This is a genomic window from Alphaproteobacteria bacterium (genome assembly GCA_019635875.1).
Classification (GTDB): Bacteria; Pseudomonadota; Alphaproteobacteria; order Reyranellales; family Reyranellaceae; genus JAFAZJ01.
The window spans coordinates 225,473-280,698 of record JAHBYP010000003.1 but is presented as its reverse complement, the minus strand read 5'-3'; the positions used below and the strand labels follow the sequence as shown (position 1 = coordinate 280,698).

The 55,226-nt window shown below is 68.9% G+C and carries 56 protein-coding genes (2 of these 56 running past the window's edge); 15 read left to right on the top strand and 41 right to left on the bottom strand.

Annotated elements, in window-relative coordinates:
* The 8 genes from KF889_12645 to KF889_12610 all read right to left on the bottom strand — a co-directional run.
* Window positions 1–291: the start of an ABC transporter ATP-binding protein gene (locus KF889_12645; GenBank protein MBX3500288.1), read on the bottom strand. 798 nt of this gene lie to the left of the window's left edge; only the first 291 of its 1,089 coding nucleotides appear in the window; the start codon lies at window positions 289–291; its stop codon lies off the left edge, out of view.
* Entirely contained in the window at window positions 288–1,379 is a 1,092-nt protein-coding gene (locus KF889_12640) for a polyamine ABC transporter substrate-binding protein (protein MBX3500287.1), read from the bottom strand. Before KF889_12640 ends, KF889_12645 begins: the two co-directional genes overlap by 4 nt.
* Window positions 1,380–1,583: 204 nt before the next feature.
* Window positions 1,584–2,279: an ABC transporter ATP-binding protein gene (locus KF889_12635; protein ID MBX3500286.1), complete on the bottom strand. Its 696-nt coding sequence runs from the start codon at window positions 2,277–2,279 to the stop codon at window positions 1,584–1,586.
* The gene (locus KF889_12630) at window positions 2,279–3,043 is read right to left on the bottom strand and encodes an ABC transporter ATP-binding protein (GenBank protein ID MBX3500285.1); all 765 of its coding nucleotides are present in this window, start codon (window positions 3,041–3,043) and stop codon (window positions 2,279–2,281) included. Before KF889_12630 ends, KF889_12635 begins: the two co-directional genes overlap by 1 nt.
* The gene (locus KF889_12625) at window positions 3,036–4,037 is read right to left on the bottom strand and encodes a branched-chain amino acid ABC transporter permease (GenBank protein ID MBX3500284.1); all 1,002 of its coding nucleotides are present in this window, start codon (window positions 4,035–4,037) and stop codon (window positions 3,036–3,038) included. Before KF889_12625 ends, KF889_12630 begins: the two co-directional genes overlap by 8 nt.
* The gene (locus KF889_12620; GenBank protein MBX3500283.1) at window positions 4,034–4,948 is read right to left on the bottom strand and encodes a branched-chain amino acid ABC transporter permease; all 915 of its coding nucleotides are present in this window, start codon (window positions 4,946–4,948) and stop codon (window positions 4,034–4,036) included. Before KF889_12620 ends, KF889_12625 begins: the two co-directional genes overlap by 4 nt.
* A 66-nt stretch (window positions 4,949–5,014) precedes the next feature.
* Entirely contained in the window at window positions 5,015–6,187 is a 1,173-nt protein-coding gene (locus KF889_12615) for an ABC transporter substrate-binding protein (protein ID MBX3500282.1), read from the bottom strand.
* A gap of 100 nt (window positions 6,188–6,287) precedes the next feature.
* Window positions 6,288–6,929 carry a glutathione S-transferase family protein gene (locus KF889_12610; GenBank protein MBX3500281.1) on the bottom strand — a complete coding sequence of 214 codons (642 nt, stop codon included), beginning with the start codon at window positions 6,927–6,929 and terminating at the stop codon, window positions 6,288–6,290.
* Between the two features lie 39 nt (window positions 6,930–6,968).
* Between KF889_12610 and KF889_12605 the strand changes: the two genes are divergently transcribed.
* Window positions 6,969–8,111 carry an alpha/beta fold hydrolase gene (locus KF889_12605; GenBank protein ID MBX3500280.1) on the top strand — a complete coding sequence of 381 codons (1,143 nt, stop codon included), beginning with the start codon at window positions 6,969–6,971 and terminating at the stop codon, window positions 8,109–8,111.
* An 86-nt stretch (window positions 8,112–8,197) separates the two neighbouring features.
* Here the strand turns inward: KF889_12605 and KF889_12600 are convergent, their stop codons facing one another.
* Window positions 8,198–9,205: a terminase small subunit gene (locus tag KF889_12600; protein MBX3500279.1), complete on the bottom strand. Its 1,008-nt coding sequence runs from the start codon at window positions 9,203–9,205 to the stop codon at window positions 8,198–8,200.
* 117 nt (window positions 9,206–9,322) lie between these two features.
* Between KF889_12600 and putA the strand changes: the two genes are divergently transcribed.
* The gene (gene putA / locus KF889_12595; GenBank protein MBX3500278.1) at window positions 9,323–12,934 is read left to right on the top strand and encodes a trifunctional transcriptional regulator/proline dehydrogenase/L-glutamate gamma-semialdehyde dehydrogenase; all 3,612 of its coding nucleotides are present in this window, start codon (window positions 9,323–9,325) and stop codon (window positions 12,932–12,934) included.
* Window positions 12,935–13,131: 197 nt separating this feature from the next.
* Here putA and KF889_12590 read toward each other — a convergent pair whose 3' ends face one another.
* The 11 genes from KF889_12590 to boxC form a co-directional block, all read right to left on the bottom strand.
* Window positions 13,132–14,373: an amidohydrolase family protein gene (locus KF889_12590; protein ID MBX3500277.1), complete on the bottom strand. Its 1,242-nt coding sequence runs from the start codon at window positions 14,371–14,373 to the stop codon at window positions 13,132–13,134.
* A 118-nt stretch (window positions 14,374–14,491) separates the two neighbouring features.
* Entirely contained in the window at window positions 14,492–16,315 is a 1,824-nt protein-coding gene (locus tag KF889_12585) for an adenylate/guanylate cyclase domain-containing protein (GenBank protein MBX3500276.1), read from the bottom strand.
* 328 nt (window positions 16,316–16,643) lie between these two features.
* On the bottom strand, window positions 16,644–17,048 hold the full coding sequence (locus KF889_12580) for a cupin domain-containing protein (GenBank protein ID MBX3500275.1): 405 nt from the start codon (window positions 17,046–17,048) through the stop codon (window positions 16,644–16,646).
* Window positions 17,049–17,164: 116 nt separating this feature from the next.
* Complete coding sequence (locus KF889_12575; protein MBX3500274.1) at window positions 17,165–18,727, bottom strand: benzoate-CoA ligase family protein; 1,563 nt, start codon at window positions 18,725–18,727, stop codon at window positions 17,165–17,167.
* Window positions 18,728–19,049: 322 nt separating this feature from the next.
* Window positions 19,050–19,280 (bottom strand): addiction module protein, encoded by a 231-nt coding sequence (locus tag KF889_12570; protein ID MBX3500273.1) that lies wholly within the window; start codon window positions 19,278–19,280, stop codon window positions 19,050–19,052.
* A gap of 38 nt (window positions 19,281–19,318) precedes the next feature.
* The gene (locus KF889_12565; protein MBX3500272.1) at window positions 19,319–20,287 is read right to left on the bottom strand and encodes a tripartite tricarboxylate transporter substrate binding protein; all 969 of its coding nucleotides are present in this window, start codon (window positions 20,285–20,287) and stop codon (window positions 19,319–19,321) included.
* A 55-nt stretch (window positions 20,288–20,342) separates the two neighbouring features.
* Window positions 20,343–20,699, bottom strand: coding sequence for a hydroxyisourate hydrolase (locus KF889_12560; protein MBX3500271.1), 357 nt, complete (start codon window positions 20,697–20,699; stop codon window positions 20,343–20,345).
* Entirely contained in the window at window positions 20,699–21,040 is a 342-nt protein-coding gene (locus KF889_12555; GenBank protein MBX3500270.1) for a type II toxin-antitoxin system RelE/ParE family toxin, read from the bottom strand. The genes KF889_12560 and KF889_12555 overlap by 1 nt, the downstream gene beginning before the upstream one ends.
* 6 nt (window positions 21,041–21,046) lie before the next feature.
* The gene (locus KF889_12550; protein MBX3500269.1) at window positions 21,047–21,292 is read right to left on the bottom strand and encodes an addiction module protein; all 246 of its coding nucleotides are present in this window, start codon (window positions 21,290–21,292) and stop codon (window positions 21,047–21,049) included.
* Window positions 21,293–21,335: 43 nt separating this feature from the next.
* Window positions 21,336–22,754: a benzoyl-CoA 2,3-epoxidase subunit BoxB gene (gene boxB, locus KF889_12545; protein MBX3500268.1), complete on the bottom strand. Its 1,419-nt coding sequence runs from the start codon at window positions 22,752–22,754 to the stop codon at window positions 21,336–21,338.
* A 9-nt stretch (window positions 22,755–22,763) separates the two neighbouring features.
* Complete coding sequence (gene boxC, locus KF889_12540; GenBank protein MBX3500267.1) at window positions 22,764–24,434, bottom strand: 2,3-epoxybenzoyl-CoA dihydrolase; 1,671 nt, start codon at window positions 24,432–24,434, stop codon at window positions 22,764–22,766.
* Window positions 24,435–24,527: 93 nt separating this feature from the next.
* Between boxC and KF889_12535 the strand changes: the two genes are divergently transcribed.
* From KF889_12535 to KF889_12525, 3 genes are all read left to right on the top strand, one after another.
* A complete protein-coding gene (locus KF889_12535) occupies window positions 24,528–25,049 on the top strand; it encodes a GNAT family N-acetyltransferase (GenBank protein ID MBX3500266.1) in 522 nt (173 codons plus the stop codon).
* Complete coding sequence (locus KF889_12530) at window positions 25,046–25,444, top strand: Rrf2 family transcriptional regulator (protein ID MBX3500265.1); 399 nt, start codon at window positions 25,046–25,048, stop codon at window positions 25,442–25,444. The genes KF889_12535 and KF889_12530 overlap by 4 nt, the downstream gene beginning before the upstream one ends.
* Window positions 25,445–25,530: 86 nt before the next feature.
* Window positions 25,531–25,932, top strand: a complete 402-nt coding sequence (locus KF889_12525) for a hypothetical protein (GenBank protein ID MBX3500264.1) — start codon at window positions 25,531–25,533, stop codon at window positions 25,930–25,932.
* Between the two features lie 89 nt (window positions 25,933–26,021).
* Here the strand turns inward: KF889_12525 and KF889_12520 are convergent, their stop codons facing one another.
* From KF889_12520 to KF889_12475, 10 genes are all read right to left on the bottom strand, one after another.
* Window positions 26,022–26,906: a TauD/TfdA family dioxygenase gene (locus tag KF889_12520; GenBank protein MBX3500263.1), complete on the bottom strand. Its 885-nt coding sequence runs from the start codon at window positions 26,904–26,906 to the stop codon at window positions 26,022–26,024.
* A 7-nt stretch (window positions 26,907–26,913) separates the two neighbouring features.
* On the bottom strand, window positions 26,914–28,110 hold the full coding sequence (locus KF889_12515) for an acyl-CoA dehydrogenase family protein (GenBank protein MBX3500262.1): 1,197 nt from the start codon (window positions 28,108–28,110) through the stop codon (window positions 26,914–26,916).
* Window positions 28,107–29,615 (bottom strand): HAMP domain-containing protein, encoded by a 1,509-nt coding sequence (locus KF889_12510; GenBank protein MBX3500261.1) that lies wholly within the window; start codon window positions 29,613–29,615, stop codon window positions 28,107–28,109. The genes KF889_12515 and KF889_12510 overlap by 4 nt, the downstream gene beginning before the upstream one ends.
* Window positions 29,616–29,885: 270 nt before the next feature.
* The gene (locus KF889_12505) at window positions 29,886–30,590 is read right to left on the bottom strand and encodes an ABC transporter ATP-binding protein (protein MBX3500260.1); all 705 of its coding nucleotides are present in this window, start codon (window positions 30,588–30,590) and stop codon (window positions 29,886–29,888) included.
* 1 nt (window position 30,591) lies between these two features.
* The gene (locus tag KF889_12500) at window positions 30,592–31,326 is read right to left on the bottom strand and encodes an ABC transporter ATP-binding protein (GenBank protein ID MBX3500259.1); all 735 of its coding nucleotides are present in this window, start codon (window positions 31,324–31,326) and stop codon (window positions 30,592–30,594) included.
* Between the two features lie 145 nt (window positions 31,327–31,471).
* The gene (locus KF889_12495) at window positions 31,472–32,449 is read right to left on the bottom strand and encodes a branched-chain amino acid ABC transporter permease (protein ID MBX3500258.1); all 978 of its coding nucleotides are present in this window, start codon (window positions 32,447–32,449) and stop codon (window positions 31,472–31,474) included.
* 171 nt (window positions 32,450–32,620) lie between these two features.
* The gene (locus KF889_12490; GenBank protein MBX3500257.1) at window positions 32,621–33,487 is read right to left on the bottom strand and encodes a branched-chain amino acid ABC transporter permease; all 867 of its coding nucleotides are present in this window, start codon (window positions 33,485–33,487) and stop codon (window positions 32,621–32,623) included.
* A gap of 145 nt (window positions 33,488–33,632) precedes the next feature.
* Entirely contained in the window at window positions 33,633–34,874 is a 1,242-nt protein-coding gene (locus tag KF889_12485) for an ABC transporter substrate-binding protein (GenBank protein MBX3500256.1), read from the bottom strand.
* A 66-nt stretch (window positions 34,875–34,940) separates the two neighbouring features.
* A complete protein-coding gene (locus KF889_12480) occupies window positions 34,941–36,242 on the bottom strand; it encodes an FAD-dependent oxidoreductase (protein MBX3500255.1) in 1,302 nt (433 codons plus the stop codon).
* Between the two features lie 331 nt (window positions 36,243–36,573).
* Complete coding sequence (locus KF889_12475) at window positions 36,574–36,798, bottom strand: hypothetical protein (protein ID MBX3500254.1); 225 nt, start codon at window positions 36,796–36,798, stop codon at window positions 36,574–36,576.
* Window positions 36,799–36,875: 77 nt separating this feature from the next.
* Between KF889_12475 and KF889_12470 the strand changes: the two genes are divergently transcribed.
* Entirely contained in the window at window positions 36,876–37,205 is a 330-nt protein-coding gene (locus KF889_12470; protein ID MBX3500253.1) for a hypothetical protein, read from the top strand.
* Here KF889_12470 and KF889_12465 read toward each other — a convergent pair.
* From KF889_12465 to KF889_12450, 4 genes are all read right to left on the bottom strand, one after another.
* The gene (locus KF889_12465; protein MBX3500252.1) at window positions 37,168–37,962 is read right to left on the bottom strand and encodes an ABC transporter permease; all 795 of its coding nucleotides are present in this window, start codon (window positions 37,960–37,962) and stop codon (window positions 37,168–37,170) included. The genes KF889_12470 and KF889_12465 overlap by 38 nt on opposite strands.
* Window positions 37,955–38,716 carry an ABC transporter ATP-binding protein gene (locus KF889_12460; protein ID MBX3500251.1) on the bottom strand — a complete coding sequence of 254 codons (762 nt, stop codon included), beginning with the start codon at window positions 38,714–38,716 and terminating at the stop codon, window positions 37,955–37,957. The genes KF889_12465 and KF889_12460 overlap by 8 nt, the downstream gene beginning before the upstream one ends.
* A 196-nt stretch (window positions 38,717–38,912) precedes the next feature.
* The gene (locus tag KF889_12455; GenBank protein ID MBX3500250.1) at window positions 38,913–40,301 is read right to left on the bottom strand and encodes an aminotransferase class III-fold pyridoxal phosphate-dependent enzyme; all 1,389 of its coding nucleotides are present in this window, start codon (window positions 40,299–40,301) and stop codon (window positions 38,913–38,915) included.
* Window positions 40,302–40,528: 227 nt separating this feature from the next.
* The gene (locus KF889_12450) at window positions 40,529–42,271 is read right to left on the bottom strand and encodes a long-chain fatty acid--CoA ligase (protein ID MBX3500249.1); all 1,743 of its coding nucleotides are present in this window, start codon (window positions 42,269–42,271) and stop codon (window positions 40,529–40,531) included.
* Between the two features lie 187 nt (window positions 42,272–42,458).
* Here KF889_12450 and KF889_12445 point away from each other — a divergent pair, with 187 nt between their 5' ends.
* Window positions 42,459–43,148, top strand: coding sequence for a DUF2272 domain-containing protein (locus KF889_12445; GenBank protein MBX3500248.1), 690 nt, complete (start codon window positions 42,459–42,461; stop codon window positions 43,146–43,148).
* Window positions 43,149–43,191: 43 nt separating this feature from the next.
* Window positions 43,192–44,409: a flavin-dependent oxidoreductase gene (locus KF889_12440; protein ID MBX3500247.1), complete on the top strand. Its 1,218-nt coding sequence runs from the start codon at window positions 43,192–43,194 to the stop codon at window positions 44,407–44,409.
* Between the two features lie 130 nt (window positions 44,410–44,539).
* Here the strand turns inward: KF889_12440 and KF889_12435 are convergent, their stop codons facing one another.
* Window positions 44,540–45,184 (bottom strand): TetR/AcrR family transcriptional regulator, encoded by a 645-nt coding sequence (locus KF889_12435; GenBank protein MBX3500246.1) that lies wholly within the window; start codon window positions 45,182–45,184, stop codon window positions 44,540–44,542.
* A gap of 58 nt (window positions 45,185–45,242) precedes the next feature.
* Here KF889_12435 and KF889_12430 point away from each other — a divergent pair, with 58 nt between their 5' ends.
* From KF889_12430 to KF889_12415, 4 genes are all read left to right on the top strand, one after another.
* The gene (locus KF889_12430) at window positions 45,243–46,094 is read left to right on the top strand and encodes a TauD/TfdA family dioxygenase (GenBank protein MBX3500245.1); all 852 of its coding nucleotides are present in this window, start codon (window positions 45,243–45,245) and stop codon (window positions 46,092–46,094) included.
* A 230-nt stretch (window positions 46,095–46,324) separates the two neighbouring features.
* Entirely contained in the window at window positions 46,325–47,341 is a 1,017-nt protein-coding gene (locus tag KF889_12425; protein MBX3500244.1) for a TRAP transporter substrate-binding protein, read from the top strand.
* A 97-nt stretch (window positions 47,342–47,438) separates the two neighbouring features.
* Window positions 47,439–48,023, top strand: a complete 585-nt coding sequence (locus KF889_12420) for a TRAP transporter small permease (GenBank protein MBX3500243.1) — start codon at window positions 47,439–47,441, stop codon at window positions 48,021–48,023.
* Window positions 48,020–49,288, top strand: a complete 1,269-nt coding sequence (locus KF889_12415; protein MBX3500242.1) for a TRAP transporter large permease — start codon at window positions 48,020–48,022, stop codon at window positions 49,286–49,288. Before KF889_12420 ends, KF889_12415 begins: the two co-directional genes overlap by 4 nt.
* Before the next feature lie 78 nt (window positions 49,289–49,366).
* Here the strand turns inward: KF889_12415 and KF889_12410 are convergent, their stop codons facing one another.
* Window positions 49,367–50,221: a methyltransferase gene (locus KF889_12410; GenBank protein MBX3500241.1), complete on the bottom strand. Its 855-nt coding sequence runs from the start codon at window positions 50,219–50,221 to the stop codon at window positions 49,367–49,369.
* Between the two features lie 96 nt (window positions 50,222–50,317).
* Window positions 50,318–51,262 (bottom strand): threonine/serine dehydratase, encoded by a 945-nt coding sequence (locus KF889_12405; protein ID MBX3500240.1) that lies wholly within the window; start codon window positions 51,260–51,262, stop codon window positions 50,318–50,320.
* Between the two features lie 37 nt (window positions 51,263–51,299).
* On the opposite strand from KF889_12405, the gene KF889_12400 reads away from it, so the two are divergent.
* Window positions 51,300–51,611 carry a winged helix-turn-helix transcriptional regulator gene (locus tag KF889_12400; GenBank protein MBX3500239.1) on the top strand — a complete coding sequence of 104 codons (312 nt, stop codon included), beginning with the start codon at window positions 51,300–51,302 and terminating at the stop codon, window positions 51,609–51,611.
* 78 nt (window positions 51,612–51,689) lie between these two features.
* Here KF889_12400 and KF889_12395 read toward each other — a convergent pair whose 3' ends face one another.
* Complete coding sequence (locus KF889_12395; protein MBX3500238.1) at window positions 51,690–52,205, bottom strand: hypothetical protein; 516 nt, start codon at window positions 52,203–52,205, stop codon at window positions 51,690–51,692.
* 24 nt (window positions 52,206–52,229) lie between these two features.
* Between KF889_12395 and KF889_12390 the strand changes: the two genes are divergently transcribed.
* Window positions 52,230–52,868, top strand: coding sequence for a hypothetical protein (locus KF889_12390; protein ID MBX3500237.1), 639 nt, complete (start codon window positions 52,230–52,232; stop codon window positions 52,866–52,868).
* Window positions 52,869–52,883: 15 nt separating this feature from the next.
* Here KF889_12390 and KF889_12385 read toward each other — a convergent pair whose 3' ends face one another.
* The gene (locus KF889_12385; protein ID MBX3500236.1) at window positions 52,884–53,744 is read right to left on the bottom strand and encodes an NmrA family NAD(P)-binding protein; all 861 of its coding nucleotides are present in this window, start codon (window positions 53,742–53,744) and stop codon (window positions 52,884–52,886) included.
* Between the two features lie 89 nt (window positions 53,745–53,833).
* Between KF889_12385 and KF889_12380 the strand changes: the two genes are divergently transcribed.
* Entirely contained in the window at window positions 53,834–54,811 is a 978-nt protein-coding gene (locus tag KF889_12380; GenBank protein ID MBX3500235.1) for a LysR family transcriptional regulator, read from the top strand.
* Here the strand turns inward: KF889_12380 and KF889_12375 are convergent.
* Both KF889_12375 and KF889_12370 read right to left on the bottom strand, forming a co-directional pair.
* Window positions 54,751–54,999, bottom strand: coding sequence for a hypothetical protein (locus KF889_12375; protein ID MBX3500234.1), 249 nt, complete (start codon window positions 54,997–54,999; stop codon window positions 54,751–54,753). The genes KF889_12380 and KF889_12375 overlap by 61 nt on opposite strands.
* Window positions 54,999–55,226, bottom strand: partial view of a choline dehydrogenase gene (locus KF889_12370; GenBank protein MBX3500233.1) — the final stretch only. It continues 1,362 nt past the right edge of the window; 228 of the gene's 1,590 nt are visible here — the last part of the coding sequence; the start codon falls outside the window, past its right edge; the stop codon is at window positions 54,999–55,001. The genes KF889_12375 and KF889_12370 overlap by 1 nt, the downstream gene beginning before the upstream one ends.

Below are 55,226 nucleotides of genomic sequence, written 5' to 3'. Positions count from 1 at the left end.
CATGTGCGGGAAGAGCGCGTAGGACTGGAACATCATGTTCACCGGCCGCTCGTAGGGCGGCAGGTCGGTGATGTCCCGGCCCTCGACCAGGATGCGGCCCGCGTCCGGCCGCTCGAAGCCGGCGATCATGCGCAGCAGCGTGGTCTTGCCGCAGCCCGATTCGCCGAGCAGCGCCAGGCGCTCGCCCTTGGCGATATGGAACGACACCCCGGATACGGCGGCGACGTCGCCGAAGCGCTTGCGCAGCCCGACGACGCGCAGGGGAGACAGCGTGTCGACGTCGTCCGTCACCGCCCGGTCTTGACCATCGTCCAGGCGCGGGTGCGCAGGCGGGTGTGATCGGCGTCCCCTGCGCTGATGGTGTAGAACTTCGCCCGCACCTCGCGCGGCGGATAGATCAGCGGGCTCTCCGACACCGCCTTGTTCATCAGTGGCGGCGCCAGCCGGTTGGCGTTGGCGTAGCCGGTGAGGTTGCTCGATTCGGCGGCGACCTTGGGCTCCAGCATGTAGTCGAGCCAGCGATGGGCGTTGTCGGCGTTCTTGGCGCTCCTGGGAATCGCCAGCACGTCGAGCCACAGCTGCGCGCCCTCCTTGGGGATGGCGTATTCGATGACCTGCTTCTTCGCCGCCTTGGCGCCGCGGTCGCGCGCCTGCAGGATGTCGCCGGAATAGGCGAAGGCGAGGCAGACGTCGCCGCCGGCCAGCGCGTCGATGATCTCGCCGGTGTGGATCTTGCGCACGTTCGGGCGGATCTTCATGACCGCGTCGCGCGCCTTCTCGAGATCGGCCGGCGCCTTGCTGTCGGGATCCAGTCCGAGATAGAGCAGCGCCGCCGGCAGCACGTCGGTCGGGCTGTCCATCAGCATCACGCCGCAATCCTTGAACTTCGACACCACGGCCGGATCGAAGATCATGCGCAGGCTGTCTGTGGGCGCGTCGGGCATGCGCTTGCGGATCGCCTCGACGTTGAAGCCGATCCCCGTCGTGCCCCACATCCACGGGATGCCGTGCTCGTTGTTGGGATCGTACTTGGCCAGCGCCTTCATCACCTCGGGATCGAGGTTGCCGTAGTTCTTGAGCTTGGCCTTGTCGAGCTTCTGGTAGAGCCCGGCGGCGAGCTGGCGCACGAAGAAGGGCGAGGCGGTCGGCGTCACCACGTCATAGCCGCCGCCGGCCTTGAGCTTGGCGTCGAGGATCTCGTTGCCGTCATAGGTCGTGTAGTTGACCTTGATGCCGGTGACCTGCTGGAAGTTCCTGGCCGCGTCCTCGGCGATGTAGTCGTTCCAGTTGTAGACGTTGACGACGCGATCCTGCGCCAGCGCGGGCAAGGCGGCGGAAAGTGCGGCGGCGAGGGCGAGCGGGGGCAGCGTACAGCGCATCTTCATCTCCCGGCGAGTTCGGCGCATCTTTCAGGCGCCGTGCTGTGGAAGGCAAGGGCTATGCCCTACCTTCCCCCGCTTTGCGGGGGAAGGTGCCCGAAGGGCGGATGGGGGTGCCGGCATAGCGGTCAGTCACGAACAACAGGATTGGCGCATGAGCCACCCCCATCGGCGCTTCGCGCCCACCGCCAGCGGGGGAAGGTATCAGACGCCCAGATACCGGTGCTGCAGCTCGACGTCGGCGGCGAGCGCGGCGGACGTGCCGCTCCACACCACGCGCCCCTTCTCGACGATGTGATGGTGATCGGCCAGCGCCAGCAGCACGCCGACATTCTTGTCGATCACCAGGATCGACTGGCCCTCGCGCTTGAGCCGGCCCAGCACGTTCCAGATCTCCTGCCGCACCAGCGGCGCCAGGCCTTCGGTGGCCTCGTCGAGGATCAGCAGGCGCGGATTGGTCATCAACGCGCGGCCGATCGCCAGCATCTGCTGCTCGCCGCCGGAGAGCTGATTGCCCATGTTGGCCTGCCGCTCGGCCAGGCGCGGAAAGAACTCGAAGACGCGCTGCAGCGTCCAGGCCGCCGCGCCCGAGGCGCGGGCGGTGGCGATCAGGTTCTCGCGCACCGAGAGGTTGGGGAAGATTTGCCGGCCCTCCGGCACCAGCCCCAGCCCGAGCCGCGCGATGCGATGGGAGGGCAGGCCGTGGATCGGCGCGCCCTCGAAGGTCACGGTGCCGGCGCGCGCCTGCATCACCCCCATGATGGTGTGCACCGTGGTCGTCTTGCCCATGCCGTTGCGGCCCATCAGCGTGACGACTTCGCCGGGGCCGACCGTCAGGTCGATGCCGAACAGGACCTGGCTGTCGCCATAGGCGGCCTCGAGGCCCGCGACCCTCAGCATCACGCGGCTCCCACGGCGGTGGCCTCGCCGAGATAGGCCTGGCGTACCTCGGCGTTGGCCCGGATCGCCTCGGGCGTGCCCGAGGCGATGGCGCGGCCATAGACCAGCACGGTGATGCGGTCGGCCAGCGCGAACACCGCGTCCATGTCGTGCTCGACCAGCAGCAGGGTGCGCTGGCCTTTCAGCGAGCGCAGCAGCGCGACCATGCGCGCCGATTCCTCGGCGCCCATGCCGGCCATCGGCTCGTCGAGCAGCAGCAGGCGCGGCTCGCTGGCCAGCGCCATCGCCACCTCGAGCTGGCGGCGCTCGCCGTGCGAGAGGTCGGCGGCGGGGTCCCCGGCACGGCCGGCGAGACCGACGCTTTCCAGCGCTTTCATTGCCGGCCCGCTCAGGCTGCGATCGCCGCGCACCGGCTTCCAGAAGCGGAAAGAGTGGCCCTGACGCGCCTGCACGGCCAGCGCCACGTTGTCGAGCGCGGTGAACTCGCGCAGCACCGAGGTGATCTGGAAGGAGCGGGCCAGCCCGCGATGCACGCGCGCCGGCGCCGGCAGGCGGGTGATGTCGTGGCCGTCGAAGACGATGCGCCCGGCATCCGGCCGCAGGAAGCCGGAGAGCTGGGCGATCAGCGTGGTCTTGCCGGCGCCGTTGGGGCCGATGAGCGCGTGCACTTCGCCGGGGGCGACCGCGAGGTCGAGATTGTCGGTGGCGACCAGGCCGCCGAAGCGCTTGGTCAGGCCGGCGACCTCGAGCAGCGCCTCAGTCATGGCCGCCTCCGCCGCCGCGCGCCGGCCGGCCGAGCAGCGAATCGATGCCGCCGCGGGCATAGAGCGCGACCAGGACCAGCAGCGGACCGAAGACGATCTGCCAGTACTCGCCCCAGCCCTTGTGCGCGAGATCGATCAGCGGTTTCAGCGATTCCTCGAGCACGAAGAAGGCGATCGAGCCGAAGATCGGCCCGGTGAGGCTGCCCATGCCGCCGAGCACGACGATGACGATGAGATCACCCGACTTCACCCAGGACATCATCGAGGGCGAGATGTAGGCGTCGTGGTTGGCGAGCAGCAGGCCGGACAGGCCGCCCAGCGCGCCGGCGATCACGAACGCCGTCAGCCGGTAGCGGAAGACCGGGAAGCCCAGCGCCAGCATGCGTGTCTCGTTGGCCTTGGCGCCGCGCAGCACCATGCCGAAGCGCGAGTTGACGATGCGCCAGACGACCCAGAGCGTCGCCAGCAGGCAGGCGTAACACAGCCAGTAGAAGCTCGGCCGGTGGCGCAGGTCGATCAGGCCCGAGAAGGTGCTGCGGCGCTGGATGTTCAGCCCGTCGTCGGCGCCATAGGCCTCTAGCCCGACGCCGACATAGAAGACCAGCTGCGCGAAGGCCAGCGTGATCATGATGAAGTATACGCCGCGCGTGCGCAGGCTGAGCGCGCCCACCGCCGCCGCCCAGGTGGCGCAGATCAGCAGGCCCAGCGGCCACTGGACCCAGCCGCTGTAGACCTCGTGATGCGCGAGGATGCCGACGCTGTAGCCGCCGACGCCGAAGAACACGGCGTGGCCGAAGCTCACCATGCCGCCGTAGCCAAGGATCAGGTTGAGGCTCATGGCGGCGATCGACCAGATCACCACCCGCGTGCCGATCGACAGCAGGTAGCGCTGGTCGAAGGCCTGGGTGAGCAGCGGCAGGACCGCCAGCCCGACCAGCAGCAGCGCCACGGCGATGCCGCGCGGCGTGCGCAGCGAGACGAGGAGGCCCGTCATTGCCGTTGCCCGAACAGGCCGGTCGGCCGCCACACCAGGACCGCCGCCATCAGAACATAGACCGCGACCTGCGAGATCGACGGTGCGGCGGTCGAGGCGGCGCTGGTCGACATCACCTTCTTCAAGAGGTCGGGCAGGAAGGCGCGGCCGATGATGTCGACCTGGCCGACCACCATGGCGGCGACGAAGGCGCCCTTGATCGAGCCGATGCCGCCGATGACGATGATGACGAAGGCGAGGATCAGGATGTCGTCGCCCATGCCGATCTTGAGCGACACGATCGGCGCCGCCATCAGCCCTGCGATTGCCGCCAGGATCGCGCCCAGGCCAAACACCAGGGTGAACAGCAGCTCGATGTTGACGCCCAGCGCCGCCACCATGCGCCGGTTCGAGGCGCCGGCGCGGATCAGCATGCCGATGCGCGTGCGGCTCACCAGCCAGGCGAGAAACAGCGCCACCAGCACGCCGACGACGATGATGGCGAAGCGGTAGGTCGGATAGGGTACGCCGGGCAGGATGTCGATCGTGCCGGCGAGCGCGGACGGCAGCGTGATGCTCTTGCCGGCCGGCCCCCACACCACGCGCACCAGCTCGTTGAAGAACAGGATCAGGCCGAAGGTCGCCAGCACGTGGTCGAGATGGTCGCGGGCGTAGAGCCGGCGCGCGATCACCACCTCGACGACGATGCCCAGCGCCAGCGCCGCCGGCAGCGCCAGGATCGCGCCGAGCACGAAGCTGCCGGTCCAGCCCATGAAGGTCCAGGCGAAGTAGGCGCCCAGCATGTAGAGCGAACCATGGGCGAGATTGACCAGGTCCATGATGCCGAAGACCAGCGTCAGCCCGGCGGCCAGCAGGAACATCAGCAGGCCGAGCTGGATGCCGTTCAGGACCTGGAGAAGAAAGTATTCCATATCGCGTCGTTCACAAAACAAACGGGAGCGCGCGCGGCGCTCCCGTCATGACATGCACGGTCCGCGTCACTTCATCTTGCACTTCTCGTGGTGCGGGTCCTTGGCCTTGCTCACCGCCGTGGTCAGGGTCTTGAGCGTGAGGGCGCCGTCGGCACCCTTCACTGTCTCCTGGATGTAGAAGTTCTGGATCGGGAAGTTGTTGTTGTTGAAGGCGAAGTCGCCGCGCACCGACTTGAAGTTGGCCTTCTTGATCGCCGCGCGCACCGCGTCCTTGTTGCTGAGGTCGCCCTTCAGCGCCTCGCCGGCCGAGGCGATCAGCATGATCGCGTCATAGCTCTGCGCGCCGTAGAACGACGGATAGGTGCCGTGCTTCTTGCGGAAATCGGCGACGTAGCGCTTGTTCTGCTCGTTCGGCAGGTCGTTGACCCATTGCTGCGCGCCGGGGATGCCGAGCGCGAGATCCTTCTGCTGCGGCAGCGACAGCGCGTCGATGCTGAACACCTGATACAGCGGCACCTGGCCGCGCAACCCGGATTGCGCGTATTGCGTCAGGAACTGCACGCCGTGCGCGCCGGGGTAGAAGATGAAGATGCCGTCGGGCTTGACCGAGCGGATCTTCGCCAGCTCGGCGGAGAAATCGAGCTGGTCGGGCCATTTCGTGAGGTCCTCGCCGGCGATCGTGCCCTTGTAGGTGCGCTTGACGCCGGCCAGCATGTCCTTGCCGGCGGCATAGTTGCCGGCCATCAGGTACAGGCTCTTGACGCCCTTGCTCTGCAGGTAGGCACCCATCGCCATCGGCGTCTGGTCGTTGTTCCACGAGGTCGAGAAGTAATTCTTGTGGCACAGCTCGCCGGCGATCTGCGAGGGACCGGCATTGGCGCTGATCAGGATGGTGTCGCCCTCGTCGACCACGGTCTTGAGCGAAGCGAGCAGCACGTTGGACCAGATGTAGCCGGTGACGAAGTTCACCTTGTCCTGCACGACGAGCTTCTCCGACTTGGCCTTGCCGACGTCGGGCTTGAAGGTGTCGTCCTCATAGATGATCTCGACCGGCTTGCCGGCGATCTTGCCGCCGAGATGCTCGAGCGCGAGGTTGGCCGAACGGCGCATGTCCTCGCCGATGGCCGCCTGCGGGCCGGAGAAGGTCGAGATGAAGCCGATCTTGATCGTGCTTTGCGCCAAGGCGGGCGCGGCGAGCAGCGACAGCGCGGCGGCGCCGACGGCCAATCTGGTCATCATGCTGGGTTCTCCCTGGTGAAGTCCACACCCGTTCCTGCCTCGCCGGGGCAGGTTTTTGACTGTTCGTATAAGAACCGAAAAAGCCAACTGCCACAACGCTTCATTCGACGGCGAAGCGCGTTTTCACGCAGGCGTCGCGGGCCGTCATGCGCTGGTGCCACGACTCGATCGCTGGCACTCCCACCAATAGGTCGCGCCCCTCCGGCGCCAGCCGCAACAGGGTCAGCATCGGGTAGGCGTGCAGGTCGGCGAGACTGATCGCCGGACCGGCGATGAACGGCCGGTCAGCGGACAATCTGGCCAGTTCTTGCAGGGTCTTGCGGACGGTCGGGATCGCCGCGGCGATCTTCACCTCGTCCGACACGCCGCCGCGCGCCGGCACGCGCAGGCGCTCGACATAGATGTCCCACACGCCGGCGCGATAGAGATAGCTGTCGCAGATGCCGATCGCCTGCGCCATCGCCGCCCTGCCGTGCGGCGTCTCGGGCTGCAGCGCCGGCCCGTCGAAAGCCTCGTCGACATAGCGGCAGATTGCGGCGGTCTCGTAGAGGCGCAGGCCGTCGTGCTCGAAGGCCGGGATCTTGCCGAAGGGCTGGCGCTGCAGGTGCGTCGCCGGCGGGCCGCCCGATGCGAAGACATCGACCTCGTCGAACCGATAGTCGACGCCTTTCTCGGCCAGGGTCAGCCGGGCGGTGCGGGTGTAGACGCTGTAGGCGGCGCCGAACAGGGTGGGCGGGGTCATGGGTGTTCGCCGGGCAAGGTTCCGTGGTTTGATCGCGGCATGACGATACCCTACGACAGCCCGGTCGCGCCCGCGTCGATCCGCGCGCGCTTCGTCGACAACATCAACGGCCTGCGTATGCACGTGCTCGAAGCCGGCTTCGAGACACCGGGCCGGCCCTGCGTGCTGCTGCTGCACGGCTTTCCCGAGCTGGCCTGGAGCTGGCGCAAGGTGATGCCGGTGCTGGCGGCGGCGGGCTACCACGTGATCGCGCCCGACCAGCGCGGCTATGGCCGCACGACGGGTTGGGACGGCAACTACGACGGTGACGTCGCCTCGTTCCGCTTCGTCAACCTGGTGCGCGACGTGATGGGCCTGGTCTTCGCCCTGGGCCATCGCTCGGTCGCCTCGGTGATCGGCCACGATTTCGGCTCGCCGGTGGCGGCGTGCTGCGCGTTGATCCGGCCCGATGTGTTCCGGTCCGTCGCGATGATGAGCGGACCGTTCGCCGGCACACCGCCGATGCCGTTCGACACTCTCGGCAAGCCGGCACCGGCAAAGGACCCGGTCCACGACGCGCTGGCGGCACTGCCCCGGCCGCGCAAGCATTACCAGTGGTACTACTCGACGCGCGCTGCCGACGCCGACATGCATGGTGCGCCGCAGGGCGTGCACGATTTCCTGCGCGCCTACTACCACCACAAGAGCGCCGACTGGAGCGGCAACACGCCGTTCCCGCTCCAAGACTGGACCGCCAGCGAGCTGGCGAAGATGCCGACCTACTACATCATGGACCGCGACGTCGGCATGGCCGAAACCGTCGCGCCCCACATGCCGTCGGCGGCCGAGATCGCCGCCAATCGCTGGCTCACCGACGCCGAGCTCAGCGTCTACAGCGCCGAGTACGAGCGCAACGGCTTCCAGGGCGGCCTGCAATGGTATCGCTGCGGTACCGACCCGCGCCTGCAGGCCGATCTGCAGATCTTCAGCGGCCGCACCATCGACGTGCCCTCTGCCTTCATCGCCGGCCGTCAGGACTGGGGCGTCCAGCAGCGCCCCGGCGCGCTCGAGCGCATGCGCGAGTGCGTCTGCACGCACATGACCGATGTCCATCTCGTCGAGGGCGCCGGCCACTGGGTGCAGCAGGAGCAGCACGAGCGCGTCAGCGCGCTGCTGCTGGACTTCATCGGGCGGTCGGCCTAGGCACGCGTGTCATCCCGAGCGCAGCGAGGGATCTATGCCGCCGCCCTGGATCCCTTGCTGCGCTCGGGATGACAGGTGGGTATGACCTACCGCGCGTCGCTCCCGTCGAACAGCCGGAGATGCTGCGCCAGCGCGTCGAGCGCCTGCTGCCTGGAGGCGAGCTTGAGATGGGCGCGCCTGACGCGCCGCGGATCCTCGGGCGGGCGATCGCAGTATTCCTCGATGACGATCTCGCGCAGCGCGGCAATCTGCTCCGGCAGGGCGAGCGACAGGTCGACGCGCGCGGTGCCGTCGTCGTCGAACTCCATGAAATGCGCCACGTTGCCGAATCCGATTGCCGCGAACTCGGCGATGACCCGCTGGGGGTGAACCTCGCACTGCCGGACGAGGCGGCGGCGCCCGGTCTCGATCGCGGCGCGGACCTCCGGCCTCGCCATGAGGCGCCACGCGTGGTGATGCGCATGCGCGGCCTTGTGGCCGGCCCGGACATAGGCCTGCGTGGCGTTGCCGCATCGCAGGAACTCGTCGACGAAGCGTGCGCGGCGCGCGTCCAGGGGCCTCGCGCCGTCGGGCGCCGGATCCGCCGCCCGGTCGGGTGATGGCGTCACCGCCGCGCCGTGCCGGGCGGTGAACAGGCCGAGGTGCCGCGCCAGCTCACCCAGCGCCCGCAGCTTGCAGGCGATGCCGATCCTGACCCGACGCACGCGCTCGCCGCCCCGCGCCTTGGGCGTGCGATACTCGCGCACGTCGAAGCTCGCCAGCGCCGGCAGGCTGGCCGGATTGATGGTCGACTGGCTGACGCTGAGCGCTCCGCCAGGCGCGATGGAGACGAAGTCGCCGATACTGGCGAAGGCCACGGCCTTGTACTGCGCGATGACCCGGTGGCTGTCGATCTCGATCTCGCGTGCCTGGCGGGCCAGCCCCTCCTCGATCGCCGTGCGCACGGCGGGCAGGTGGAACATGCGCTTGGGCAGCCCGGTCGCGCCGCGCGTGGCATAGCCGGCGCGCCGATAGGCCTTTTCGGCGTTGAGCGTGGCGAGATAGCCGTCAACGAAGCGTTTCTGGCGCGAATTGAGGGGACGTGTGCTGGACATCGCCCCAGTCTATGCACGCAGATGACGATGTCGATTTCCACCCCTACGATTGTCGAAAAGAGAGGAAATCCCAATGTTCGAAGCGGATGTTTGCGACGTTTCGGATGACAGGGCGGGATTGGCACGGTGAGCGCCACCGCCTTCGCCGACTTCCGCGCCGACAGGGCGCCCGGCGGCGAACTGCGCCAGCGGATCAGGGCCGCCTATCGCACGGCCGAGCCGCGATGCGTGCCGCCGCTCATCGAGCGCGCGGCGCTTCCTCCCGAGACGATGGAGGGTGCGCGGGCGGTGGCGCGGCGGCTGATCGAGGCGCTGCGCGCCGACGAGCCGGCCGGCGGCGTCGAAAGCCTGATGCAGGAGTATGCGCTGTCGACGGACGAAGGCATCGCGCTGATGTGCCTGGCGGAGGCGTTGCTGCGCATTCCCGATGCCGACACCCGCGACGCGCTGATCCGCGACAAGATCGGCGGCGGCGACTGGCGCTCGCATGTTGGCCAGAGTCCCTCGCTTTTCGTCAACGCCGCCACCTGGGGGCTCGTAGTGACCGGGCGGCTGACCAAGACGGCCAACGAGCGCACCTTCGCGACCGCCCTGGTCGGTCTCATCGCGAGGGGCGGCGAGCCGCTGATCCGCAAGGCGGTCGATCTGTCCATGCGCATGCTGGGCGAGCAGTTTGTCGCCGGCGAGACCATCGGCGAGGCGCTCGAGCGGGCCATCAGGATGGAGGAGCGCGGCTTCCGCTTCTCCTACGACATGCTGGGCGAGGCGGCGGTCACCGCCGCCGAGGCGGAGCGCTACCATGGTGCCTACGAGGCGGCCATCCACGCGATCGGCGCGGCGTCGCAAGGCCGCGGCATCCACGAAGGCCCGGGCATTTCGATCAAGCTGTCGGCCCTGCATCCGCGCTACGCGCGCGCGCAGCGCCATCGTGTCCTTGGCGAGCTCCTGCCGCGCCTGCGGGCGCTGGCGCTGCTGGCGCGGCGCTACGACATCGGGCTCAACATCGACGCCGAGGAGGCCGACCGCCTGGATCTGTCGCTGGAGATGCTCGAGGCGCTGTGCTTCGAGCCCGGCCTGGCGCGCTGGGACGGCATCGGCTTCGTCGTCCAGGCCTACCAGAAGCGCGCGCCGTTCGTGATCGACTACCTCATCGACCTGGCGCGGCGGTCGCGCCATCGGCTGATGCTCCGCCTGGTCAAGGGCGCCTACTGGGACAGCGAGATCAAGCGCGCGCAGCTCGATGGTCTTCCCGGCTACCCGGTCTATACCCGCAAGGTCCACACCGATGTCGCCTATATCGCCTGCGCCCGGACCATGCTGGGCGCGGCCGATGCGGTCTTTCCCCAGTTCGCGACCCACAACGCGCTCACCCTGGCGACCATCCACGCCATGGCGGGCCACAGCTACTACCAGGGGCAATACGAGTTCCAGTGCCTCCACGGCATGGGCGAGCCGCTCTACGAGGAGGTCGTGCCGCGCGCCAAGCTCAACCGGCCCTGCCGCATCTACGCGCCGGTGGGCACGCATGAGAGCCTGCTGGCCTACCTCGTGCGCCGCCTGCTCGAGAACGGCGCCAACTCCTCCTTCGTCAACCAGCTGGCCAATCCGAAAATCCCGGTCGAGGCGTTGCTGGTCGACCCGGTCGCCGCGGCACGGGCGCTCGAGCCGCCGGGCCGTCCGCACGACAGGATCGTCGAGCCGGCGGCGCTGTTCATGCCGGCGCGGCGCAATTCGATCGGCCTCGACCTCTCCGACGAGTCCGTGCTGGAGGACCTGGCCCGCCATCTCCCGGCCGAGGACTCCTCGCTCCGCGGACGGGGAGTTGGAGAAAGTCAGGCCGTGCTCAATCCGTCTGATCGGCGCGATTGCGTCGGCTTTGTCGCACAGGCCTACCCGTCCGCCGCCACCACTGCCGTGGCGCGCGCGACCGACGGCCTCGCCGTCTGGTCCACGCTGCCGCCCTCGGCACGCGCCGAACGACTCGAACGGGCCGCCGATCTCATGGAAGCGCGCATGCCGTCGCTGCTCGACGTCATCGTCCGCGAAGCCGGCAAGACGCTGGCCAACGCCGTGGGCGAGGTTCGCGAGGCCGTGGATTTCCTGCGCTACTACGCCGTCGAGGTGCGCGAGCGCTTCGCCAACGGCACGCACAGGCCGCTGGGCGTCGTCGTCTGCATCAGCCCGTGGAACTTTCCGCTGGCGATCTTTACCGGCCAGGTCGCCGCGGCCCTGGCCGCCGGCAACGCGGTGATCGCCAAGCCGGCCGAGGAGACGCCGCTCACGGCGATCGCCGCGGTGCGCATCCTGCACGAGGCGGGCGTACCCGACGCGGTGCTTCAGCTGATGCCGGGCGAGGGCGATGTCGGCGCGGCGCTGGTGGCGGAACCCGGCGTTCGCGGCGTGGTGTTTACCGGCTCGACGCAGGTCGCGCGGCTGATCCAGCGCGAGATCGCCCGGCGCGCGAACCCCGATGGCGCGCCCGTCCCGCTGATCGCCGAGACCGGCGGGCAGAACGCGCTGATCGTCGACTCATCGGCCTTGCCCGAGCAGGTCGTCCAGGACGTCGTCCAGTCGGCCTTCGACTCGGCCGGCCAGCGCTGCTCGGCGCTGCGCGTGCTGTGCCTGCAGGACGATATCGCCGAGCGCGTGCTGGCGATGCTCAGGGGGGCGCTGCGCGAGATCTCCGTCGGCCCGTCGGACCGGCTGTCGAGCGATGTCGGGCCGGTGATCACCGAGGCGGCGAAGGCGGGGATCGTCAGGCATATCGGGGCGATGCGCGCGGCGGGTCATGCCGTCGAACAGGCGGTGCTGTCGGATGCCTGCGCGCACGGCATCTTCGTCGCGCCGACGCTGATCGAGATCGGCTCGATCTCGGCGTTGAAGGACGAGGTCTTCGGGCCGGTGCTGCACGTGCTGCGCTATCGCCGCCGCGACCTCGACAGGCTGATCGGCGAGATCAACGCGACCGGCTACGGCCTGACCTTCGGCGTGCACAGCCGCATCGACGAGACGATCGAGCACGCGGTGGAGGGCATCGAAGCCGGCAACATCTACGTGAACCGCAACCTGATCGGCGCCGTCGTCGGCGTGCAGCCGTTCGGCGGCCACGGCCTGTCCGGCACCGGACCGAAGGCGGGTGGGCCGCTCTATCTCTACCGGTTGCTGTCGGGGCATCCCGGCACGCCGATACAGGGAACGGCGCCGGCGGCCGCGCTGCGCTGGGCCGAGTTCCTGCGCAAAGAGGGCGTTGCCGCGGCCGAGCTGTGCGAGGCGTTCGCGCGAACCTCGCCGCTCGGCCATTCGAGCGTGCTGCGCGGGCCGGTGGGCGAGCGGAATACCTACTCGATCGCCGCCAGGGGGCGCGTGCTGTGCGCCGCCGGATCGAAAGAGGGGCTGGCGGCCCAGATCGGCGCGGCTCTGTCGACCGGCAATGTCGCCATCGTGTGGCGGAGCACCTTCGCCGCCTTCTCGAGGCTGCCGGCCGATCTGCGCCAGTGCGTCGACGTCGTGCCGGACGACACGCTGCCCGATTGCGATGCGGCCCTGATCGAGGTCATGGATGACGCCGGCCGCGGTCTCGCACGCCGCATCGCGGCGCGCGAGGGCAGGATCATCCCGCTCTATCTCGGCAACGCCGCCGGATGCGCGATCGAGCAGCTGGTGCGGGAGCGGTCGGTCAGCGTCAACACCGCCGCGGCCGGCGGCAACGCGAGCCTGGTGTCGCTGTAGACCCTTCTCCCCGCGCAGGCGGGGAGAAGGTGCCCGAAGGGCGGATGAGGGGCTTGGCGATGTCTCGACGGCAACGGCATCTGTCGTTGCGCGAGGAAGCCCCTCATCCGCCTCGCTGGCGCTCGGCACCTTCTCCCCGCCTGCGCGGGGAGAAGGAAGACCCTCGCTACGCTCGGGATGACAGCAACTGTCTGTTCCTACGGCCTGTGCAATCGCACGGGTTCGCGCGTCACGGTGCGGCGGCCGCGCTTGAAGGCGGCCAGCACGGGCGCGACGGTGCGCAGCGCCGTGACGGCATCGCTCGCGTCGAGCATCACGAGATCGGCCGGATTGCCGACGGCGATGCCATAGTCGTCCTGGCGCATGAGCCGCGCCGCGGCCGAGGTGGTCATGTCCCACAGCGCCTTGACCTCGTCGTCGTTGCCGCGCGCGGTGACGATCGCCTGCATGTTGATCTGGCGCAGCAGCTGGCCATCGCCGAAGGGCGTGAACGGGTTGAGGATGCTGTTGGAGCCCACCGAGCAGGTGACACCGAGCTCGGTGAGACGATTGAGGTCGACCACGTTGCGCGGCACGTTGTGGTCGGTATGGCGGCCGCCGAGATAGAGATCGGTCGCCGTCAGCACGGTGGCGGCCACGCCGGTATCGGCCATGCGCCTGGCGACCCTGTCGAGATCCTTCTGCGGCATGGTCGAGAGCTTGCCGACATGGCCGACGGCGACACGGCCGCCCCATCGGTGCTTCTCGGTGAGATCGCAGACCAGCAGGGTGTCGAGTTCCTCGGCCGAGGCGCCGCTGTCGAGATGCATGTCGATGTCGACGTCGAATTCGCGCGCCATCTCGAAGACGCGACGGATCTGCGCCGCGCGATCGGTGTCGTAGTTCGGTGCCGCGCCGACGATTGTGGCGCCGTTCTGCAGCGCGGCGAGCATCAGCTCGTCGGTGCCGGGATTGTTGGTCAGGCCTTCCTGGGGCATGACGCAGATCTCGAGGTCGATCGCCCACTTGTACCGGTCGATCAGCGTCTTCACGCCGTCGAAGCCGCGCAGGCCGACCTTGGGATCGACCTCGACATGGGTTCGCATGCGCGTGGTGCCGTGGCCGATGCACTTCTCGATGGTGCCCGAGGCGCGCTCGATCACATCCTCGACGGTGAAGCTGTGCTTGACCGCCGACACGCGCTCCATCGCGCGATGCGGATGGCGCCCGCCCGAGCATTCGCAACGCGCGAGAATGCACGACTTGTCGAGATGGATGTGGGTGTCGACAAAGCCCGAGCAGACCAGCCTGCCGCCGCCCTCGACCACTTCCCCGGCGCGGCCGCCGAGCCCGCGCGCGATCGCCGCGATGCGGCCGTCCGTGACGCCGATGTCGGTGGTCGGCTGGTCGGCCTTGCTCTCGGCCAGCCGCACGTCGCGCAGCACAAGATCGAAATTCATCGGAAGCGCCGCTCTTATTGAAGGCGGCAGGGATGCTGCACCAGATCGCACCGCTTTTGTAGGAAGTTTGCCGACAGGTGAGCGAGCTGGTGGTCGGTGCCTCGGGCGATCTGCCAGGCTACATCAAGCGACCGAGCAGGAGAGTAAGGGGCATCACGCCCTCGGATGGGATGTCGGCCGGCTTGCCGTCCAGCGGCGCGCGCCGGAACTCGTCGCCGCTGGCTGCGGAGCACGCGGCGCTGACGACGATGGTGACATCCGCCGATCGCGGCGCGACCTTGCCGAACTGCTCCAGTCGGGCGGCGACGTTCACCGCCTCGCCGACCGCGGTGTAGTCGATGCGGCCCGCGAAACCGACATTGCCCACCATGACCGTTCCGGTGTGCAGGCCGATCCGCATGCGGCAGGCGACACCTCCGCGCGCACGGCGTTCGCGGTTGAACGCGTCGACTTCCGCCGCCACCGCAAGTGCGCCGAGGCACGCGGCGCGGGCGTGGTCGGTCGTGGGCTCGGGTGCTCCCCAGAACGCCATCAGCCCGTCACCCATGTACTTGTCAATGGTGCCGCCGCACGCCTCGATGGCCGGCCCCACTCTCGCCAGCAGGTCGTTGAGATAGGCGGCTGCTTCCGCCGCGGGACGGCCCCGCGAATAGCTCGTATAGCCTTCGAGGTCGCAGAACATCACGGTGAGGCTGCGGTCCTCGCTGGCCGGCAACCCGCCCTGCCGTGCGGTCAGCCGCGCGACGAGCGCGCGCGGCAGATAGGTGGCGGACAGGCGCAGGCCGCGTGCCATGCGCTCGAAGGCGCGATTCGCCAGGTTGACCTCGCGCACCCGGCTGTTCGCGAGTGCCGGGACGCGGTCGAGTTCCAGCCGCTCGACCGATCGCGCGGCGTCGGCCAGTGCCAGGATCGGGTTGGCAAGTCGCCTGCCGAGTAGGATCGCCGCGGCGCCCGTCAGCACCATCAGCAGGCCACCGGCGATCAGGATGCCGCGCACGATCCAGCGGGCACGGGCGCTTTCGCGGCCGGCTTCGTGGTAGCCGATGATCAGCCGGGCCGGAGCGTAGTCGTCGATCGGGCGATAGTGCCAGGCGAAGCTGCGGTCGCCGACCCAGTTCCAGTGCCCGGCCACCGACCGGGCGCCGACGAAGCCGGGCAGCGGATTGGCGTCGGGCGCCCAGATCGAGGCCAGGACCGGATCGTTCACCTCGCCGAGAGTCGAGAGCCGGCGGCGGTCGTGCTGCTCGGCGCTGCCCGCTTGCTCGCCGAGATGAGGATGCGCCAGTACGCTTTCGCGGCCCACCAGGATGAACGGCTTGCGCTCGCCGCTGATATCGAGCTCCTTGAGGAAACGCGACAGGTCCGAGGTTCCGATCGCAGCGGCGATGAATCCTCTGAACTCGCCACGGACCCGGATCGGCACGACGATGGGAAGGATGGGCTCGCCCACGACGTCTGACCAGACCGGCTCGACCCAGCCCGGTCCCGACATGCCGCGCGCACGCGCCATGACATCGGCCGCCTGAGGAACGTTCTCGCGCGGCTCCGGGCGCACGCTGCGGTCGGCCCGCGTGAAGAGCGTCGGCTGCCCCTCCACCGGAAAGACCAGGTAGCCGACCGCCTGCGGTGCGGCGGCAAGCGCCCCCAGGGCGAAGCTGCGCCACTGATCGGGATTGTCGAAATCGATCTCGCCGCCTTCGATGGCCTGGCTGAGGTAGGCGAGCTGGGCTCGCACGGGCTCCAGGTGGGTCTGCAGACGTCGCGCGATCAGATCGAGCATGAGCTGACGGCGATCGCGCGCCGCGTCGGCCTGGTTGCTGTCGGCGGCGTACCAGGCGATGCCGATCACCGGGGCCATCGCCACGAAGATCAGGCTGAGGAGGAGGGCAGGCAGCAGCCGCGCGATCGGCCAGCCCGAAGGTGGCGGGGTATCCTCGGTCATGCGCCTGGATCCGCAACCTGAAGCGCTGGATCTCGCCCGCTGCGGTCTCGGGCGGCTCGGGCACGTATTCGACCCAGCGCTCGACAAAGCCCGAGCAGACCAGCCGGCCGCCGCCTTCGACGTCTTCCCTGGCGCGGCCGCCGAGCCCGCGCGGTCGCCGCGATGCGGCCGTCCGTGACGCCGATGTCGGTGGTCGGCTGGTCGGCCTTGCTCTCGACCAACCGCACGTCGCGCAGCACAAGATCGAAATCCATCGGAATTCCGCTATTCCTGGAGGCCAGGGCTGTCGCGAATGGCGCTACGCGATTGACCTGCCTGGAAGGCTGCATCACCCCGTTGCCGGCGCCTTGCCGTAGTCGGCGTCGCTCACCGGCTCGTGCCACGTCGTGGCCTGGCCTTTCTCGTCGGTCTCCGACATGGCGAGATGGCACATCATGGTGTCGGGCGCCGAGCCGTGCCAGTGCCGCGCGTTGGGCGGGATCACCACGGTGTCGCCGGGCCGGATCTCCTGCACGGGCTGGCCCTCCAGCTGGTAGCGCCCGATGCCGGACAGCACGTAGAGCACCTGGCCGACGGCGTGCTGATGCCAGTTGGTGCGGCCGCCGGGCATGAAGGTGACGCGCGAGGCGCGCAGCTTCGACGGGCCTTCGGGCGCCCACACCGGATCGGACATCACCGATCCCACGAAGTTCGCCGCCTCCGCCTTGGACGTCTTGCGGTCTCCGGCGCGCATGATCCTGGGTTTCATCGGCCGCTCCCTCGCTGCTCTGTCATTCCGAGCGTAGCGAGGAATCCAGTTGCCGTCGCTGGATTCCTCGCTGCGCTCGAAATGACAGCGGAGATGCCGGCTCAGGCGCGCAACTTGAAGCGCTGGATCTTGCCGGTCGCGGTCTTGGGCAGCTCGGGCACGTACTCGACCCAGCGCGGATACTTGTAGGGCGCGAGTGTCGAGCGGCAGAGGCTCATCAACTCATCAGTCAACACCGTGCCCGCGCTCTGGCCGGGCTTGAGCACGACGAAGGCCTTGGGCTTCACCAGCTGGTTCTCGTCGGCGTGGCCGACGATGGCCGCCTCGAGCACCGCGGCGTGGCCGATCAGGCAGTTCTCGATCTCGACCGGCGAGCACCAGATGCCGCCGACCTTCAGCATGTCGTCGCTGCGGCCGTCGTAGATGTAGTAGCCGTCGGCGTCCTGCCGATAGGTGTCGCCGGTGTTGAGCCATCCCTCGACCATGGTCTCGGCGGTCTTCTCCGGCTTGTTCCAGTAGTACTTCGCCGCCGAATCGGCGCGGATCCACAGCCGGCCGCTCTCGCCCTGCGGCACCGGCTTGCGGTGCTCGTCGAGGATGCGCGCCTCGTAGCCGGGCACCGGCCTGCCCGAGGTGCCGGGGCGGTGATCGGCGAGGCTGTTGGCGATGAAGATGTGCAGCGCCTCGGTCGAGCCGATGCCGTCGAGGATCACCGTGCCGGTCTTCTCCTGCCAGCGCCGGAAGATCTCCGCCGGCAGCGCCTCGCCGGCCGAGACGCAGGCGCGCACGCTGGAGAAATCGCGCTTGGCCTTGTCGAGTGCCACCAGCTGCGCGGCATAGAGCGCGGGCACGCCGTAGTACAGCGTCGGCTTGAAGCGCTCGATGATCTCGAAGGTCGTGTCGGGCGTCGGGCGGCGGTCGTCGAGGATCGCCGTGCCGCCGGTCCACAACGGGAAGGTCATGCCGTTGCCCAGGCCGTAGGCGAAGAACAGCTTGGCGGCGGAAAACGACACGTCGCTTTCGCGAACGCCGAGCACGCGCACGCCGTAGAGCTCGCTGGTGACGACCATGTCGCGCTGCAGGTGGACGGCACCCTTGGGCCGCCCGGTCGAGCCGGAGGAGTAGAGCCAGAAGCAGTCGTCGGTCGCCGCCGCCGGCCGTGCGTCGAGCTGCGGCGAGGCCGACGCCAGCTTCTGGAGGAACGCATCGACGGTCAGCGCCTTGACCGGCACCTGCTTCAGCGCCGGCTCGATCTCGCCAGCGAACTCCTGCGAATAGACGACCAGGCCGCAGCCCGAATCCTCGAACAGATAGGCGTAGTCGGCGGCGCGCAGCAGCGTGTTGGGCGGCACCGGCACGATGCCCGCCTTGATCGCCCCCCAGAACAGGTAGAAGAACGCCGGGCAGTCCTTGACCACCATCATCAGGCGGTCGCCCGGCTTCAGCCCGAGCGCCAGCAGCGCGTTGCCGGCGCGGTTCACGCGTTCGGCGAGCTGGGCGTAGGTGACGTCCTCGCCCAGGGTGCGGATCGCCAGCTTCTCGCCACGGCCTTCGCCGATGTGGCGGTCGATGAAGGGAACGGCGACGTTGAACGCGGCAGGGAAAGCGAGCCGCGGCTTGTCGCCGCTCACGTCAATGGAGATGCTGGATGCTGATGAGGTCATCGCGACAAAAGCCCGTTTGGCCTCGGACAGGCCGAGGCGGGATTTCCAACGATCCTCGTGACGGCTGTGATGATGCACTCCGAGAATCACGAGGGTAGTTCGGTCCGCACGGTAGTAGATCGAACAAGGATATCCAACTACGCGTGCTCTACGCAGCCCGTCGACCACGATGGGGTATCGGTCAGGTGACGCCGCAAGCTCGACGAAGCGTTCCCGCAACAGCTGCTCGAACGTTTCACCCAGGTCGGGTTGGTGCGCCTCCTACCAATCCGACGCCGCCTGTGTATCGCCCAGTGCGGCGGGATCGATCCGTATGTCCATCTCAGGCTCGTCGACGACGGAGACGCCTGAAGGCCTCCTCCAAGGGGATCGCCGACGATGGATCGCGCTCGTGCGCCGCCAGCCGACGACGCAACTCGGCGATGAGCTCGGGTGGTTCCTGGCCATTGGCCGCGGGAGCCCGCTCGTCCTCGATGCTTGCCCAAAGCCGATCGGTCAAATCGAGCCTTTCCGCCACCGTCAGACGGGAAGTATCGATGGTGCGGATGTCCATGCTGCCTCCTCCGCTGGGCGTTTCCCCATCTTTTCATTCTACAGCTTAGCGCCCGAGGCCTTCACCGGGGCCTGGAAAGTTTTCACCTGGTTGGCGACGAACGCCGTGAACTCGGCCGGGCTCATCGGCTTGGTGACGAAGCCGAGATCGCTCAGGCGTTCGACCAGCTTGGCGTCGCCCAGCACCGCGCTCATCGCCTTGTGGAGCTTGTCCTGCGCCGCCGCGGCGAAGCCCGCCGGCGCGGAGATGCCGACGAAGTTCTCGGCCACCAGCTTGGGGTAGCCGAGATCGGTGACCAGCGGCACATCCGGGGCGCTGGGCGCCTTCTGCGTCGAGGTCAGCGCGATCATGCGCAATTTGCCGTCCTTGGCCAGCGGCAGCACTTCGGTGAGCGTCACCACGGCGAAGTCGAGCTGGCCGGCCATCATGTCCTGGAACATCGGCGCGGCGCCGCGATAGCCGATATGCTCCATGTTGAGCCCGAGCTCGCCCTTGAACATCTCGCCGATGATATGGCCGATCGAGCCCTGGCCGCCCGAGCCGAAGGGCACCGCCTTGCCCTGGCCTTTGATCCAGGCGATCAGCTCCGGCATGGTCTTGGCCGGCACCGCGGGGCGCACGACGAAGGCGTTGGCCACCGAGCCGATATAGACGACATGCGCGAAATCCTTGATCGGGTCGTAGGGCGGCTTGTCGAACAGGTAGGGCGCGATCGAGATCGGCGCGCTGTTGCTGAGCATCAGCGTGTGGAACTCGTCCTTGGCCTGCAGCACGACGTTGGCGCCGATGGTCGTGCCGCCGCCAGGCTTGTTGTCGACGATCACCGTCTGGCCGAGCTTCTCCGACAGCGGGCCGGCGATGACGCGCGCCGCGGCGTCCGACGCGCCGCCGGGCGGAAAGGTGACGATGAGCTTTACCGGACGGCTGGGCCACGGAGCCTGCGCCGCTGCCGGGCCGGCCAGCGCCAGGCCGGCGGCCATGCCCACGAAATGCCTGCGTGCGATCATGATTTCTCCCCTCGCGTTTGGACGAGGCGTGACCAAGCAATGGGCATGCCGCGCCTCACGCACCACCCCGGAAAAGGGAGAAGCCCCAGGGCGTCATCTTCAGCGGCAGATGATAATGCTGCGTCAGGTCGGCGACGCCAAAGCGATAGGGCACGATCTCGAGGAAGGCCGGGCGGGGCAGGGCGATGCCTTGCGCGCGGTACCAGTCGCCGACATGGAACAGCGCCTCGTAGGCGCCAGTTGCGGTGAGTCCTTCACCACGCACGGTGGGATGATCGAGCGCGCCGCTGGCGCCAACCGCGCCATCGGCCAGCAACCCGCCATCGGGCCCGCGCAACTCGACCCGCAGCCCCGAAGCGGCCACGCCGCGCGAGACGTCGAAGACATGGATCGAGATGCCGCCGGCAGCCACTAGGCCGCTCCCGTTTCGGCATACCGGGCAGCCGCTTCGTTCAAGCCGACACGCCGACGCCAGACGAGCGGATCGCGTCGGTGATGCATGACGGCGACGACGACGATATCGTTTCGACGGATCGCGTAGTAAATCGTGTAGGGAAAACCTCCAAGCGAGATGCGTCGGATGTGACCGCGAGCAATCGGCCAACGCTCAGGCGCTGCAAGCACGGCCTCGAATGCGCGGTCGAGACTGTCCAGAAACCGCTCGCGAACGCTATCTGAGGCTTGGCCGTACCAAGTTCGCGCACCCACGACGTTGGCACGGGCGGCCCTTCGAATGACAAGGCGATAGGTCATCCGACGTCAGGTGCGGCGTTTCGAGCGAAGTTCTTCGCGGACTTCCTCCCACGGCAATGACGAGTCGGGATCGCGTTCGTGCTCCTCGACTTCGCGCTCCAGAGCGTCAAGGAATGCCTCCGGCTCCTGCGGCCAGTTCCCGGACGGCGGTGGCACGCCTCCCGCGGCGTCGATGGCCTCCCACAGGCGCTCGATCAGGTCGAGCTGCTCCTGGCGGGTGAGCTGCGAGATATCGAGCGATCGGATGTCCATGGTCGTCCTCCGATGACGGCTCAGGATAGCGCTTTCGGCCTCATCAGTTGAACCGCACGTACTCGAAATCGGCCGGCTGGTTGTTGATGCCACGGGCCGGCGGGGCGATCCAGTTGGCGAACTTGCCGGGCTCGGTGACGGCCGGGCCCATCAGCGAGGTGACGTAGGCGCGATCCTCGTCGCTGGGCAGCCACTTGCTTTCGTTGGCCTTCCACGTCGCCTCGTCGATCACCTTGCCGTCGGGCGAGACGCGCGCGCCGGCGAAGCCGCCGATGCGGCGGTTGAAGCCGCGATGCGGCAGCGTCATCTCGAAATCGATGCCGGCGCGCTCGATGATCTTGTTCCAGCGCAACACGCCCTTGGTGCAGTCGTCGATGTAGTCCTGGCGCAGGCGCTCGTTGAGCGCGCTGAGCGCCGGCACCGGACGCTCGACCACGGCGCCGCCGTCGAGGCCGAGGATGCCGTACTGCGCGCCGGCGAGAAGGTGGTCGTCGTCGATGCGCGTCTCGAGATAGCGGCCCTTCAGCCCGGCCGTGTAGTAGTTGGCGGCATTGGTCGAGGCTTCCTGGCCGAACAGGTCGAGCGACACCGAGAAGTGGAAGTTGAGGTACTTCTGCATCGTCGGCAGGTCGATGCAGCCCAGCGCGCGCACGTCGTCGGCCCTGCGCTCCTTCATCACCTCGCAGGTGCGCTGGATGATGCGGCCGACGCCGGTCTCGCCGACGAACATGTGGTGCGCTTCCTCGGTCAGCATGAAGCGGCAGGAGCGCGCCAGCGGATCGAAGCCCGACTCGGCGAGCGAGGCGAGCTGGTACTTGCCGTCTCTGTCTGTGAAGTAGGTGAACATGAAGAAGCTGAGCCAGTCCGGCGTCTTCTCGTTGAAGGCGCCCAGGATGCGCGGCTTGTCGGGATCGCCGGAGTGGCGCTGCAGCATCTCCTCGGCCTCCTCGCGGCCGTCGCGGCCGAAATAGGCGTGCAGCAGGTAGACCATCGCCCAGAGGTGACGGCCTTCCTCGACATTGACCTGGAACAGGTTGCGCAGATCGTAGAGCGAGGGCGCGGTCCTGCCGAGCAGGCGCTGCTGCTCGACCGAGGCCGGCTCGGTGTCGCCCTGGGTGACGATCAGGCGGCGCAAGGTGGCGCGATGCTCGCCGGGCACTTCCTGCCAGGCCGGCTTGCCCTTCTCGTCGCCGAAGGCGATGCGCCGGTCGGCCTCGCGCTCGGCGAGGAAGATGCCCCAGCGATACTCCGGCATCCTCACGTGGCCGAAATGCGCCCAGCCATTGGCGTCGGTCGAGATCGCGGTGCGCAGGTAGACCTCGTAGTCGAGCGACCCGTCCGGCCCCATGTCGCGCCACCATTGCAGGTAGTTCGGCTGCCAGGCCTCGAGCGCGCGCTGCAGGCGGCGGTCGCTCGACAGCTCGACGTTGTTGGGGATGCGTTCGCTGTAGTCGATGGACATGCTGTCCTCCTAGACGCGGCGGCGGTCGTAGACCGGCTTGCGGCCCGACCCGTAGAGCTTGAGCGCGCCGTCGGCACCGACGGCGTTGGGGCGCTGGAAGATCCAGTTCTGCCACGCCGTCAGGCGGGCGAAGATCTTGGTCTCCATGGTCTCCGGCCCGGCGAAGCGCAGATTGGCCTCCATGCCGGTGAGCCCGTCGGGCGAGAAGGCGGCGCGCTCCTCGATCGCCAGCCGCACCTCGTCCTCCCAGTCGATGTCGTCGGGCGTGAAGGTCACCAGCCCGAGCGACTCCGCGGCCTCGGCGTCGAGCGGCCTGCCGAGCTCGGCCTGCAGCGCCTCGACGCGCCCGGGCTCGGCGAGGAAGCGGCTCTGCAGGCGGCTCAGCCCGTTGCCCATCGGCAGCTTGCCGAAGTTCAGGCCGCTCAGTCGCACCGTGGCTTCCGGCAGGTTGCTGCCCTCGAGCTTGCCGATCAGCATGTAGGAACGGTCGGCGGCGAGCACGAGCTCCAGCAGCGAGCCGGCGAAGCACGAGCCCTGCTCGATGAGCGCGATCAGGCTGCGCGAGGAGACATCGACGCGCTTGAGCGTGCGCTTGAGGAAGAGCGTGATCTCGCGCGCCAGCCAGTGCGACTGGTTGGCGAGCAGCAGACCATCGTAGGCGGCGACCAGATCAGGATCGCCGCCGCTGTGGAACACCCAGGTGCCGATCTCGCCCTCGTTGAGACGCAGATTGAGGATCGCGTCGTCGAGGTCGCGTGCGAAGGCGAGCGGCCAGAACGTGGCGCCCTGCGCCTCGATGCCGGCGACGTCCTTCGGTGGCGCGGCCTCGGGCCCCTTGATGTGGAAGTGCGCCGCGCGCTGGTCGCGGTCGATCTCGACGGTGAGATGCGTGTAGGCGATGCGATCGCCCTCGATGCTGCGCGCCAGCGGCGTCAGCGCGATGCCCCTGGCGCCCTTGGGCCGGTCGGACTTCGCGGCGATGGCGCGGGCGCGCGCCATGGTCGCCTCGTCGAGCTTCGAGCGCGGCACGATCTCGTCGACCAGCCGCCACTCGACGGCGCGCCTGCCGCGCATGCCCTCGCTCACCGTGCAAAAGAAATCGGCGTGGTCGCGACGCACCTTGCGCTTGTCGACCAGGCGGGTGAGCCCGCCGGTACCGGGCAGCACGGCGAGCAGCGGCAGCTCGGGCAGCGACACGGCCGAGCTGCCGTCGTCGGCGAGGATGATGCTCTCGCAGGCCAGCGCCAGCTCGTAGCCGCCGCCGGCGGCCGTGCCGTTGACCGAGCAGAGATAGGTCTGGCCGGAGAAGGTCGAGGCGTCCTCGATGCCGTTGCGCGTCTCGTTGGTGAACTTGCAGAAGTTCACCTTGTGATCGTGGCTCGAGACGCCGAGCATGTTGATGTTGGCGCCCGAGCAGAACACGCGGTCCTTGGCCGAGGTGATCACCACCGCGCCGATCTCGGGATGTTCGAAGCGCAGGCGCTGCACGGCGTCGGCCAGCTCGATGTCGACGCCCAGGTCATAGGAGTTCAGCTTCAGCCGGTAGCCCGGCTTGAGCGTCGCCTCCTCGGCGATGTCCATGGCGAGGATCGCCACGTCGCCGTCGAGCTTGAGCTTCCAGTGCCGGTAGCGATCCGGCGCGGTGCGAAAGTCGACGAAGGGCTCGGCGGCCGGCTCCATGTTGCCTCGCGCGTGATAATTCGTAATTCGGTACTCAAATGCGTATTTACAGTGTGCGTCGGCTGGCCCACCCTGTCAACGCACGAAAAGGGGATGCCGGTGGCTGTGGATAAGCGCGATTGGGGCCGTCGGCCGGTGCTGCGGCGCAAGCCGGCCGGCGTGCCGGCAGAGCCGCGCGAAGCCACGCCGATCCAAGTCCGCGACGTCGTCACCGCCGACCTGCCGGCGATCATCGAGCTCGACCGCCGGCTGACCGGCGTCGCCAAGCGGGACTACTGGCAGGAGGGCATCGCCCCCCAGCAGGACCGCTTCTTCCTGGTGGCGCAGGCCGGCGGCGGCGCCTTCGCCGGCTTCTCCATCGGCGAGATCCGCGCCTGGGAGTTCGGCTCGCCGCCGGCCGGCTGGATCTTCGCCATCCAGGTCGATCCCGCGCTGCGCCAGGCCGGCATCGGCACGGCGCTGTTCGACGGGCTGTGCGCACGCTTCCGCGCCTCGGGCATCGATCGCGTGCGCACCATGGTCGATCGCCGCGATCATCTGATCCTGTCCTTCTTCCGCGCCCAGGGGCTGACCGCCGGCCCGTCGCTGGAGCTGGAGATGGAGCTGCCGCCGTGAAGCTGCAGATGGCGACGCGGCTGGGGCTGTACGCCGCGCTCGAGCTGGCGCGCGATCCAGCACGCCAGCTCTCGGCCACCGACCTGTCGGAGCGCTTCGCGGTGTCGACCAACCATCTCGCCAAGGTGCTGCGCGAGCTGGGCCGTGCCGGGCTGGTCGAGGCCGAACGCGGCGCCGGCGGCGGCTACCGCTTCACCGGCAATCCCCGGCGCACCACCCTGATGGACATCGTCGCGCTGTTCGAGGAGAAGCCGGGCGATCGCGCGTCGGAGCCGGGCGACGGCACCGATATCGGCCGCGCGCTGGGCCGCGTGCTGGCGGAGGTCGACGAGATCGCCGAGGCCACGCTACGCTCGATCACGCTCGAGACGCTGCTCAAGCACGCGCGCCAGTAGCCAGGGAGCCGTTGGGGCCGCGTCGCTCCAGCGACGCTTTCAAGAGCGCCGCTGGAGCGGCGCGGCCCGAAGAGAAGGAGATGGGTATGCGTCGGTCATTGCTCATCCTCTGGCTGCTCGCGGCGTGGCCGGCCGTCGCCCAGCAGACCTCGGGCAGCATCGAGATCGAATCGCTGCTCGAGGGCCGCAAGACGATCACGCCCGACTGGCGGGCGATCAACGCGCTGCCGCTGGGCGACAAGGGCAATCCCGTGCGGGTACACAGGCCGGCAGGCCAGCGCGCCTATCTCGCGCGTCTCCTCTGCACCGGTGGCGGCACGCCGACCTTCAGCCGCATCGGCTCGTTCGGCGTCGGCCCCTACGGCACCATCGTCGATGCCTACAACGTCGCCTGTGGCGCCAACGCCGCCCGCGTATTCATGGACATGTACCATCCGGGCCATGTCGAGGGCCGGGCGGTGCCGGGCTTCACGATCCGCGCACCATAGATCGATGCCCTGTCATCCCGAGCGCAGCGAGGGATCCAGGCTGGCCCCGGATCCCTCGCTGCGCTCGGGATGACAAGGGGGCAGCGGCTTCACGCGGCGTCCTGCGCCGCAGTCGGACCATCGCACTTGGTCGTGGTGCGGCGCAGGTCGCGGACCATGGCGAGGTCGTCGTAGCGGCGCACGCGGTGCATGGTGCTGCGATTGTCCCAGATCACCAGGTCGTGCTGTGTCCAGCGATGCGCGTAGACGAATTGCGGCTGGGTGGCGTGCTCCATCAGGTCGCGGATGAAGGCGCGCGCTTCGGGCATCGGCCAGCCGACGATGCCGCCGATATGGGCCGACAGGAAGATCGATTTGCGCCCCGACATCGGATGCGTGCGCACCAGGCGATGGCGCACCGGCTTCATCCTGGCGCGCTCCTCCGGCAGGAAGCCGGTGAAGCCGAGCTGCTCGCGCGAGAAGATCTGCGAGTGCTCGCAGATCATGTCCTCGATGTCGTCCCTGGTCTGGCGGTCGAGCGCGTCGTAGGCCGCGCGCATGTCGGCGAACTCGGTATTGCCGCCCGCGGTAACGACGATGCGGCCGCTGAGCAGCGAATAGCGCGCCGGCACGACGCGGAAGCTGGCGTCGGAGTGCCACAGCCGGTTGCCCAGCGAGGCCATGCGGCGGCGGTCGTCGCGCGCCAGCATGCGGCCATCCTTGCCGATATTGGAGACGTCGGCGAAGGCCGGATCGAGCCGCAGCTCGTGGCGCCGCTCGGTGGCGTTGGCGCCGTCCTGCAGCGGGCCGAAATGGCGCGTGAAGGCGATCTGCTGCTCGTCGCTGATGTCCTGGCCGGGCAGCACCAGCACGGCGTACTCGGCCATGCCGGCATCGACCGCCGCGACTTCCTCCGGCGTCTGCTCGCGGCGCGCATCGATGCCGGTCATGCGGCCGGCGAAGACCGGCGTCAGGGGCGCGACCTCGATCGCCACGATGTCCTCACTCGGCGGCCTTGAGCCAGCCGTCGCGGGTCTGCGGCAGCTTCTTCTTGAGGATCGCGCCAGCGACGACGTTGCGCAGCACCTCCGCCGTCCCGCCGCCGATGGTGAACATGCGCACGTCGCGCGCCATGCGCTCCAGCGGCAGGTTGCGCGAGTAACCGCGCGCGCCGAACACCTGCAGCGCGTCGTTGACAATGGCGATGGCGTTCTCCGAGGTGAACACCTTGGCCTGCGCGGCCAGCAACATGTCGGGGAAGCCGCCGTCGCCGCTGCGCGCCGCGCCATAGACCAGCGCGCGCGCCGCGGCGAGCCTGATCGACATGTCGGCGAGCTTCCACTGCAGGCCCTGGAACTCGTTGATCGGCCGGCCGAACTGCTCGCGCCTCTCCGACCAGTCGAGCGCCAGGCGATAGGCGCCGTCGGCGATGCCCAGCGCCACCGTCGCCGCGCCGACGCGCTGGCTGTTGTAGGCGTTCATCAGGTCGGCGAAGCCCTTGCGCAGGCCGCGCGGCGGGATCACCAGCGCCGAGGGCGGCAGCTCCATGTCCTCGAAGGCGATCTCGGCCTCGGGAATGCCGCGCAGGCCCATGGTCGGCTCGCGCGTGACGATCTTCAGGCCCTGGGTCTCGTCGCGGACGGCGAGAAAGCCGCCGACGCCTTCCTCGTTGCCCTTCTCGTCGTAGACCTTGGCGAAGATCAGGTGCAGGCGCGACACGCCGCCGCCGGTGATCCAGTGCTTCTTGCCATTCACCACGAAGCGGTTGCCGCGCCGGTCGGCGCGCGTGGTCATGCCGCTGGCGTCGGAGCCGGCCTCGGGCTCGGTGATGCAGATCGCCGGCTTGTCGCCGTCCAGCACCATCGCCGCGGCCATCTTCTTCTGGTCCTCGGAGCCATAGGCCATGATGGCGCTGACCGCGCCCATGTTGGTCTCGACGGCGATGCGGCCGGTCACCGAGCAGGCCGACGACAGCGCCTCGATCACCAGCACGGCGTCGAGCCAGGCGCGCCCCTGGCCGCCATAGGCGGTGGGGATTGTCATGCCCAGCAGCCCGGCGTCCTTCAGAAGCGCGACGTTGTCCCAGGGATATTGCTCGCTACGATCGACATCGGCGGCGCGCGCCGCGACCGGGCCGTTGGCCAGCTCGCGGGCCTTCGCCTGCAGGGCGGTCTGTGAGGCGTCCAATGCGATGCTCATCCCAACTTCTCCAGCAGGCGCCCGTCGACGCGATGAATCGGCAGCCGCTCGCTGCGGCCCCTGATCTCCATATCGCCCAGCGACGTGAACTTGAAGCGTGGTCCGGCGCGCAGCAGGCTTGTCTGCGCCACAAGGATGCGCGTGCCGTGCCGCTTGTTGAGCTCCTGCAGGCGCGCCGCGGTGTTCACCGCGTCGCCCAGCAGGGTGTAGCTCAGCCGGTCGCCGGCGCCGATCGTGCCGCCGATCACCAGCCCGGTATTGATCCCGATGCGGGTGGGCAGGCGCAGGCCGCCCGAGAAGACGCGCTCCTGCGTCGCCTCGACGATCTCCAGCGCCGCGGCCACGGCGGCGGCGGCGTGATCCTCGTTGAGAAGCGGCAGGTTGAAGCTGGCGAACAGGCCGTCGCCGATGAAGGTATTGACCACGCCGCCGTTGCGCTGGATCGGCGGCAGCACGGCGGCGAGGTATTCGTCGAGCGCGGCGATCAGCGCGTCGGGGTCGGCGCGCTCCGACAGCGTGGTGAAGCCGTCGATGTCGGTAAACATCAGCGTCGCCTCGCGCGTCTGACCGGTGAGGCGTCCGTCGGGCGATTCCTGCAGCAGCTGGCTGGCGACGCTCTCGCTGACATACTTGCCGAAGGTCTCGCGCAGGCGATCGCGCTCGCGCAGGCCGACCGTCATCTGGTTGAAGCGCGCGGTGAGCTCGCCGACCTCCTCGTTGGAGGTCACCGGCAGGCGCACCTGCAGGTCGCCGGCGGCGACCTTGTCCATGCCCTGCTCGAGGCGGCGCAGCGGGTTGGTCAGCGAGCGCGACACCCAGTAGAGCACGATCGGCAGCACGAAGGCGGCGGCGATCAGGTCGATCATGATCTCCTGCTCCAGCCGCTCGCCGGTGTAGCTCAGGATCTCGACGGCGATCAGCAGCAGCGGCGCGATGGCGGAGAAGCCCAGCGCCACGGCGATCTTGCGGCCGAAATTGCCGAAGAACAGGCTGAGGTTCACGCCGTGGCGGCGGAACAGGAAGTGGCACAGGCCCTCGAGGTAGCCGCTGACGATGAAGTAGGTGAGCACGAAGCCGAGCAGCGTCTGCACCGCGATGGTCGATGCGGTGTCGGCCCAGGTCGACAGCGGCACCTCCGAGGCGGTGGCGCCCAGGACACGCGGCAGGAACAGCCGCTCGCTCATGATCACCATGAACAGGATGGCGACCCAGTAGGCGGAGCGCAGCGGCAGCTGGGTCAGCCGGCGTTCGATGCCTTCAAAATTCTCGCCGGTCTGGATGAAGGCGCGGATCGGCGCGAAGATGCGCGACGCACCGTAGAGGTTGACGCCGAGCAGCACCACGACGTCGACCGCGATGTTGAGCGCGAACAGCCGGAAGGCGTCGTGGATCCAGCAGAAGATGAAGCTGATCATCGTGTCGACGAAGAAGATCAGCGACATGGCGAGATAGTAGCGCCGGATCACCCGGCGCGCCTCGCCGTCGAGGGGAACGCGATCGGTCACGGCTCAATGCTTACCATATTCCCTTCCCCCGGAGGGGCAGGGCTATCGCATATGGATTTGCAACGCCGTCCTTCTCCCCGCGAAGGCGGGGAGAAGGTGCCCGAAGGGCGGATGAGGGGCTTCGCGGAGTCTCAGCAACGACGGCGTTCGTTGTTGCAGGAGGAAGCCCCTCATCCGCCTCGCTGGCGCTCGGCACCTTCTCCCCGCCTTCGCGGGGAGAAGGGAAGAAGGCCATATGCGATAGCCCTTCCCCCTCCAGGGGAAGGAAAATCACAGTCCCAGGTACGCCTGGCGCACGCGGTCGCTGTCGAGCAGGGACTGGGCCGTGCCTTCCAGTACGACGCGGCCGTTCTCCAGCACGTAGCCGCGCTGGGCGAGCTTCAGGGAGGCCATGACGTTCTGCTCGACCAGCAGGATGGTCATGCCGTCCTCGTGCAGGGTGCGGATGACCCGGAAGACTTCCTGGGTCAGGGTCGGCGACAGGCCCAGCGACGGCTCGTCGAACATGATCATCTCGGGCTGGCCCATCAGGCAGCGGCCGATCGCCAGCATCTGCTGCTCGCCGCCCGAGAGCGTGCCGGCGGCCTGGCGGCGACGCTCCTCCAGGCGCGGGAACAGCTCCATCACGCGCCGCAGTGTCGCCTCCAGCCCGCCGCGCGCGCGCTTGAGCGTGGCGCCCATCTCCAGGTTCTCGAGCACCGAGAGATTGGGGAAGATCTGGCGGCCCTCGGCGACATGGCCGACGCCCAGCTCGCAGACGCGGTTGCTCGACCAGCCGGTGATGTCGGCGCCCCGGTAGGTGACGCGCCCCTTCGACGGCTTTTGCATGCCATGGATCGAGCGGATCAGCGAGCTCTTGCCGGCACCGTTGGCGCCGACGATGACGACGATCTCGCCCTGCGCGGCGGAAAGCGACACGCCATCGAGCGCCTGGGCGTCGCCGTAGAACAGGTCGAGGCCCTCGACGGCCAGCATGTCAGTGCGACTCCTGGCCGAGATAGACGTCGAGCACGCGCTGGTCGCGCGCGATCGCATCGGGCGGACCCTCGGCGATCTTCTCGCCGTAGTTCAGCACGACGATGTGCTGCGACAGCGCCATCACCGCACGCATCACGTGCTCGATCAGCAGGATGGTGAGGCCGGTGCGCGCATTGAGCTCGCGCAGGAAGGCCACCATCTGGTCGGTCTCGGTCGGCCGCAGACCGGCCATCACTTCGTCGAGCAGCAGCAGGCGCGGGCCGGTGGCCAGCGCACGCGCCACCTCCAGGCGCTTGCGGTCGGGCAGGGTGAGGTTCGACGCCGTCATCGCCCGCTTGTCGTGGAGGCCGAGATCGCGCAGCACGGCGAGCGCCTTCTCGCGCGCGGCCTCGACACGGGGCTCGCGCTTGAGCGCGCCGACGATGACGTTCTCCAGCACGCTGAGCGCCGGGAAGGGCTTGACGATCTGGAAGGTGCGGCCGATGCCGGCGTCGCAGATGCGGTCCGGCCTCAGCCCGGTGATGGTACGGCCGTCAAGCTCGACCGTGCCGGCGCTGGGCGGGAAGACGCCGGCGATCATGTTGAACGTGGTGGTCTTGCCCGCGCCATTGGGCCCGATCAGGGCATGGATCGCGCCGGCCGGCACGTCGAAGCCGACATCGTGCACCGCGCGCAGACCGCGGAAGCTCTTGCTCAGCGCCCGCACGCTGAGATGCGCGCCGCCGGCAGTCATGAATCTTCCCCCGGAGGGGGAAGGTGGCGCGCGCCAGCGCGACGGAAGGGGGATGTCGAAGACGGACGCAGGAGTCCGTCTTCGACATCCCCCTTCCGCCCTTCGGGCACCTTCCCCCTCCGGGGGAAGGTATGAGCGAGCGCCCTCATCGCACGAAGCCCAGCTTGCGGGCGAGCCAGGGCCACACGCCGTCGCGGCGGAAGGCGACGATGCAGAGCAGGGCCAGCCCGTAGAAGATCTGCTTGAGGCCGGCGGTCTTGATGCCGAAGACCTCGCCGATGCGCTCGGCGGCGATGGTGAAGAGATCGCCCAGGCTGACCAGCAGGGCGGCGCCGACGAAGGGGCCGATCAGCGTGCCCAGCCCGCCGATGATCGGCGCCAGGATCACCTCGATCGAGCGGCCCACGGCGAAGGCGGTCTCGGGGAACAGGTTCTTGTAGTAGAACGCCGCCCAGGCGCCGCCTACCGCCGCCATGCCTGACGAGATCAGCACGGCGATCATCTTGCAGCGCAGGACGTCGACGCCGCTGGCCTGCGCCGCCTCGGGGTCCTCGCGGATGGCGAGCCAGTAATAGCCGAGCCGGCTGGTCAGCAGCAGGCGACAGGCGACCAGCGCCAGCACCGCCAGCGCCAGGATCACGTAGTAGAACATCACCGGCCCGCCGCGCAGATGCCACAGGCCCGCATCGCCGGAGACCTTGAGGAACAGGCCGGCCGAGCCGCCGACCCACTTGAAATGGTCGAACAGGATACGGGTGAACTCGGCGAAGGCGATGGTCAGCAGCGCGAAATAGACGCCGGCGAGCGAGAAGCGGAAGCCGAGGAAGCCGACGAGGCCGCCGGCCAGCATGGCGACCAGCACGCCGGCGACCATGCCGAGCCACGGCGAGAGGCCGAAATGGAAGGCGAGCGCCGCTGCCGTGTAGCCGCCCAGCCCGAGATAGAGCGCATGCCCCAGCGACAGCTGGCCGGCGAAGCCCATCATCACGTTCCATGCCTGGCCGATATAGGCGAAGTAGATCACGAGGATCAGGATCGACAGCGGGTACGATCCGATCACGGCCGGCGCGGCGAGCAGCACGGCGCCCACGACCGCCAGCGCGATCATCCCGCGCGGCGTCATGCCCGATGTGAGGCGTTGCCACATGCTTACCTGCCTTCCCCCGGAGGAGGAAGGTGCCCGAAGGGCGGAAGGGGGATGTCGAAGACGAACACCGGCTTCGTTGCGGCATCCCCCTTCCGTCGCGCTGCGCGCGCCACCTTCCCCCTCCGGGGGAAGGTATGAAAGCGCGCACTAACCACGGCGCGCGAACAGGCCCTGAGGCCTGAGCAGCAGCACGAGGATCAGCAGGCCGAAGCTGAAGACGCTCTTCAGCGAGGGCTGGATCAGCAGCCCGGCCAGCGACTCCGAGACGCCGATCAGCAGGCCGCCGGCCAGCGCGCCGGGCATGCTGCCCAGCCCACCGACGATGACGATGACGAAGGCCAGCAGCGTGTAATCGATGGCGAGGAAGGGCTGGGCCTGCACCACGAGGATCATCAGCGCGCCGGCGGCACCGACGCAGGCGGCGCCGATGCCGAAGGTCAGCGCGTAGAGGCGCGGCACGTCCAGCCCCACGACCAGCGCGCCGGTGTGGTTGTCGGCGGCGGCGCGGATCGACTTGCCGATGCGCGTGCGGGTGAAGAAGAGATAGAGCAGCCCGGCGATCGCCATCGCCGCCAGCGCGGCGTAGACGCGCACGGCGTCGAAGGTGAAGGGGCCCAGCGCGTAGGAATCGAACATGTAGTCGACCTGCACGCCGTAGGTGTCGGGCCCGGCGATCAGCAGGCAGAGATTGACGATGATGATCGCCACCGCCAGCAGCAGCATGAACTGCATGTGCTCGGCGACGTTGATGAAGGGGTTGATCAGGCCGCGCTGCAGGCCGTAGCCGGCGGCGAACAGCGCGGCGGCGACCAGCGGCACGGCGAGCAGGGGATCGATGCCGAGCCGCTCGAACAGCAGCCAGGCGAGGTACATGCCGACGACCATCATCTCGCCATGCGCGAAGTTGACCACGCGCATGACGCCGAAGATCACCGACAGCCCGAGCGCCATCAGCCCGTACACCATGCCGGTGAGCAGGCCCATGATGGTCGCCTGGATGATGTCGGTCAGCATTCAGCTCTCTTGCCTTCCCCCGGAGGGGGAAGGTGGCAACGCGTAGCGCTGACGGATGGGGGATGTTTCAACGCCATCGTTGTCCGTCTTCGACATCCCCCTTCCGCCCTTCGGGCACCTTCCCCCTCCGGGGGAAGGAAAACGGCTAACCCCGTTCCTTGGCCCGCCAGCCGGGCATCGGGAAGACCGGCTTGGCGACCGCGAACTCCGCCGGCAGCACGACCGTCGGCTTGTTGTTGAGGTTCTGCACCGCGGCGGCCTTGATGCCGGTGTTCTGGCCCTTCTCGTCGAACTTGATCGGCCCGCCGGTCATGACGTGCTCGGCGATGTTGGTCGACTTGATCGCCGCCATCAGCTCGGCCGGGCCGGTCGCCTTGGCGCGGACATAGGCGTCGGCCGCGACCAGCAGGCCCTCGAAGGTGAAGCCGATGTTGATGTCGACTTGGCCGTCCTTGAACTTCGCCGCGTAGCGCTTCTCCAGCGACTGGGCCATCGCCGACTTCGGATTGACCCACGGCACGTTCGAGACGTGGAAATTGGCGAACTTGCCCATGGTCTTGAGGAAGTCGGGCTCGTAGAGGCCGGGCGCGCCGGGATTGACGATGCCCATCGGCTCGTATTGCTGCTTGACCATCTCCTGGATCAGGAGCTTGGCGTCGTTGAGCCGCGACACCGGCATCACCAGCTCGGCCTTGGTCGCCTTGGCCTTGGCGACCTCGGCCGACAGGTCCTTGGCGCGCGGATCGTAGGCGATGGTGTCGACGATCTCGTAGGGCATCTGCAGGTGCTTCGCCAGGCCGGGGATGGCCCGCATCATCGCCTCGCCGAAGGTGTCGTTGACCGACATCAGCACGGCGGTCTTCGGCGTCTTGCCGGTGGCGGCGAACAGATCCTTCTGCAGGGTGAGCGCGCCGGTCACCAGCATCGGCGCGGTCGGGAAGTTGCGCACCACCCACTTGAAGCCCGACTCGGTGATCTGCGGCGCGGCGGCGATGTTTACGATCATCGGCACGCCCTTCTGCTCGGCGACCTGCGCGATCGCCATCGTCTGGCCCGAGTCGAAGGCGCCGACCAGCACATGCGCGCCGGCCGCGATCGCCTTCTCGGCCTGGGTGCGCGACATGTCGGGGTTGGACTCGGTGTCGTAGCTGGCGATCTCCAGCTTCACCGGGACCTTGGAGTCGGCCAGCACGTCGTTGGCGAGCGCCGTGGTGCGCGCGCACATCTGGCCGATCAGCGCCTGCACGCCGGAGGTCGGCAGCAACAGGCCGACCTTCAGCGCCGCGCCCTGCGCGAAGCCATGGCGCAACGGCAGCGGGGCTGCGAGTGCGGAGGCGGCGGTCACCGCGGCGAAGCGCCGGCGGCCGAGGGTGAAGAGCTTGGACATGGCATTCCTCCCGGAATTGGTTGGGTACCAAACTAATCAGGTCGCCGGGGAGCGGCAAGGCCCGGATCAGTCGCGCCGATCGAGATTGTCGTGCAGCCGCGCCTGCAGCGCCTTGACGTCGATCTGGCTCACCGAGCCCGAGCCGGCGAGGTCCAGCGCGTGCGCCGCCGCGGCGCCGGTGGCGATGCAGGGGCCCATCACCCGCACCGAGGACAGCGCCGCCGGATCGCCGTCGATGCAGCGGCCGGCCGCCAGCAGGTTGTCGGCACCCTCCGGCACCAGCGAGCCCAGCGGCACCCAGTGCATGTGGTCGTCGCCGAACTCCTCCCAGTGCACGTCGTCCGGGCGGTTGTGCAGCTCGATCGGCCAGGAGCAGCGGGCGATGGCGTCGTCGTGGCGCACGCCCTGGCGCACCTCCTCGACGGTGAGGTGATGGCGGCCCTTGATCCAGCGCGTCATGCGGATGCCGGGCTGGCCGTAAACGCGCACCGTCGCCCGGGCGAACGCCGCGGGATAGGCGTCCTTCAGGAACAGCAGCAGGCGGTCGGCCTGGTCGCGGCCGTCGAGCGTCATGCGCGCCGCGCCCAGCGGATCGAGCGGCGTGGCGATGTGCGTCATGTTCACCAGCGCGCGGTCGTCGCCGAAGGTGGCGAACAGGAAGCCGTCGTGGCGGCGCAGCCCGTAGGCGGCCGACTTGGCGCTGAGCCGCGCCTTGACCTCGGCGCGGTCGATGGCCGCGAGCGCGTCGCGCTCGACGCCCTCCAGCACCATCATGTTGGTGCCCCAGACCGGCGTCTCGGGCTCGCGGCAGGCGAAGCCCGCCGCCCAGGCCAGGGCCGCGTCGCCCGAGGCGTCGATCCAGCCCGAGGCGCGCAGCTCGACCATGCCGTAGCGCGTGGCCAGCCGCGCCGAGCGGATGCGGCCGCCGTCGCGCGCCACGTCGAGCAGCAGCGCGCCGGTCAGCGGCACGATCTGCGGCAGCGACGCCACCTTGCGCTCGATCCAGCGGCCCAGCGCCACCTCGTCGTAGGGCACGATGATGGTGTTGCGCCTTCCGTGGATCGGCCGGAGCGCGCCCTGGGCGTCGAGGTCGCGGATGATCTCCTGGGCGATGCCGTGCACCGTGGGGTAGGGGCTCGGGCCGTTGGAATAGAAGCCGCAGAAGGTGCCGATGGCCGCCGCCACCGACTGGCCGCCCAGGGTCGGGGCGCCGTCGACCAGCACCACCCGCCGGCCGAGCCGCGCCGCCTCGACCGCCGCCGAGACGCCGGCGACGCCGGCGCCCAGCACCGCCAGGTCGGCCTCGACGATGACAGGGGCGGGCGAGGGGCCGATTCCGACAATGTTGGTAACGAGGTTTATCCGCATGGAATCGACATTACTCCGCTCTTCTCGACAACCGTAGGGGTGGAAATCGACAGATCGCGTCGTTCGTGGCCTTCCGTGCGCCAACGGCAGAAGGAGCACGCACGCAAGAACAGGCCTGACGATGGTGACGGTGGTGCCCTGACAGTTGTGACGGCTTGGACGGCTTGGACGGTCGTTCCGCGCGATTTACTGGCTGGGATGGCGGAGCGGACTGAGGGCCGCCCGCGGACTGCCTCCCCGCGCCTGCGATGGCGCGGGCCCCCCTCCCTTCAACAGAAAAGAGGGGGAATGCACCGTCCATACCGTCATCACCGTCATCGACCGTCAGCGGCTACGCCCCGCCGGTGGAGCGGCCGAGGACGGCCTCGGCGGCGGCGCGGGCGGCCATGCCGGTCTCGCCGGTCAGCAGCGCGCCCAACTCGGCGAGCGCCGCCTCGGGTGACAGTCCGCTTGCCGGATCGGCGGCGCGCGCCAGGATGCCGTCGGCGGCGTCGACCAGTTCGTCGAGGCCGATCAGGGCGTCGCGGATGGCGGCGGCGTCATCGTCCGGTTTCATGCCGCGACAACGCGGGAGCGGCGGCAAGGCTGCGGCCCCGGCTTGTCTGCCGGGGATTCATCGGGCATGACGGACGCATGAGCTCGGATTCCCGGCCGGCCGCGCCGCCCGACGACAGCGCGATCCTGTGGCGCCGCCTGTTCCGCCTGTGGGTGCTGATGACGGGCGTCTGGGCGTTCATGGGCATCTGGACGACCGGCCTGGCGTGCGTGCTGGGCGACTGGTCGGCGCGCTGGTGCACCGGTCCGGTATCGCTCAACGCCGGCGAGATCGCCTACGAGCTGCTCGGCCTGCCGTTCTTCTTCCTGGCGAGCGGCCTGCTGGTGCGCGGCATGCTGCTGGGCACCCGCGCGCTGACGCGCCGCGCCTTCAACGCCAGCGCAGCACGCTCCTCTCGATCGCGCTGAGCAGCCAGTTCACCAGCAGGCCGAAGAGCGAGAGGATCGCCACGCCGGCCACCAGGTGGTCGGTCTGCATCAGGTTGCCGGTGGCCAGGATGAAGGCGCCGACGCCGTACTCGGCGCCGATCATCTCGGCGGCGACCACCAGGATCAGGGCGATCGAGGCGGTGATGCGGAAGCCCGCCAGGATGCCGGGCATGGCGCCGGGCACCAGCACCTTCCAGACGATGTGGCGCGCCGGCAGGCCGAAGCTCTGGGCCATGCGGATCAGGTTGCGCGGCACGGAATCGCAGGCGGCGTAGGCGGCGATCACCGTGGGGAAGAACACGCCGAAGCCGATGGTCGCCACCTTCGAGGCCTCGCCGATGCCGAACCACAGGATGAACAGCGGCAAGAGCGCGATCTTGGGGATCGGGAAGAGGGCGGAGACCAGCGGCAGCAGCCCGGCGCGCGCCAGCGAGAAGATGCCCATGGAGAGGCCGATCGCCAGCCCCGCCAGGGTGCCCAGCGCCCAGCCCAGCGCGATGCGGCGCGCCGATTCCCAGAGATGCTTCTGCAGGGTGCCGCGCTCGATCATCTCGCCGAAGGCCAGGACGACGGATCCGGGGCTGGGCAGGGAGGAGGGCGAGATCCAGCCGCGGCTCGAGGCGACGTGCCACAGCAGCAGCAGCAGGGCGAAGATCAGCCACGGCGCCCAGCGGCGCGGGCGCACCTCATAGCCGCCGCCGCGGAAGCGCACGGCGCGCCGCGGGGCGTCAGACATGCTGCACCTCGCGCTCGGCCTCGCGCGCCTCCTCGCGGATCAGCCGCCACAGCCGCTCGCGCATCTCGGCGACGATCGCCGCGCCGCGCTTGGCCACCGGCTCCTCGATGGCGACGACCTCGCGGATGCGGCCGGGCCTGCGCGACAGCACGACGACGCGGTCGGCGAGCCGCGCCGCCTCGTCGAGATTGTGCGTGACGTAGAGCCGGGTGCCGCGCTCGCGCGCCCAGATCGCCAGCAGGTCCTCCATCAGGAGCTCGCGGGTCTGCGCGTCGAGCGCCGAGAGCGGCTCGTCGAGCAGCAGCACCGAGGGGCGCACGACCAGCGCGCGGGCGATGCCGACGCGCTGGCGCATGCCGCCGCTCAGCTGCTTCGGGTACGCCTGCGCGAAGTCGCGCAGCCCGGTCAGCGCCAGCGCCTCGCTCACGCGCTCCGCGCGCTCCCTGGCGCCCAGCCGATGATGCTCCAGCGCCAGCGCGACATTGGCGGCGACGCTGCGCCAGGGCAGCAGCGCGAAATCCTGGAACACGTAGGTGAAGGGGTTGAGCGAGTCGCGGCGCGGCGCGCCCAGCGTGGCGACGCGGCCTTCGCTCGGCTTCAGCAGACCGCCGACGATGCCCAGCAGGGTCGACTTGCCGCAGCCCGAGGGCCCGACCAGCACCACGGTCTCGCCCTCGCCGATCGCCAGATCGATGCCGTCGAGGACGAGCAGCCCGTCATAACGATGCGTCACGCCCTCGATGCGGATGTCCATGGCGTGTGTTTTAGCAGATGGGATCGTGGAGTCTCCCTTCTCCCCGCGAAGGCGGGGAGAAGGTGCCGAGCGCCAGCGAGGCGGATGAGGGGCTTCTCGCGCAACAAAGAACGCTGCCCCTGTTGAACCTCCGCGAAGCCCCTCATCCGCCCTTCGGGCACCTTCTCCCCGCCTTCGCGGGGAGAAGGAAAAGCGGTCAGAGTCCTCTGATCTCGCGCTCGGCCTTCATCACGCGCACCGCCTGGCGCAGGGCGTGGGCGGTGAAGTCGACGTCCTTCTGGTCATGCGAGGCTGAGACCAGGCCGCCGGTGCCGCCCATGATGTCGACGCCGTAGAGCAGCATCGCCATGCGCACCTTGCCGAGATAGGCCGCATCGCGCGCGCCCTTCAGGCCCTTGAAGCCGAGCTTCAGCGGATCGAAGGTCGCGGGATCGATGGCGATGCCGTTGGGGTTGGAGAAGATCTGGAAGGCCGAGGAGTCGCCGTAGACGCCCCACGGGATGCCTTCCTCGATCAGCACCTGGCGCAGCGCCTCGCGCAAGGTCGCGGTGACGGCGTTGGCCCTGGCCGGCGCATCCTCGCGCTCGAGGATCTCCAGCGCGGCGACGGCGGCGGCGGCCGACAGCGGGTTGGCGTTGTAGGTGCCGGGATGGGCGATCTTCTCGAGCTTCCTCGACCGGGTGAAGCCGAAATCGAGCAGGTCGAGCACGTCCTTGCGGCCGGCCACCGCGCCGCCCGGCAGACCGCCGGCGACGATCTTGGCGAGGATGCAGAGGTCTGGCGTGATGCCCAGCGCTTTCTGCGCGCCGCCCGTGGACCATCGGAAGCCGGTGATCACCTCGTCGAAGATCAGCAGCACGCCCTTATTCTTCGTCGCCTCGCGCAGCGCCTCCAGGAAGCCCGGCGGCAGCGGCACCTGGCCCCACGACGCGCCCGAGGGCTCGAGCATCACCGCGGCGATGTCGTCGCGCTCCTCCAGCAGCCGCACCGTCGGCGCCGGATCGTCGGTCGGCATGACGATCGACTGGTCGACCATGGTGGGCAGGATGCCGACCGGCGTGCCGCCGTCGAAATGCGAGGTGCCGCCGGGCACGACGCCGTCGTGCCAGCCGTGGAAGTGGCCGGTGAAGCGCACGACCTTGGGCTTGCCGGTGAAGGCGCGCGCCAGGCGCAGCACCATGTGCGAGGCCTCGGTGCCCGACGACGTGAAACGCACCTTCTCGGCGCACGGGATCAGCCGGCACACCAGCTCGGCCCAGCGTACCTCCAGCTCGTGCGATGAGCCCAGATGCGTGCCCAGCGCCGCCTGCCTCTGCACCGCCTCGACCACCTCGGGCCTGCTGTGGCCGAGGATCATCGCGCCATGGCCGCCGAAATAGTCGACGTACTCGTGCCCGTCGGCGCACCATTTGCGGCTGCCTTTGCCTTTGGTCGCATAGAGCGGGTAGGGATCGAGATGGCGGCCGTCATGCGTGATGCCGCTGGGCAGCACCTGCGCCGCGCGCCTGAACAGCTTCTCCGAGGTCGGCGTCTTCGCCCGGTAATCGGCAGCGATGGTCGAATTGGTTGGGGCTTCGGCGGGCATCGCCATGGCGAACTCCTTCACGCGGGGACGCCGCACTCTACCTTCCCCCGCTGGCGGGGGAAGGTGGCGCGTGACCTTGTATGGGTTCAATTTCCCTTCCCCCGGAGGGGGAAGGTGGCGCGTAGCGACGGAAGGGGGATGTCGAAGGCGAACGCAGGAGTTTGTCTTCGACATCCCCCTTCCGCCCTTCGGGCACCTTCCCCCTCCGGGGGAAGGTTAAGAGGCTACTACTCCGCCGCCGGTGCGGCGGCCTTCTTCTTCGCCTCGTGCTTTTCCTTCTCTTCGGCCTTGAGCTCCTTCTTCGACAGCTTGCCGACCGGGGTCTTGGGCAGCTCGTTGCGCACCTCGAAGGCGACCGGGAACTCGTGCTTGCCGATCTTGTCGGTGAGATGCGCCTTCAGCTCGTCGAAGGTCAGGCTCGCGCCGGGCTTGAGCTTGACGAAGACCTTGGGCGCCTCGCCGCGGTAGTCGTCGGGGATGCCGATGACGATGCACTCGTCGACCGCGGGATGCTCGTACGTCGCCTCCTCGATCATGCGCGGATAGACGTTGTAGCCGGAGGAGATGATCAGGTCCTTCGAGCGGTCGACCAGGAACAGCCAGCCGTCCTCGTCCATGTAGCCCATGTCGCCGGTGCGCAGGCCCTTCCAGTTGCTGCGCGGCGTCGAGAACAGCACCTTGTCGCTCTCGTCCTGCTTCTTCCAGTAACCCTTCATCACCTGCGGGCCGATGATGCAGACCTCGCCGACATTCTCCTTGCCCGCCGGCAGGACCTTCTCGCCGTCCTCGAGCGAGCGGATCTCGATGATCGTGCCGGGCATGGGAACGCCGCACGAGCCGACGCGGCGCACGCTCTTGTCGACCGGGCAGATCGCGCCGGTGGGCGAGGTCTCGGTGAGCCCGTAGCCCTCGATCAGGGTGGCGCCGGTCAGCTTCTCGAAGCTCTGCTGCACCTCGACCGGCAGCGGCGCGCCGCCGGACATGCAGATCTTCAGCGAGGAGAGATCGAGCTCCTTGGCTTTGGGGTGCTTGTTGATCGCGGTGTAGAGGGTGGGCACGCCGGGCAGGAAGGTCGGCTTCTTCTTGCCCAGGTCGCTGACGATCATGTCGACGTCGGGCCGCGGATAGAGGATCAGCTGGTTGCCGTTGCGCACCGCGCCGAGCATGATTCCGCTCAACGCATAGATGTGGAACAGCGGCAGCACGCAGACGATCTTCTCGGTGCCCGGCTTGGTGTAGGGCGTGGTCCAGGCCTGGCCCTGGCTCATCGCCGCCATGATGCAGCCGTGCGTCAGCATCGCCGCCTTGGGCAGGCCGGTGGTGCCGCCGGTGTATTGCAGCAGCGCGACCTCGTCCCAGAGATTGTCGCCCAGCGGATGGCTGGTGTACTTGCCGTCGTTGGCCAGCAGGTCCTTGAAGGCCATGTGCTTGTCGTCGCGCGGCCACTTCGAGATGTCGGCCTTCTTGGCGATCGGATAGAGCCAGTTCTTCGGCCAGGGCAGATAATCGGCGATCGAGCCGATGATCAGCTTCTTCAGCCGCGTCTTGCCCAGCATGCCCGCCATGTTGGGGTAGAGGGCCTTGACGTCGAGCGTTACCAGGAAGTCGGTCTCGCTGTCGCCGATCTTGAACTCGAGCTCGCGCGCGGCGTCGAGCGGCGAGTAGTTCACCACCTTGCCGCCGGCCTTCAGCACGCCGAAGAAGGCGATGATGTAGTGCGGCGTGTTGGGCAGATAGAGCCCGACATGCACCCCGGGCTTCACGCCCAGCTTCTGGAAGCCCGCCGCCGCCCGGTCGGAGAGTTCCTTGTACTCCTTGAAGGTCGTGATCTTGTCGAGGAAGTCGGTGAGCGGACGGTCGCCGTACTTGGCGCAGGCCTCCTCGAAGGCCTCGTGCAGCGCCTGCTTGGGGATGTCGAGATCCCAGGACACGCCCTGCGGGTAGCTCTTCACCCAGGGAAAATCGGCCATCTGACGTCTCCCAGCCCTGCAGATTTCGTTGCGCGAACTATGAGTTGAGGCCCCGCGAGGGGTCAAGCGCAACAGGCAGGGTAGCTTACCCATTTGACTTAAGCTGTTACATAAAGAGAACTTCTCAATAGTCAGATATTACGATATATTTCGCCAAACGGTTGAATCAAGGCCCCCTCGACTGAGAATGATCCCCTGCCGACGACCGCTTCTCGCAGCCGCGCTCTGCCTGGGCGTGGCGGCGTGCGGCTCCGGGCCGGGCGAATCCCCGCCGGACGACCGCGTCGCGGCGGCCGCCTGGCACGAGTGGAGGCGCTATGGCGGCAACATCATCGACTACGGCGGCCGCAACGGCCGCAACGGCGGCGGGCACGAGAGCCGCGATCCGCTGGCCTCGCGCATCGGCACCTACTGGCGCGCCGCCGGCCATCCCGAATGGGACGGCCGCAGCAACAAGCCGTGGTCGGGCGCCTTCGTGAGCTGGGTGGCGAAGGACGCCGGCATCAACGGTCGCGACTTCCGGCGCGGCGGCCGCCACGCCTACTACCTGAAGGCGATGCTCGACCTGCAGCTCGCCGGCCGGCCGGGCCGCTATGTCGTGCGGGACTGGCGCGACGTCGCGCCCAAGAGCGGCGACCTGGTCTGCGCCGGCACGCGCGCGAGCGGCCATCGCGACGCGCACGCCCTGCGCGCCGCGGTCGACCGCGAGGTCACGCATTGCGACGTGGTGATCGACAACCGCAACGGCCGCGTGCGCGTGGTCGGCGGCAACGTCAGCGACAGCGTCTCGATGAGCTTCTTCCCGGCAGATGCCGGCGGCGGCCTGCGGCCGGTGCGCGGCCGCCCCTGGTTCGCCGTCGTCGACAAGCGCGATTAGCCTCTCTTAACCTTCCCCCTCCGGGGGAAGGTAAAGGGATCGCATGCACGACGTTCTGATCATCGGCGGCGGCATCGCCGGGTTGACCACGGCGCTCAGCCTGCACGAAGCCGGCATTCGTTGCCGCGTGTTCGAGGCGGCGCCGTCGATCGAGCCGATCGGCGTCGGCATCAACGTCCTGCCGCATGCCTCGGCGATCCTGGCACGACTCGGCCTCGAGCCGGCGCTGGCGGCGGTCGCGGTGCAGACGACGGAGTCGGCGTTCTTCAACCGCTTCGGCCAGCTGATCTATCGCGAGCCCCTGGGCCGCGCCGCGGGTTACGCGCATCCGCAATTCTCGATCCATCGCGGCGATCTGCAGCGCGTGCTGCACGAGGCCGTGCGCGCGAGGCTGGGCGACATCGCGCTCGACCGTCGATGCATGGCCGTCGAGACCGGCGACACGGGTGTCGTGGCGCGATTCGCCGACGGATCGAGCGCGAGCGGCTCGCTCGCCATCGCCTGCGACGGCATCCACTCGCTGGTGCGCAAGCAGCTCTATCCGCACGAGGGCGCACCGCGTTACGCCGGCGTCAACATGTGGCGCGGCGTGACGCGCTGGCGGCCGTTCCTGTCAGGGGCGACCATGGTGCGTGCGGGTTGGCTGGCCTGCGGCAAGATGGTGATCTATCCGATCCGCGAGCAGATCGACGCAGAGGGCCGCCAGCTGGTGAACTGGGTGGCCGAGATCGAGACGCCGGCCGACACCAGCCGCGACTGGAACCGCGGCGGGCGGCTCGAGGATTTCCTCTGGGCCTTCGCGGACTGGCATTTCGACTGGCTCGACGTGCCGGCGTTCCTGCGCGCCGCCGATGTCGTGCTCGAGTTCCCGATGGTCGACCAGGATCCGCTGCCGGCCTGGAGCTTCGGCCGCCTGACGCTGCTGGGCGACGCGGCGCATCCCATGGTGCCGCGCGGCTCGAACGGGGCGGGGCAGGCGATCCTCGATGCCGATGCCATCGCACGTTGCCTCAGGCAGCACGCCGATCCCGTCGCCGCGCTGAAGGCTTACGAGGCGGCGCGGCTCGGGCCCACGACCGACGTGGTGCTGACCAACCGCAAGAACCCGCCCGACGCCATCCTGCGCGAGGTCTTCGTGCGCTCCGGCGACAAGCCCTTCGCGCGCATCGAGGACGTGATCAGCCCGGCCGAACTCGCCGCGATCTCCGACAGCTACAAGCGCGTGGCGCAGTACGACAAGGCGACCCTGGCGGGACGGTGAGTTTTCCCTTCCCCCGGAGGGGGAAGGTGGCGCGCAGCGACGGAAGGGGGATGTCGAAGACGAACACAGGAGTCCGTCTTCGACATCCCCCTTCCGCCCTTCGGGCACCTTCCCCCTCCGGGGGAAGGACTCACCCCTCGATCAGCTTCAGCATCGCGCGGCTGAGCATGCGCGGCGTGGCCTCGTGGTGGATCGAGAAGGGACCGGGGTTGATCAGGGTCATGTTGTTCATGGTGCCCGACAGGATCTGGAAGGCGAAGCGGATCGCGTCCTCGTCAGCGGCGACCGGCTCGCGGCCCAGCAGGGAGAGCGCGATCGGCAGGGCCAGCGAGACGCGCTCCTGGCCCAGCTCGCGCAGCGGCGTCCAGGCTGCGGGGTCGCTGCCGGCCTGGCGCAGCGAGGCGCGCACCAAGCCCTCGTAGCGTCGGTTCCAAGTCACCGAGGTGCCTACCACCCACTCGATGAAGCCGGCCAGCCCGCGCGGCCAGGCAATGTCCAGGCGGTAGTCGCGGCGCATGGCGCGGCGCGATTCCTCGACCACGCCCAGCTGCAGGGCGCGGATATAGGCCTCCTTGCCGTCGAAGCGGGCGTAAAAGGAGCCCACCGTGATGCCGGTCGCGGCGCAGAGGTCGGCGATCGACAGACGGTCGAAATCGCGATCCTTCAGCAGCTCCAGGCCGGCGCGCATCAACTCGGCCACCAGGTCGCGGCTGCGCTTCTGCCGCGCCGGGCGCATGCCCGGGATATCGAGCTGGGAAACAAGGGTGGCGTCCATTGACTCAATCTTAAACTAGAATTATGGTTCTTGTTAAGAGCCAATCTGGAGGATCGCCATGCTGCGCAACAGCCGTTTCGACATCCGCCCGACCAACGGGGCGCTGGGCGCCGAGATCCTGGGCATCGACCTGGCGCAGCCGCTCGACGACAGTGGCGTGGCCGAGATCCGCCAGGCGCTGGCCGAGCACGGCGTGGTCTTTTTCCGCGACCAGAAGCTGACGCCCGAGCAGCACATCGCCTTTGCCGGGCGCATGGGGCCGATCAACGTCAACCGCTTCTTCCAGCATGCGCCGGGCTATCCGCAGATCGCCGAGGTGCGCAAGGAGCCGGAGCAGAAATCAAACATCGGCGGCGGCTGGCACACGGACCATACTTACGACCAGATCCCGGCGCTGGGCTCGATCCTGCTGGCGCGCGAGGTGCCGCCGCGCGGCGGCGACACGATGTTCGCCTGCATGGCCAAGGCCTACGACGCGCTGTCCGACGGCCTGAAGAAGACGCTCGAGGGCATGCGCGCGCACCACTCCAGCCGCCACGTCTTCGGCGCCGGCGCCAATTACCTGCAGACCGACATCAAGGGCCGTATGGGCAACACCGAGCTCGCGACCCAGGACGCGATCCATCCCGTCGTCGTGCGCCACCCCGATTCGGGCCGCAAGGTGCTCTACGTCAACTCGTCCTTCACCGTGCGCTTCGAGGGCTGGACGGTGCAGGAGAGTGCGCCGCTGCTGAAGTTCCTGTACGAGCACGCCGCGCGTCCGGAATTCACCACGCGCTTCCAGTGGCGCGAAGGCTCGATCGCCTTCTGGGACAACCGCGCCACCTGGCACTGCGCGGTCAACGACTACCAGGGCGAACGCCGCCTGATGCATCGCATCACCATCGAGGGCGTGCCGCTCGCAGCGTAATACGAACGGGGCGTCATCTTTCCGCTGGCCTTCGCCCGCGAGTCGGGCGACATTCGCCTCAACCAAGGAAGCGGCCACCGCACGCAACGGCGGCGCATGGGGAGGCAACTTTCCCGCACGCCGTGCGGATGTCGCCACGCATGCCTGTCTCGCGCGCACCGAAAGAGCCGTATCCGGGTTGTGAAGGCCCGCCGAGGTCGGCGGCGCCATGCAATGGGAGGCGAGACGGAATGCGCGACCTGATGAAATTGCCCGCGGCGATCGCGGTGGCGGCGAGCATGGCGGTATCTGGCGCCGCGCTGGCGCAGAAGCCGGCGGAGTTCCGCTACACGACCGGCGCGCCGCCCAACACGCCCTGGGTCATGCAGCTCAACCGCTTCGTCAAGGATCTCGACGAAGAGACCAAGTCGGCGATGAAGATCATCCCCTTCATCAACGCCCAGCTCGGCAACGAGCAGGACACCATGCAGCAGACGGCGCGTGGCCGTATCGATCTCGGCGGCTTCTCGGTCGCCGCGGCGGCGGCGCTGGTGCCCGAGCTGTCGCTGACCAGCCTGCCGTTCTATTTCAGCAGCTCCAGGCAGCAGGACTGCGTCTACGACCAGCACCTGGTGAACTACAGCAAGAACGCGCTGGCCCAGAAGGGCGTGGTGTTCCTCGGCTGGACCCATGTCGGCTCGGGGAACATCGTCGGCAAGAAGGCCTACAAGTCGCCGGCCGACGTGAAGGGGCTGAAGGCGCGCTCGGCGCCGACCAAGACGGCGGCGGCGTTCTGGGTGGCGCTGGGCGCCAATCCCAACCCGCTGGGCATCACCGAGTGGTCCTCGGCGCACCAGACCGGGCTGGTCGACGTCTCCGACGCGCCGGTGACCTATTACGTGCCGTCGGGCCTGGGCAAGATCGCGCCGGTCTACACGCGCACCAACCACGTCGACTCCGGCGGCGTCGTCGTCATGGCCAAGCGGGTCTATGACGGGCTGAGCGCCGACCAGCGCAACGCGCTGCACCGCACGGTCGAGAAGCGCCCGGCCTCGCAGCTGCGCGCCGAGATCCGCGGCTTCGAGGAGAAGATCCTCGAGCTGCATGTGAAGAACGGCGGCACCATCGTCACGCTGACGCCGGCCGAGCGGGCGGTGTGGCAGAAGGCGCTGTCGACGGCCTGGCCGGAGATCGTCAAGACCGTCGGCGGCAACGCCGCGGCCTTCTTCAAGCTGATGGAAGACGGCAAGAAGGCTTGCGGCGCCTGAGGCGTCGCGTCCCGTCCGGCCGGCGCCCGGTGGCGCCGGCCGTTCTCTATCCGGCGCGCCGCCGTCGTGCCGCGCGCACCCTGGCCAGCGGAGTCCCATGAGCCTGTCCCCTTCGGGCGACGTCGATCCGACGCGATCCGACGCGCCGCCGGCCGTGCGCCGCGTCCTCGAGATATGGCATCGGGTGGAATGCTGGGTGGCGGTGGCGTGCTTCGCCTTCATCGCGCTGATCATGATCGTCGACGTGTTCGGACGCGAGTTGCTGGGCCCGGTGCTGGCGGCCATCGGCGTCGACGTGGGACCCACCGGCATCTTCGCCGCAGCGCGCTTCGCCATGATCGGGCTGATCATCGGCGCCTTCATGGGCGTGGGCATCGCGACCGCGACGGGCGCCCACCTGGTGCCGCGCGTCGGCTTTGGCTGGGTTCCCAAGGCGTGGGGACCGGCGATGGACCGGCTGGCCGACGTGCTGACCGGCCTGTTCCTGCTCGGCTTCGTCTGGTTCGGCGTCGAGTTCGTGCGCTCGACCGCGGCCACCGAGCTGCGCATGCCGGTGCTCGACTGGCTGGTCTGGCCGATCCAGACCGCGATCCCGCTGGGCTTCCTGTCGGCCGCCCTGCGCTACTTCGTCTTCGCCGCCTGGCCCGGCGCGCGGCCGCGCCCGCCGGAGTTCCAGGAATGAGCGGTCTCGTCCTGGCGGCGCTGATCGCGCTGCTGCTCTTCCTGCGCCAGCCGCTGATCGTGATCCTCCTGGGGGTCGCGGCCTATGTCCACATGGTCTGGGGCAGGGGCCAGCTCGACTACATCGTCGAGGACATGTGGGTCGGCATCGACAAGGAGCTCATCCTGTCGATCCCGCTGTTCATCCTGTGCGGCAACGTCATGACGCGCGGCTCGATCGCGCAGCGCCTTGTCGGCATGCTGCAGGCGCTGACGCGGTCGGTGCCCGGCGGCATGGCGGTGGCCTGCATCCTGTCGTGCGCGGTGTTCGCCGCGATCTCGGGCTCCTCGATCGTCACCATGCTGGCGGTCGGCTCGGTGATGTATCCGGCCATGCGCCAGGCCGGCTACGACAACAAGTTCACGCTGGGTGCGATCATGTCGGGCGGCACGCTGGGCATCATCATCCCGCCCTCGATCCCGATGATCATCTACGGCCTGGTGACCGAGACCTCGATCACCGACCTGTTCGCCGCCGGCTTCGGGCCCGGCCTGCTGCTGACCCTGGCGCTGTCGGGCTACGCCGTCTGGTACAACCGCCGCATCCCGCGGCAGCGCTTCTCCCTGGACGAGTTCGTCAATGCCTGCGTCCGCGGCATCTGGGCCTTCCTGATGCCGGTGATCCTGCTGGGCGGCATCTACTCCGGGTGGTTCACGGCGACCGAGGCCGCCGCCGTGGCGCTGGCCTACGCCATGGTGATCGAGATCTTCGTCCACAAGGAGCTGAAGATCGGCGACTTCTACAAGGTCGTGCTCGACGCCTCGAAGCTCGGCGGCTCGCTGTTTCCCGTGCTCGCGGTGGCGCTCAGCCTCAACATCATCCTGATCGAGCACCAGGTGCCGCAGTCGATGGTGACCTATGTCCAGGGGTACATCACGAATCCCTGGGTGTTCATGCTGATCATCAACGTCCTGCTGCTGCTGGTCGGCTGCCTGATGACGACGGGCGAGGCGATCCTCGTGCTGGCGCCGCTGCTTGCGCCGCTCGCCGCCGCCTACGGCTACGACAAGGTCGTCTTCGGCATCATCATGATCCTCAACCTGGAGATCGGCTATCTGACGCCGCCGGTCGGGCTCAACCTCGTCGTGGCGATGAGCGCCTTCAAGCAGAACTTCGGCCTGCTCTGCCGCGCCGCGCTGCCGTTCATCCTGATCATGCTGGCCTGCCTGGTCGTCGTGATGTGGCAGCCGTGGATCGCGATGCTTCTCGTGACCGGGAAGTTCTGAGACTGGGGCGCGCCACTCCAGTGGCGCGAGTGATCATCGACAAGACGCGCCACTGGAGTGGCGCGCCCCGGCCGGCAACTACGCCTGCGGATTGTCCTCGTCGAAGAACACCAGGGTGCGGATCTCGATGCTCTGGCGCGGGCGGGCGTCGGGCCTGCTGGTCGGGTCGTCGAAGGCCGAGTGCGCCGTCCAGCGCGCGCGCCCGTCGGTCGCCGAGTCGTAGCACTTGAAGACCATCGCCTCATCGGCGGTCATCGCCGGGTAGTAGAACCAGCGATGCGCCGGGTTGTGGCGCACGCCGTAGGTCTCGCCCAGGCGGTCGCGGTAGATCAGGTCCGAGGCGATGAAATCCTCGAACGCCACAGAGCGCGCATCGACGATGCCCAGCGGCGACTGCTCAATGGTGCCCGCGATCGAGCGCCAGACGTTGATGATGGCGTAGCGCCCCTTCAGCCACCGCTCGGCCTCGTCGGCCGGCAGAAGGTCGCGCACCCGCTGCGGGCCCGATTTCAGGGTGTAGTCGTTGTGTGCGCGCTTCACCGGCTCGCGCGCGCCGCGTTCGTCGCGCTGGGCGTTGCGGCCGTCGCGGATCGTGTGGTCGAACACCACGACCCTGGACGCGCCGGTGAGCTTCTTCACCAGCGCCTCGACCTCGGCGTAGTAGGTGCCCTCGAGCTGCCGCTCGTCGTGGAAGTCGCGCACGGTGCTGGGCGCATTCACCAGCGTGAAGCCGGCGCTCTCCAGCGTCGGTTCCTCGGCGAGCCGGCGTGCGTCGCGCACCGCCATCGGCTGCGGCTCGTAGCGTGTGTTGCGCCACGGCTTGCCCGGCGGCGGCTCGTAGGTGTAGCTGAACGGCTTCTCCGCCGTCGGCGCGATGTAGTTGATCGGCGCCACCACTTCGGTGGTGCTGGTGGTGACGGTCAGGGCGTCCATGCGCTGCTCCCGGCTCGAGTTGCTGAGCCGAACATGGGAGCGGGCCCCGCCGGGGTCAAAGGAGCATTATCGGCGCATCGATTAGGAAATCTGTGGTCAGCCGGCGACGAAGTCCGTGCTGGTCGGATTGCTGCCGCAAACGAGAACTGCCACTTTTTCGCCCGATCTCGGCACATAGCGGCCGCTCGTCAGCGCCGCCAGCGCCGCCGCGCCGCCGGGTTCGGCAACCAGTCGAAGCCTGTCCCATAACATTTTCTGTGCCGCGAGGATGGCCTCGTCGCTCACCAGGACCGATTGCGCGACATGCCGCTGCGCGATGGGGAACATCAGGCCGCCGATCTGCTTGGGCGCCAGCGAATCGGCGGCGACGCCGCCGGCCGGCGCCTCGACCGGCCGGCCGGCCTTCAGCGCCATGTTCAGGGTCGGCGCCGCCTCGGGCTCGACCGCGACCACCTTCACCTTGCCGCCGAACCACGCGGCGATGCCGCCGATCAGCCCGCCGCCGCCGACCGCGACCAGCAGCGTGTCGAGCCCGGGCACCTGCTCCTCCAGCTCGAGCCCGACGCTGCCCTGGCCGATCAGGGTCTCGGGCTGGTCATAGGCGTGGATCGCCATCGCGCCGCTTCGCGCCAGCCACTCCTCGGAGGCCGCCAGCGCGTCGGCGTAGCGCTCGCCGCCGACCACGAGATCGGCGCCATAGCCGCGGATGCGCGCGATCTTCATCGGCGCGGCGATGCTGGGCACGTAGATCTTCGCCGGCACCTTCGTCACCATCGCCGCGTAGGCCACGGCCGCGCCGTGGTTGCCGCCGGAGGCCGCGACGACGCCCGCCTTGGGCACGTCGCGCGTCAGCAGGTTGGTGAAGGCGCCGCGCGGCTTGAACGAGCCGCTGTGCTGCAGCAGCTCGAGCTTCAGGTGCAGGCCGGGCAGGGACAGCCCGAAATCGCCGCCGGCGACTTCCATGACGGGCGTGCGCCGGACATAGGGCGCGATGCGGGCGTAGTTGGCGGCGATGGCCGCGCGATCGATCGTGTCGGGCATGGCTTGACTATAATTAGGCACTTGGCTAATTGGCAATATGCGTTCGGCCGACAATTCCCGCGCCGCCCTGCGCGCGCTGGCCAGCGAGCGGCGCCTGGCGATCCTCGACTGGCTGCGCGATCCGCGCGCGCATTTCCGCCCGCAGGTCGACGGCGACCTGGTGAAGGACGGCGTCTGCGGCCTGCTGATCGCCGAGAAGCTGGGCGTGAGCCAGCCGACCGCCAGCGAGCATCTGAAGATCCTGGTGCAGGCCGGCCTGCTGCGCGGCAAGCGCATCCGGCAATGGACGTTCTACCGCCGCGACGAGGGCGCGATCTCCGCGCTGAAGAAGGCGCTGCGCGATCTTTAGCAGCCCTCTGTCATCCCGAGCGCAGCGAGGGATCCAGGATGTTGACTGGATCCCTCGCTGCGCTCGGGATGAGAGAGGTCAGCCGGCCTTGCGGCAGGTCGAGGTCTGCTTCAGCTCCGGCCCCTTGTGCGCGCGCAGGAAGGCCAGCAGCTTCTCGGGCGTGCCGCGTGGCTTGGGCGGGCCCAGCCGGTCGAAGGCGAGCGCGACGCCGTGCGTCTTCGCCAGTGCCTCGAGCATGGGTCGATTGTCGGGCACCAGCATGGCGTAGGCGCCGTCGGCTTCGCGGCGCAGGAAGACGTGGTTGATGCGGCCGCCCGACTCGTCGGCCTCGACGATGACCAGGTCGCCCGACTTCTCCATGCGCAGCGCATAGCCGCTGTTGTCGACGATGGCGCGATAGACGTGGTCGCCGGGCGACGACTGGTTCGGACCCGACAGCACGACGCTGCCGCCATCCTTGTCGCCGGTGTTGCGGCACTGCCAGGTGCCGGCGGCGATGCCGACATCCTGGCCGCGCTGCAGCACGCGCTGCTCGGTGTCGTAGCAGCCCGACAGCAGGGCGAGCGAGGCAAGGAGGGCGAGGGCGATGCGCATGCGATGACTATGATAGGCTCGGCCATGGCCGACAAGCCACGCGATGGCATCCCCGCGGACAGGACCGCGATTCCGCCGGTGCTGCGGCAGCTGGCCGACGTGCTGCCGCAGTTCAGCGGCGCCGACCTGGAAAGCCAGCTGCAGAGCTTTGACGTGTTTCTCGGCATGTTGCCGCCCCAGGCCTGGCCGCAGGTCGCGGCGTTGCTGCGCCGCGCGTCGGAGCGCACCGCAGAGCCCGACAGCGCCAGGCGCATCCTCAAGGCGGCGCTGGATGTCGGCGTTGGCCTGCGCGCGGCCGCGCCCTACGATCACGAGGCGGCGATGCGCGCCTATCGGGAGGAGCACGCGAGGAACTTTCCCAACCTGCCGGGGCCCGGCGGCGACGACGCGGTCTTCCTGGCGAAGCTCGACGCGGCGCTGGCGCAGATCGTGCCGATGGCCCAGGCCGGCTGGGCGCCGGCCCACAGCATCGAGCGCCAGCTGCGCTGGTGCCGTGCGTTCGCGCTGGGCGAGCCGCGCGAGGAGCGGCCGGGCCCGTTCTCGATGGGCCTGATCGCCACGCGTGAGCTCGACATGTGGGGCAACGAGCCCGAGCTCGCCGGCCTGATCAACGAGGTCGAGCGCCTCGCCAATATCCGTCTGGAGGCGGAGGAAGGCGACTGAGTCCGAGCTGGCGCATCAGGGCGCGACGAGGCGCGCGACAGCGGTCTTCAGGTCGACCGTGCCGCGCCGTTGCTCGCTGGCCGCATCGCGCCCGACCCGGCCGTCGGCGATGCCCTCGTACATGGCGAGCAGCGCGTCAGCCACCTCGGCGGGAACACCCTGGCCGGCGAGCAATGCGGCGCGCGCCGGCGGCGGCACGAAGGCCGGCGCCACCGGGCGTGCGAGGACTTCCGCGAACGCGGCCGCGACGTCGGCGGCGCTCCAGTCGCGCGGCCCGCTCAGCTCGACGATGCGCCGCCCGGTGCCTCTCTCGCGCAGCAGCGCGGCGGCCGCGCGGCCGACATCGATCGTGCTCACCATCGGGGTGGCATGCTCGGGTTCGATGAAGGTCGGCAGCAAGCCCTGCGCAACGACGGCCTGGGCGACCTCGCCCCAGGATTCGACGAAGTAGCCCGGGCGCAGGAAGACGACGGAAGGTGCCGCGCCGTCGAGCAGCGCCTCGATCTGGTTCAGCGTGGCGATGACGCCGGTGCCCGCAGCGTGCTGGGCACCGATCGACGACAGCACCACCGCCCGCGGCAGGCCGGCGCGCCGCGCGGCTGCGGCGAGCGCGGTACCGACCTGCTGCGCGCGGGCGTAGGGATCGCCCGACACCGGCGGCGGGTTGAGCAGGAAGGCGCCCGTCGCGCCGGCGAAGGCCTCGGCCAGCGCGTCGGCATCGTCGATGCTTGCGACGGCCACCTCGGCGCCGCGCGCGCGCCACGCCGCGCCCTGTTCCGCACGGCGCAGCACGACGCGCACGGCCGCACCGTCCTCGATCAGGGCCCGTGCCGTCTCGCCGCCGGCCCGCCCGTTCGCCCCCAGCACTACGTACATGACCCGCTCCTCCGTCGTTGGTGCGCTCGATGGGGGTACAGGTAAGCGCCGGATTGGCATGCGTCTAATGCATGGGTTATATAGTGGTCATGACGGAAGTGGATCTACGCGGCGTCGACCTCAACCTGCTCGTGGCGCTCGACGCGCTGATCGAGGAACGCAACGTCACGCGCGCCGGCGGCAGGCTGGGCATGAGCCAGCCGGCGGCGAGCCGCGCATTGGGGCGGCTGCGCGCGCTGTTTTCGGACGCGCTGCTGGTCGACGGCCCGGGCGGCTACGTGCTGAGCGCGCGCGCCGAGGCGCTGCGGCCGGCGCTGCGGCGGGCGCTGGCCTGCATCGGCGAGGTGCTGCAGGCGCCGGCCTTCGATCCGGCGACGGCGAGGGGCCGCGTGCGGTTGCTGCTGCCCGACCTGCTGGCCGCGACGCTCGCGCCGCACCTGCTGGTGCGCTTCGCCGAGGAGGCGCCCGGGCTCGACCTCGACATCGCTCCGCCGGGCGCCAACCCGATCGAGGCGCTGGAACGCGACGAGGCCGATGCCATTGTCGGCGTGATCGACGAGGCGCCGGCGGGCATTCGCCGCCGCCGCCTCTACCACGACAGGCTGGTGACGCTGATGCGCATGGGCCATCCCGCGACCGCCGGACGGCTCACCCTCGCACGCTTCCTGGCGCTGGAGCACATGGCGGTGAGCGTCACCGGCGTCGGGCCGTCGCCGCTCGATGAACGGCTGGCGCGCCTGGGACACGCGCGGCGCGTGAAGCTGCGCGTGCCCAATTTCTTCGCCGCCGTGGAGATCGCCGCCCGCTCGGACCTGGTGATGACGCTGCCCTCGATCCTGGCGCACACCGAATCGGCGAAGGGCCGCCTGGCGGCGCTGCGACCGCCGCTCGATCTCGGCCGCTTCGCCATGAGCCTGGTCTGGCACGCCCGCCACCAGGACGCACCGCGCCACGTCTGGCTGCGCCGCGCCATTGTGGCGGCGGCGACGAGGTCAGGGATGCCGCGTCAGCCGACGACCGGTCCGTCGCGCGAGGCCGGTGGGCTGGCCTTGCGCCAGAAATGGTAGGCCACGATCCAGTCGACGATGGCGATGGCGGGAAACAGCACCCAGATCACGTCGAAGCCCGGCGCGATCTCCGCGACCGTGATGCCGAGGTGGAACAGCAGCACGGGCATCAGGATGCCGATCATCACGCCGCCCATCGCCAGCGCGACGGCGATGACGCGCAGGCCGGCGGGCCCGGTCCGTGGCATCAGGCGGCCTTGCGGATCATGTCGCTGACGCGCTCGGCGATCATGATGGTGGGCGCGTTGGTGTTGCCGCCGATCAGGGTGGGCATCACCGAGGCGTCGACGACGCGCAGGCCCTGCACGCCGCGTACGCGCAGCTCGTTGTCGACCACCGCCGCGGGGTCGGAGTCCGGGCCCATCTTGCAGGTGCCGACCGGGTGGTAGATCGTCTCGCAGCGGGCGCGGATCCA

Excerpts from the sequence above, each read along its gene's own strand:
- KF889_12580 (MBX3500275.1), bottom strand. The coding sequence starts at position 17,048 with ATGCGCGCCGGAGACCGCAAGACGTCCAAGGCGGAGGCGGCGAACTTC.
- boxC (MBX3500267.1), bottom strand. The coding sequence starts at position 24,434 with ATGGAGCCGGCCGCCGAGCCCTTCGTCGACTTTCGCACCGCGCCGGAT.
- KF889_12565 (MBX3500272.1), bottom strand. The coding sequence starts at position 20,287 with ATGATCGCACGCAGGCATTTCGTGGGCATGGCCGCCGGCCTGGCGCTG.
- KF889_12575 (MBX3500274.1), bottom strand. The coding sequence starts at position 18,727 with ATGACCTCATCAGCATCCAGCATCTCCATTGACGTGAGCGGCGACAAG.
- KF889_12415 (MBX3500242.1), top strand. The coding sequence starts at position 48,020 with ATGAGCGGTCTCGTCCTGGCGGCGCTGATCGCGCTGCTGCTCTTCCTG.
- KF889_12445 (MBX3500248.1), top strand. The coding sequence starts at position 42,459 with ATGATCCCCTGCCGACGACCGCTTCTCGCAGCCGCGCTCTGCCTGGGC.
- boxB (MBX3500268.1), bottom strand. The coding sequence starts at position 22,754 with ATGTCCATCGACTACAGCGAACGCATCCCCAACAACGTCGAGCTGTCG.
- KF889_12505 (MBX3500260.1), bottom strand. The coding sequence starts at position 30,590 with ATGCTGGCCGTCGAGGGCCTCGACCTGTTCTACGGCGACGCCCAGGCG.
- KF889_12570 (MBX3500273.1), bottom strand. The coding sequence starts at position 19,280 with ATGGACATCCGCACCATCGATACTTCCCGTCTGACGGTGGCGGAAAGG.
- KF889_12475 (MBX3500254.1), bottom strand. The coding sequence starts at position 36,798 with ATGAAACCGGACGATGACGCCGCCGCCATCCGCGACGCCCTGATCGGC.
- KF889_12380 (MBX3500235.1), top strand. The coding sequence starts at position 53,834 with ATGACGGAAGTGGATCTACGCGGCGTCGACCTCAACCTGCTCGTGGCG.
- KF889_12640 (MBX3500287.1), bottom strand. The coding sequence starts at position 1,379 with ATGCGCTGTACGCTGCCCCCGCTCGCCCTCGCCGCCGCACTTTCCGCC.
- KF889_12495 (MBX3500258.1), bottom strand. The coding sequence starts at position 32,449 with ATGACGCCGCGCGGGATGATCGCGCTGGCGGTCGTGGGCGCCGTGCTG.
- KF889_12425 (MBX3500244.1), top strand. The coding sequence starts at position 46,325 with ATGCGCGACCTGATGAAATTGCCCGCGGCGATCGCGGTGGCGGCGAGC.
- KF889_12395 (MBX3500238.1), bottom strand. The coding sequence starts at position 52,205 with ATGCGCATCGCCCTCGCCCTCCTTGCCTCGCTCGCCCTGCTGTCGGGC.
- KF889_12490 (MBX3500257.1), bottom strand. The coding sequence starts at position 33,487 with ATGCTGACCGACATCATCCAGGCGACCATCATGGGCCTGCTCACCGGC.
- KF889_12390 (MBX3500237.1), top strand. The coding sequence starts at position 52,230 with ATGGCCGACAAGCCACGCGATGGCATCCCCGCGGACAGGACCGCGATT.
- KF889_12385 (MBX3500236.1), bottom strand. The coding sequence starts at position 53,744 with ATGTACGTAGTGCTGGGGGCGAACGGGCGGGCCGGCGGCGAGACGGCA.
- KF889_12410 (MBX3500241.1), bottom strand. The coding sequence starts at position 50,221 with ATGGACGCCCTGACCGTCACCACCAGCACCACCGAAGTGGTGGCGCCG.
- KF889_12460 (MBX3500251.1), bottom strand. The coding sequence starts at position 38,716 with ATGGACATCCGCATCGAGGGCGTGACGCATCGTTATGACGGGCTGCTC.
- KF889_12500 (MBX3500259.1), bottom strand. The coding sequence starts at position 31,326 with ATGACTGCCGGCGGCGCGCATCTCAGCGTGCGGGCGCTGAGCAAGAGC.
- KF889_12515 (MBX3500262.1), bottom strand. The coding sequence starts at position 28,110 with ATGAGCATCGCATTGGACGCCTCACAGACCGCCCTGCAGGCGAAGGCC.
- KF889_12615 (MBX3500282.1), bottom strand. The coding sequence starts at position 6,187 with ATGATGACCAGATTGGCCGTCGGCGCCGCCGCGCTGTCGCTGCTCGCC.
- KF889_12600 (MBX3500279.1), bottom strand. The coding sequence starts at position 9,205 with ATGTCCAGCACACGTCCCCTCAATTCGCGCCAGAAACGCTTCGTTGAC.
- KF889_12420 (MBX3500243.1), top strand. The coding sequence starts at position 47,439 with ATGAGCCTGTCCCCTTCGGGCGACGTCGATCCGACGCGATCCGACGCG.
- KF889_12480 (MBX3500255.1), bottom strand. The coding sequence starts at position 36,242 with ATGCGGATAAACCTCGTTACCAACATTGTCGGAATCGGCCCCTCGCCC.
- KF889_12470 (MBX3500253.1), top strand. The coding sequence starts at position 36,876 with ATGAGCTCGGATTCCCGGCCGGCCGCGCCGCCCGACGACAGCGCGATC.
- KF889_12590 (MBX3500277.1), bottom strand. The coding sequence starts at position 14,373 with ATGAATTTCGATCTTGTGCTGCGCGACGTGCGGCTGGCCGAGAGCAAG.
- KF889_12630 (MBX3500285.1), bottom strand. The coding sequence starts at position 3,043 with ATGACTGAGGCGCTGCTCGAGGTCGCCGGCCTGACCAAGCGCTTCGGC.
- KF889_12585 (MBX3500276.1), bottom strand. The coding sequence starts at position 16,315 with ATGACCGAGGATACCCCGCCACCTTCGGGCTGGCCGATCGCGCGGCTG.
- KF889_12610 (MBX3500281.1), bottom strand. The coding sequence starts at position 6,929 with ATGACCCCGCCCACCCTGTTCGGCGCCGCCTACAGCGTCTACACCCGC.
- KF889_12450 (MBX3500249.1), bottom strand. The coding sequence starts at position 42,271 with ATGGCCGATTTTCCCTGGGTGAAGAGCTACCCGCAGGGCGTGTCCTGG.
- KF889_12405 (MBX3500240.1), bottom strand. The coding sequence starts at position 51,262 with ATGCCCGACACGATCGATCGCGCGGCCATCGCCGCCAACTACGCCCGC.
- KF889_12430 (MBX3500245.1), top strand. The coding sequence starts at position 45,243 with ATGCTGCGCAACAGCCGTTTCGACATCCGCCCGACCAACGGGGCGCTG.
- KF889_12525 (MBX3500264.1), top strand. The coding sequence starts at position 25,531 with ATGCGTCGGTCATTGCTCATCCTCTGGCTGCTCGCGGCGTGGCCGGCC.
- KF889_12625 (MBX3500284.1), bottom strand. The coding sequence starts at position 4,037 with ATGACGGGCCTCCTCGTCTCGCTGCGCACGCCGCGCGGCATCGCCGTG.
- KF889_12465 (MBX3500252.1), bottom strand. The coding sequence starts at position 37,962 with ATGTCTGACGCCCCGCGGCGCGCCGTGCGCTTCCGCGGCGGCGGCTAT.
- KF889_12535 (MBX3500266.1), top strand. The coding sequence starts at position 24,528 with ATGCCGGTGGCTGTGGATAAGCGCGATTGGGGCCGTCGGCCGGTGCTG.
- KF889_12375 (MBX3500234.1), bottom strand. The coding sequence starts at position 54,999 with ATGCCACGGACCGGGCCCGCCGGCCTGCGCGTCATCGCCGTCGCGCTG.
- KF889_12485 (MBX3500256.1), bottom strand. The coding sequence starts at position 34,874 with ATGTCCAAGCTCTTCACCCTCGGCCGCCGGCGCTTCGCCGCGGTGACC.
- KF889_12550 (MBX3500269.1), bottom strand. The coding sequence starts at position 21,292 with ATGGACATCCGATCGCTCGATATCTCGCAGCTCACCCGCCAGGAGCAG.
- KF889_12555 (MBX3500270.1), bottom strand. The coding sequence starts at position 21,040 with ATGACCTATCGCCTTGTCATTCGAAGGGCCGCCCGTGCCAACGTCGTG.
- KF889_12620 (MBX3500283.1), bottom strand. The coding sequence starts at position 4,948 with ATGGAATACTTTCTTCTCCAGGTCCTGAACGGCATCCAGCTCGGCCTG.
- KF889_12400 (MBX3500239.1), top strand. The coding sequence starts at position 51,300 with ATGCGTTCGGCCGACAATTCCCGCGCCGCCCTGCGCGCGCTGGCCAGC.
- KF889_12440 (MBX3500247.1), top strand. The coding sequence starts at position 43,192 with ATGCACGACGTTCTGATCATCGGCGGCGGCATCGCCGGGTTGACCACG.
- KF889_12635 (MBX3500286.1), bottom strand. The coding sequence starts at position 2,279 with ATGCTGAGGGTCGCGGGCCTCGAGGCCGCCTATGGCGACAGCCAGGTC.
- KF889_12605 (MBX3500280.1), top strand. The coding sequence starts at position 6,969 with ATGACGATACCCTACGACAGCCCGGTCGCGCCCGCGTCGATCCGCGCG.
- KF889_12435 (MBX3500246.1), bottom strand. The coding sequence starts at position 45,184 with ATGGACGCCACCCTTGTTTCCCAGCTCGATATCCCGGGCATGCGCCCG.
- KF889_12455 (MBX3500250.1), bottom strand. The coding sequence starts at position 40,301 with ATGCCCGCCGAAGCCCCAACCAATTCGACCATCGCTGCCGATTACCGG.